Genomic DNA, 56,524 nt, shown 5'->3' on the forward strand with positions numbered 1-56,524 from the left:
TGCTTGAAACCCGGCCGAGAACCGCGACCTGACAGATCGCGATCAATCTCAACCAAAGGAACCCACAAAGGGGTTGTTACTTGGCACTGACTTTCGGCACGCTGTTGAGTTCTCAAGGAGCGGACGCACACCAACCCGACCCTCCCGGGCCTCGTCGATGGCGGCTTGTCCCACTCTACGCCCCGCCCGGGCGGCCCTCCAGGGCCCCCCGCCGGCCACCCTCAGGCGGTCTCGCGCGGCGCAGAGAGAAAGTTACGTGGGCCCGGAGGCCGTGTCAAACCGGTCCCGGGTGACGCCGGACACCCGGCCGAGACGTGCCCGTCACGAGCCGTTCACACGGCCCGCCGGGGTCAGGGGACGCGCTCGACGCCGGCGACCGAGCGCTTGCCGCGGCGCAGGACCAGCCACCCGCCGGGCAGCCAGGCGTCCTCCCCGGGGACGGCGTCGGCGTCGGTGACCCGCTCGTTGTTGAGGTAGGCACCGCCCTCCTTCACGGTGCGGCGGGCCTCGGACAGGCTGGCGACCAGCCCGGTGCGCTGGAGCAGGTGCGCGATGGTGGGCACCTCGCCCTGCACCGTCACGCTGCCCGCCTCGCGGAGGGCCGCGCCGAGGGTGTCGGCGCCGAGGGCGGCGAGGTCGTCCCGGCCGAACAGCGCCCGCCCGGCGGCCTCGGCCTGCCGCAGCTCGTCGTCCCCGTGCACCAGCAGGGTCAGCTCCTCGGCCAGGGCCCGCTGGGCCGCCCGGGCGGCGGGCCGCTCGAGGGACTCGGCGACCAGTGCCGCGACCTCCTCGGCCGGCCGCTCGGAGAACAGCGGCAGCCAGGCCCGCGCGTCGGCGTCGTCGGCGTTGAGCCAGAACTGGAAGAAGGCGTAGGCGCTGGTGAGCTCCGGGGACAGCCACACCGCGCCGCTCTCGCTCTTGCCGAACTTGGTGCCGTCGGACTTGGTCACCAGCGGCGTGGACAGCGCGTGCGCGCCGACGCCCTCCGTCCGGCGGATCAGGTCGATGCCGGCGGTGAGGTTGCCCCACTGGTCGGAGCCGCCGCTCTGCAGGGTGCAGCCGTGCCGCCGGTACAGCTCGAGGAAGTCGTTGGCCTGCAGGACCTGGTAGCTGAACTCGGTGTAGCTGATGCCCGCCTCGGAGGCCAGCCGGGCGGCGACCGCCTCCTTGGCCAGCATCCGGCCGACCCGGAAGTGCTTGCCGACCTCGCGGAGGAAGTCGATCGCCGACAGCGGGCCGGTCCAGTCCAGGTTGTCGACGTACACCGGCGGCCGCAGCCCGTCGCGCTCGGCCGGCACGTCGAGGAACGGCGCCACCTGCCGGCGGATCCCCGCCACCCACTCCGCGACGGTGGAGCGGTCGTTGAGCTGGCGCTCGGCCGTGGGCCGGGGGTCGCCGATCAGCCCGGTGGCGCCCCCGACGAGGACCACCGGCTGGTGCCCGGCCCGTTGCAGGGCCCGCAGCACCATGAACTGCAGCAGGTGGCCGACGTGCAGGCTCGGCGCGGTCGGGTCGAAGCCGCAGTAGTAGGTGACCGGTCCCCCGGCGAGGTGCTTGCGCAGCTCCTCCTCGTCGGTGCTCTGGGCGATGAGGCCCCGCCGGTGCAGCTCGTCGATCACGTCGCTCACGGGGCACCATCCTGCCCGCCGCGCCGGCGTGGGCGCCCACCCGGCCGGAAGGCGCTCACCGAGGCCGCGCCCGTCTCCCAGAACCGCCAGGGCAGCCCGGTGGCCACGCTGATCCCGACGCGCGGGCCGGCGGAGACCCCGGCCGGCGCCGTCCCCCGGTGCAGGCGGACGTCGCCGGCGGCCGACAGCAGCCCGGTGCCCTTGTCCCCCGGGCCGATGCCCAGCGCCCGGGTCAGCCGCGCCGGGCCGCGCGCGAGGTCGCGCGTGGCCCGCACGGCGGGCCGGCGGGCGCGGGCGACGTCCTCCCCCACCACCACGTCGCCGGCGCGCAGCAGCACCGCCGCGCCGTCCCCCTCCGGGCCGACGACCACGTTGGCGCACCAGTGCATGCCGTAGCTGAGGTAGACGTACAGCCGCCCCGGCGGGCCGAACATGACCTCGGCGCGGGGCGTGGGCCCGCGGTGCGAGTGGGCCGCCGGGTCGCTGCCGTCGCCGGCGTAGGCCTCCACCTCCGTGAGGCGGACGGCGACCGTGCCGTCGGGCCGGTCGGTCACCAGCCAGCAGCCGAGCAGCGCCGGGGCGACCTCCTCGGGCCGACCGAGCAGCTCGTCGGCGGTCAGCAGCGGTCCGGGAGCGGTCAGAGCGCCGCCGCCACGGGCGAGTCGGCCGCCCAGCGCGCGTGCTCGGCCGCGAGCTCCCGGAGCGCGGCCAGCTGCCCGGCGACCCGCTCCGGCGCCGTGCCGCCGCGGGCGCTGCGGGCGGCCAGCGCACCCGGCACCGAGAGCACCGAGCGCACCTCCGGGGTGAGCCGCTCGTCGATGCCGGCGAGCTGGTCGTCGTCCAGCTCGCCGAGCTCGAGCCCGGCCTGCTCGCAGAAGGCCACCATCTCGCCGCTGATCTCGTGGGCCGAGCGGAAGGGCACGCCCTGCCGGACCAGCCACTCGGCGACGTCGGTGGCCAGGGCGAAGCCCTGCGGCGCGGCGGCCTCGAGCACCTCCGGCCGCAGGGTGAGCGTGGCCGTCATCCCGGTGACCGCCGGCAGGAGCAGGAGCAGCTGCTCCATGGAGTCGAAGACCGGCTCCTTGTCCTCCTGCAGGTCGCGGTCGTAGGCCAGCGGCAGGCCCTTGAGCATGGTGAGCAGGCCGGTGAGGTTGCCGACGAACCGGCCCGACTTGCCCCGCGCCAGCTCGGCGATGTCGGGGTTCTTCTTCTGCGGCATGATCGACGACCCGGTCGCCCAGGCGTCGTCGAGGCGCGCCCAGCCGAACTCGGTCGACGTCCAGAGCACGACCTCCTCGCCCAGCCGCGAGAGGTGGACGCCGACCAGCGCGGCGGCGAAGCAGAACTCCGCGGCGAAGTCCCGGTCGCTCACCCCGTCGATCGAGTTGTCCGACGCCCGGTCGAAGCCCAGCTCGGCGGCGACGGCGTCGGGGTCCAGCGGCAGCGAGGAGCCGGCCAGCGCGCCGGAGCCGTAGGGGCTCACCGCGGCCCGCCGGTCCCAGTCCCGCAGCCGGTCCACGTCGCGGGCGAAGGCGTGCGCGTGCGCCAGCAGCTGGTGGGCGATGAGCACCGGCTGGGCGTGCTGCAGGTGCGTCATGCCCGGCGCGGCGACGTCCCGGTAGCGCTCCGCCAGGCCGACGAGGGCGTACTCCAGGGACGACAGCTCGGCGACCAGCGCCCGCACGGAGTGGCGCAGGTAGAGCCGCAGGTCGGTGGCGATCTGGTCGTTGCGGCTGCGGCCGGCGCGCAGCTTGCCGCCCAGCGTGCCGAGCTTCTCGGTGAGGCCGCGCTCGAGCGCCTCGTGCACGTCCTCGTCGGACTCCACGGGGGCGAAGGTGCCGGCGGCGACCTCGTCGGAGAGCTCGCGCAGCGCCCGCAGCATCTGCTCGAGCTCGTCGTCGGCCAGCAGGCCGGCGCGGTGCAGCACGCGCGCGTGGGCGCGCGACCCGGCCAGGTCGAACGGGGCGAGCCGCCAGTCGAAGTGCGTGGACCGCGACAGCGCGGCCATCGCCGGGGACGGGCCGCCGCCGAAGCGGCCGCCCCACAGGCGGGTGGTCTGGGGCGCGCTCACTCGGGGTTCTCCTCCGGGTCGGTCGGGTGGTGCGGGGCGGACGGCGACCGCTCGGCCATCCCCCGCAGGGTGTCGGCGAGGGCGGGGCCCCCGTGCGGGTCGCGGGAGACGACCAGCAGCGTGTCGTCCCCGGCGATGGTGCCCAGGACGTCGGGCAACCCCACCTTGTCCAGCGCCGAGGCGAGGAACTGCGCCGCCCCGGGCGGGGTGCGCAGCACCGCCAGGTTCGCGCTGCCCTCGGCGCTGGTGAGCAGGTCGGCCAGCAGCCGGGTGAGCCGGGCGGGGGCCGCCTGCGCCGGTCGCAGGGGCGCGTTCTCGGGGGGGAGCACGTAGGACGCCGGGGCGCCGTCGGAGCCGCGCATCTTGACCGCGCCGAGCTCCTCGAGGTCCCGGGACAGCGTGGCCTGGGTGACCTCGATGCCCGACTCGGCCAGCAGCGCGGCCAGCTGGGTCTGCGAGGTGACCGGCCGGTCCTCGACGATCCGGCGGATCCGCGCCTGGCGCGCCGACCGGGTGACCGCCGAGGTCATCGTCGCCCCGTCACGACCGCTCCAGGAGCCAGGCGAGCAGCGCCTTCTGGGCGTGCAGCCGGTTCTCCGCCTCGTCCCACACCGCGCTGCGCGGCCCGTCGATGACGGCGGCTGCGATCTCCTTGCCGCGGTAGGCCGGCAGGCAGTGCAGCACGACGGCGTCGGTGGCCGCCCGGGCCAGCGCCCGCTCGTCGACCGCGTAGGGCAGGAACGGCGCCACGCGGGCGTCGTGCTCGCCCTCCTGGCCCATCGACACCCAGGTGTCGGTGGCCAGGACGTCGGCGCCCTCGACGGCGGCCGCGGGGTCCGCCGTCCAGAGCACCGAGCCGCCGGTGCCGGCGGCGATCTCCGCGGCCCGCTCCAGCACCGCCTTCGACGGCCGGTAGGCCTCGGGGGAGCCGATCCGGACGTGCATGCCGGCCGTCGCCCCGCCCAGCAGGTAGGAGTGCGCCATGTTGTTGGCGCCGTCACCCAGGTAGGTCAGCGTGAGCCCGGCCAGCTCGCCGCGGCGCTCGGCGACCGTCTGCAGGTCGGCGAGGATCTGGCACGGGTGGAACTCGTCGGTGAGGGCGTTGACCACCGGGACCCGGCTGACCGCGGCCATGGCCTCGATGCGGTCCTGGCCGAAGGTCCGCCAGACGATGGCGGCTGCCTGCCGGTCGAGCACGCGGGTGGTGTCCTCGACGGGCTCACCACGGCCGAGCTGGCTGGACCCCGCGTCGATCACCAGCGGGTACCCGCCGAGCTCGGCCACGCCCACGGAGAAGCTCACCCGGGTGCGGGTGGAGGGCTTGTCGAACAGGACGGCGACCGCCCGGGGCACGCCGTTCGGCGCGCGCAGCGGGGCCGGCGCGGCGTCGGTGTGCCGGGTGCGCTTGAGCTCGGCGGCCAGCGCCAGCACCTGCGCCTGCTCGGCGGGGGTGAGGTCGTCGTCGCGCAGGAAGTGCCGGGTCACGGTGCGGCCTCCAGGGCGGTGTCGAGGGCGGCCGGGAGGGCCGCGACGAAGGCGTCCACCTGCGCGTCGGTGAGCACCAGGGCCGGCGCCAGCCGGAGCACGCCGGGGGCGACCGCGTTGGTGAGGAAGCCGGCCTCCCGCAGCGCCACCTCCAGGGCGCCTGCGACGTCGGCGGTGAGGACGACGCCGAGCAGCGCGCCGCGCCCGCGGACGCCGGCCACGCCGTCGTGGCCGAGGCCCTCGATGCCGGCGGTGAACCGGTGCTCGAGCTCCTTGGCCCGCTCCAGCAGCCCCTCGTCGCGGATGGTGTCCAGCACCGCCAGTGCGGCGGCCGCGGCCACCGGGTTGCCGCCGAAGGTCGAGCCGTGCGAACCGGCGGTCAGCAGGTCCGCTGCCGGCCCGAAGGCGAGGGTGGCCCCCAGCGGGAGCCCGCCGCCGATCGCCTTGGCCAGCGTGATGACGTCCGGCTGGAGCCCGTCGGCCTGGTGCGCGAACCAGTGCCCCGTGCGGCCGGTGCCGGTCTGGACCTCGTCGACGGCGAACAGCGCGCCGGCCTCCCGGGCCGCGCCCGCCGCCGCGGCGAGGTAGCCGGGCGGGGCCGGCAGCACGCCCCCCTCGCCGAGCATCGGCTCGAGCAGCACCATCGCGGTCCGCTCCCCCACCGCCCCGGCCAGGGCCTCCGGGTCGCCGTAGGGCACGTACCGGACGCCGCCGGGCAGCGGCGCGAACGCCGCGGCCTTGCTCGGCTGGCCGGTGAGCGCGAGCGCGCCCATCGTCCGCCCGTGGAAGGCGCCCTCCGCGGTGACCACCTCGGGCCGGCCGGTCAGCCGGCTGATCTTGAACGCGGCCTCGTTGGCCTCGGCGCCGGAGTTGCAGAAGAACACCCGCCCGGGCCGGCCGGCCAGCTCCAGCAGGCGCTCGGCCAGCCGGATCCCGGGCTCGTGCATGGCGAGGTTGGAGACGTGCGCCAGCGTGGCCACCTGCCGGGCCACCGCCTCGACCACCCGGGGGTGGGCGTGGCCGAGGATCGTGGTGGCGATCCCGCCGAGCAGGTCGGTGTACTCGCGGCCGTCGACGTCCCACACCGTCGCCCCGGCGCCGCGGGCCAGGGCGACCGGCGGCGCCTTGTAGTTGGCCATCATCACCGCCGACCAGCGGGCGGCCAGCTCCTCCGTGCGCGTCATGGTGCCGGCTCCCCTCCGGTGCCCTGGGCCGGGACGACCATCGTCCCGGTGCCCTCCGACGTGAACATCTCCAGCAGCAGGGCGTGCGGGGTGCGCCCGTCGACGACGGTCGCCCGCTTCACCCCGCCCTCGACCGCCCGCAGGCAGGCGGCCATCTTCGGGACCATCCCGGCGTCCAGGGTCGGGAGGATCTCGGCGAGCTCGGCGGCGTCGATCTGCTGCACCAGCGAGTCGCGGTCGGGCCAGTCGGCGTAGAGCCCCTCGACGTCGGTGAGCACGACGAGCTTCACCGCGCCGAGCGCGACGGCCAGCGCGGCTGCGGCGGTGTCGGCGTTGACGTTGTGCACCACGCCGTCCCGGTCGGGGGCGACCGTGGCGATCACCGGGATGTGCCCGGCGGCCAGCAGCGCCTGGACCGGGGCGGGGTCGACGTCGACCACGTCGCCGACCAGGCCGACGTCCACCGGCTTCCCGTCGACGAGCGCGGAGGTGCGCTCGGCGGTGAACAGCCCGCCGTCCTCGCCGGACAGCCCGACCGCGCGCGGACCGTGCGCGTTGATCAGGCCGACCACCTCCGGGGTGACCTGCCCGGTGAGCACCATGCGGACCACGCCGATCGTCTCCGGGGTGGTCACCCGCAGCCCGCCGCGGAACTCGCTCTCGATGCCGAGCCGGCCGAGCATGCTGTTGATCTGCGGGCCGCCGCCGTGGACGACGACGGGCAGGATGCCGCAGGTCCGCAGGAAGACCATGTCCTCGGCGAAGGCCCGGCGGCACTCCTCGTCGACCATGGCGTGGCCGCCGTACTTCACGACCACGACGTTGCCGTGGAACTCCTCCAGCCACGGCAGCGCACCGGTGAGGACGGCGACCTTGAGCCGGTCGCCCTCGGGGTCGTAGGTGCGCATGACCCGGCGGGTGCCGACGGTGCGCCGCGGCGGCGGGGGGACCTCGTCGACCCGGACGTCCGGCGGTGTCGGGTCCTGCGACGTGCTCGCGTGCGCCGGGTCCTGCGCCGTGCTCGCGTGCGCCGGGTCCTGCGCCGTGCTCGCGTGCGCCGGGTCCTGCGCACGCGCGTCGCGGGCGGTGGGCACGTGCGGCTCGGGTGCGTTCGCGGGGTTCATGTGGAGTAGGCCGAGTTCTCGTGGACGTAGGCGATCGACAGGTCGTTGGTCCAGACGGTGGCCTGCTCCTCGCCGGCGCGCAGGTCGACGTCGATGGTGACGGCGCGGCCGGTGAGGTCCACGCCCTCGCGCGGGTCGCCGATCGCGCCGCCGCGGCAGACGGTGACGCCGTTGATCGTGACGTCGACCCGGTCGGGTTCGAAGGCGGCCCGCGTGGTGCCGATGGCGGCCAGCACCCGGCCCCAGTTGGGGTCGTTGCCGAACAGCGCGGTCTTGAGCAGGTTGTTGCGGGCGCAGGCGCGGCCGGCCTCGAGGGCGTCCTCGACGCTGGCGGCGTTGCGCACGGTGATCGCGATGTCCTTGGTGGAGCCCTCGGCGTCGGCGAGCAGCTGCATCGCCAGGTCGGTGCACGCGGCGGTGAGCGCCTCGGTGAGCTCCTCGGGCGTCGGGGTGGCCCCGGCGGCGCCGTTGGCCATCACGAGCACGGTGTCGTTGGTGGACAGGCAGCCGTCGGAGTCCACCCGCTCGAAGCTCACGCCGGTCGCCCGCCGCAGCGCGGCCTGCAGGACCTCCGGCGGCACGGCGGCGTCGGTGGTGAGGACGACGAGCATCGTGGCCAGGCTCGGCGCGAGCATGCCGGCCCCCTTGGCCATGCCGCCGACGGTCCAGCCGTCGCGGGCCTGGACCGTCGTCTTGGGCACGGAGTCGGTCGTCATGATCGCCCGGGCGGCGTCGGCCCCGCCCTCGGCCGACAGGCCGGCGGCCGCGGCGGTGACCCCGGCGGTCAGCCGGTCCATGGGCAGCCGGACGCCGATCAGCCCGGTGGAGGCGACGGCGACGTCGATCGCCCCGATGCCGAGCTCGGCGGCCACGTGCTCGGCGGTGGCGTGGGTGTCACCGAAGCCCTCGGGTCCGGTGCAGGCGTTGGCGCCGCCGGAGTTGAGGACGACGGCGCGCACCCGGCCGGTGCCGAGGACCTGCCGGCTCCACTGCACCGGCGCGGCCGGGAACCGGTTGGTCGTGAAGACCGCCGCGGCGGCGTCGTCGGGCCCGTCGTTGACGACCAGCGCGACGTCGGGGTCGCCGCTGGACTTCAGGCCGGCGGCGACGCCGGCGGCGCGGAACGCCTGCGGGGCGGTGACCGTCACGGCGCCACGCCCACGAGCGGCAGGCCGGTGGTCTCCGGCAGGCCGAGGGCGAGGTTGGCGCACTGCAGCGCCGCTCCCCCGGTGCCCTTGGTGAGGTTGTCGACCGCGGCGACGACGACCAGCCGGCCGGCGTCGGGGTCGACGGCGACCTGCAGGGCGACGGTGTTGGCGCCGAGCACCTGCGCCGTCGTGGGCCACCGGCCCTCGGGCAGCAGGTGCACGAACGGCTCGTCGGCGTAGGCCTTCTCGTAGGTGGCGCGGGCCGCGGCGGCGTCGACACCGGCCCGCAGCCTCGCCGAGCAGGTGGCGAGGATGCCCCGGCTCATCGGCACCAGGGTCGGGGTGAAGCTGACCCCCACCGGCTCGCCGGCCGCCTGCGAGAGGGTCTGCACCATCTCCGGCGTGTGCCGGTGCACCCCGCCGACGCCGTAGGCGCTGACCGAGCCCATGACCTCGCTGCCGAGCAGGTGCGGTCTGGCCGACTTCCCGGCGCCGGACGTGCCGCTGGCCGCCACGACGACGACGTCGGGCTCGACCAGGCCGGCGGCCAGTGCCGGGGCGAGGGCGAGGGTGACCGAGGTCGGGTAGCAGCCGGGCACGGCGATCCGCCGCGCGCCGGCGAGCTGCTCCCGCTGGCCGGGCAGCTCGGGCAGGCCGTAGGGCCATGCTCCCGGGTGCGCCGCGCCGCCGTGCTCGGAGCCGTACCAGCGGGCCCAGGCCGCCGGGTCGTTCAGCCGGTGGTCGGCCCCGCAGTCGACGACGAGGGTGTCCTCGGGCAGCTGCGCGGCGATCGCCGCGGACTCGCCGTGCGGCAGGGCCAGGACGACGACGTCGTACCCGGCCAGGCTCGCCGCGTCGCTGGGCTGCACCTCGAGGTCGGCGTACGGGAGCAGGTGGGGCTGCAGCTCACCGAGGCGTCGGCCGGCGCTCGAGTTGGCGTGCACCCCGGCCAGCCGCAGGTGCGGGTGCCCGGCCAGCAGCCGGCACACCTCACCCCCCGCGTACCCGGTGGCGCCGGTGACCCCGACCGTCCACGTCTGCGCTGAGCTCATGCTGCATGACCATACACAGGTATGCATGAACCTTCACGAGGAGGTCTCCGGGACAGCAGGTCCGCGCCGCTGCACCGGGCGCCGGCGCCCGGTGCGTCCCAGGGCGACGGCCTACGTCTCCGGGTGCCACTGCACTCACGGACGTGGGCGGCCGGAGGGGATCGAGGCCGGGGTCGACGCGGGGGTCCGAGGCCGGGGTCGCGGACGGGAGGACGGTCGGGGACCTCACCGCCGCGGGTCAGGCCAGCGGGTCGTCGTCCCCGTAGGGCACGAGCCGCAGCTGCCGGGCGACGTCGTCCGGGCCGAGCCGGCGCAGCGTGTCGAGGTCGTCGGTGCCGGCCCGCAGGTAGCGGCCGGACCAGGCGTCCAGCTCCCCCGCGGCGATGGCGGCCACCACCTCGACCACGCGCTCGGGCGGGGTCCAGTCGGTGTAGCCCTGCCAGACCGGCATGGCGCGGGTCATCGCGGTCTCGACCACGCCGGGCGAGACGTCGAAGGCCCGCACGTCCAGGCCCTCCAGCGCACCGGCCAGCGCCTCGGTCATGCGCATCAGCCCGGTCTTGGCGACCGAGTAGGCGGAGTACTCCGGGCGGGCCCGCACGCTCATGCCGCTGGCCAGGCTCACCACCCGGCCCCGGTTGCGCAGCACCATCCAGGGGACGACGGCGCGGCAGAGCAGGAAGCCGCCGCGGACGTGGCTGGAGACGACGTCCCACCACTGGTCGGGGTCGGCCTCCCACAGCGGCACCTCGGCCTCGTCCACCACGCCGGCGTTGTTGACCAGCAGGTCGACCGGGCCCAGCTCCTCCCGGACCCGCGCGACGGCCTCCTCGACCGCGGTGCGGTCGGTGACGTCGGCGGGGACGGCGAGGGTGCGGGCGCCGGTGGCCGTCGCCACCTCGTCCATCGCCGCCTGCAGCCGGTCGGCGCTGCGGGCGAGGCCGGCCACCGCCATCCCGCGGCGGGCCAGACCCTCGGCGAGGTGCCGGCCGATCCCCGTGGACGCCCCGGTCACCAGCGCCACCTGCCCCGAGAGCTCAGCCACGGAGCACCGCCCCCGTGCGCTCGGCCGCGGCGGCCACCGCGGCGTCCCGGACGGCGGCGGCCTCCTCGCCGGTGAGCGTGCGGTCGGGGGCGCGCAGGGTGAGCGCGTAGGCCAGCGAGCGCGACCCGGCCGGCACCGGGGCGCCGGACCAGACGTCGAAGAGCCGCAGCGACTCCAGGAGGTCCCCGGCCCCGGCCCGCACCGCGGCGTCCACCTCGGCGGCCGGGACGTCCTCGGCGACCACCAGGGCGAGGTCCATGAGGACCGGCGGGAAGGCCGACACCCGCGGGCCCACGGGCACCCCTGCCGCGGGGAGGGCGTCGAGGTCGAGCTCCATGACCGAGGTGCGGGCCGGCAGCTCCAGCGCGGCGCACACCCGCGGGTGCAGCTCGCCGGCGTACCCGACGACCGCACCGTGGACCAGCAGCTCGGCGCAGCGGCCGGGGTGCCAGGGCGCGCGCTCGCCGGCGCGCACCGCCACCTCGACGCCCGCCGCCGCGCCCACCAGCCGGGCGGCCTGGACCGCGTCGGCCCAGACCGCGGGCCGGCCCGGGCCCCACCACCCGCGCGGCTCGCGGTGCCCGGCCAGCGCGACGGCCACGTGCCAGGGCTGCGCCGGCACCGCGCCCAGGAGCGCGGCCAGCACGTCGTCGTCGGGCCGGCGGTCGACGCCGGGCAGCGGCGCGGGGCTGCGCCGGTCGCCCGGGAACACCGAGCCGTGCTCGAACAGGGCGAGGTCGCGCTGCCCGCGGGCGAGGTTGCGGGCCAGGGTGGCGAGCAGCCCCGGCAGCAGCGTCGTCCGCAGCGCCGGCTCCTCCTCCGACAGCGGGTTGCGCACCAGGACCACCGCGCGGCGGGGGTCGTCCTCGGGCAGGCCCAGCGCGTCGAGGGCCGCGGTCCCGACGAAGGGGTAGGCCGGGGCCTCGACGTAGCCGGCCTCGGCGAGGGCCCGACCGACCGCGCGGCGGCGGCGCTGGGTCTCGGTCAGCCCGCGCCCGGGCGGGGCGGTGGGCAGCACCGAGGGCACGTCGTCGTACCCGGCCAGCCGGACGACCTCCTCGACGAGGTCGGCGGGGTCGGTGAGGTCGGGGCGCCACGGCGGCGGGGTGACCGCCAGCTTCTCGCCGTCCCCGTCGACGGTGCAGCCGACCGCGGCGAGCAGCTCGACCACCTGGGCGCGGGTGTAGGGCACCCCGGCGACGCGGCCGGGCAGCGCGGCGTCGAGCGGGACGACCGGGCGGGGGGCGCGGGTGTCGACGTCGACCGGCGTGCCGACGACGCGGGCGCCGCCGTACTCGCCGAGCAGCGCCGCCGCCCGGGCCAGCGCGACCATCGTCATCTCCGGGTCCACGCCCCGCTCGAACCGCTTGGCCGCCTCGCTGGGCAGCCGGTGCCGCCGCGCGGTGCGGGCCACCCCGGTCGGCTCCCAGTGCGCGGCCTCGAGCAGCACGCTGCTCGTGCCGTCACCGATCTCGGTGGAGGCACCGCCCATGACCGCGGCCAGGCCGATGGCGCCGGTGCCGTCGGTGATGAGCAGGTCGTCGGCGTCCAGCGCCCGGTCGACGCCGTCGAGGGTGGTCAGCCGCTCCCCCGGGCGGGCGAGCCGGACGGCGACGGGCCCGGTGACGCGGTCGCGGTCGAAGGCGTGCATCGGCTGGCCGAGCTCGAGCATCACGTAGTTGGTGACGTCGACGGCCAGGGAGATGCTGCGCACGCCCGACTGCGCCAGGCGCCGGCGCATCCACCACGGGCTCGGCGCGGTGGGGTCCAGCCCCTCCAGCGCGATCATGGAGAACCGGTCGCAGCGGGCGGCGTCCTCGACGGTGACCGCCCAGGCCGGGTCCCCGGACCACGCCGGCGGGGTGAGCGCGCCCGGGTCGCGCCACGCCACGCCCAGGCCCGTGCCCATCTCGCGGGCGATGCCGCGCATGGACAGGCAGTAGCCGCGGTCGGGGGTGACGGCCAGCTCGACGACCACGTCGTCCAGGCCGACGACCGGGCCGGCCGGGGTGCCCGGCGCCGGGCTGTCGTCACCGGTGGCGATCACCAGGATGCCGGCGTGGTCCTCGCCGATGCCGAGCTCGCGGGCCGAGCAGATCATCCCGTCGGAGACGTGGCCGTAGGTCGTCCGCGCGGAGATGGCGAAACCGCCGGGCAGCACCGAACCCGGCAGGGCGACGACGACCGCGTCGCCGACGGCGAAGTTGGTCGCGCCGCAGACGACGCCCCGCGGCTCGTCCTCGCCGACGTCCACCCGGCAGTACCGGATGGGCTTCTTGAACCCGGTCAGCTCCTCGACCTCCAGGACCCGCCCGACCACGAGCGGCCCGGTGACCTCCTCGGGCCGGTGCACCGCCTCGACCTCCAGGCCCAGGCGCACGAAGGCGGTGTCGAGGTCCTCGACGGTGGTCTCCGCCGGGAGGTCGACGTGCTCGGCCAGCCAGCCGATGGGGACCCTCACTGCGCTGCCTCTCCCTGCTGCCGGTCGGTCACTGCTCCACCCCGAACGCCCGCGTGAACCGGACGTCGCCCTCGACGATGTCGCGCATGTCGCCCACCCCGGAGCGGAACTGCAGCGCCCGCTCGATGCCCAGGCCGAAGGCGAAGCCGCTGTACTCGTCGGGGTCGACCCCGCAGGCGACGAGCACCCGCGGGTTCACCATCCCGCAGCCGCCCCACTCCACCCACCGGGGTCCGTCGCGGTGCTCGGGGAACCACACGTCGAACTCCGCCGAGGGCTCGGTGAACGGGAAGTAGGAGGGCCGCCAGCGGGTCCGGGCCCCGGCGCCGAACAGCGACCGGGCGAGGTGGTCGAGCGTGCCGCGCAGGTGCGCCATGCTCAGGCCGCGGTCGACGGCCAGCCCCTCCACCTGGTGGAACACCGGGGTGTGCGTCGCGTCGAGCTCGTCGGTGCGGTACGTGCGCCCCGGGGCCACGACGTAGATCGGCGGCGTGCGGGCCAGCATGGTCCGCGCCTGCACGGGGCTGGTGTGGGTGCGCAGGACCAGGCCCGAGTCCTCGTCCTGACCCGGCCCGCCCGCGACGAAGAACGTGTCCATCATCGTGCGGGCCGGGTGGTCGCGGCCGATGTTGAGCGCGTCGAAGTTCAGCCACTCCGCCTCGAGCTCCGGGCCCTCGGCCACCTCGTAGCCCATCCCGACGAAGACGTCGCCGATCCGCTCCATGAGCGTGGTGATCGGGTGCCGGGCCCCGCGGGGGGTGCGGTCCCAGGGCAGGGTGACGTCGACGTGCTCCTCGGCCAGGACCCGGGCGTCGCGCTCGGCCTCCAGCTCGGCCAGCCGGGTCTCGTAGGCCGCGGTCAGCGCCTGCCGGGCGGCGTTGACCCGCTTGCCGGCGTCGGCCCGCGCGGCCGGCGGCAGCGCCCCGAGCTCGCGGCGGGCGAGCAGCACGGGCGCGCGGTCGCCGAGGTGGGCCGGCCGGACGGCCGCCAGCGCCGCCAGGTCGCCGGCGCCGGCGAAGGCCCGCCGCGCCTCCTCGACCGCGGCGTCGAGGGCCTCGGCGGACAGCGCGGCGACCTGCTTGGGGTCGTAGGGGTCGTTGGCGCCAGACACGGGGAGCCATTCTGCCCGCCACCCCGCCGGGGGCGCCCGCGGGTTCCGGGCCGCCGGGAGTGAGGGCGCGCGGACGGGTGGCCACCGGGACCGTGCCGGCGGCCGGGCCCACCCGTCGGGGTGAGCCGCGGCCCGCAGCGGGAGAGCCCCGGACCGGGACGGCCGATGAGAGGGCCGTGACCGTCCCCACCCTCGGAACCGGCATCGACGACGTCCTCGCCGGCGCCGGCGTGCGCAGCGTCTTCCAGCCCATCGTGGACCTCGACAGCGGCGCGGTCGTCGCCTACGAGGCCCTCGCCCGCGGCCCGGAGGGGCCCCTCGAGCGGCCCGACGCGCTCTTCGCCGCCGCCCGCGCCGCCGGCCGGCTCGCCGAGCTGGACGCCGCCTGCCGCAGCGCCGCGCTGCGCGGCGCCGTCGAGTGCGGCCTGCAGGCGCCGCTGACGCTGTTCGTCAACGTCGAGCCGGAGGTGCTCGACCGGGCGCCGCTGGAGGACCTGATGGCGCTGGCCACCGCCGCGCCCGGCGGCCTGCGCGTCGTCCTGGAGATCACCGAGCGCGCCCTCGCCGCCCGCCCGGCCGAGCTGCTGCGCACCGTCGAGCGGGTCCGGGCCGTGGGCTGGGGGGTGGCGGTCGACGACGTCGGCGCCGTGCCCATGTCCCTGGCCTTCATGCCGCTGCTGCGCCCCGACGTCATCAAGCTCGACCTGCGGCTGGTGCAGGAGCGGCCCGGCCCGGTGGTCGCCGAGATCATGAACGCGGTCAACGCGCACGCCGAGCGCACCGGCGCGGTGGTGCTGGCCGAGGGCATCGAGGACGACGCGCACCTGGCCACCGCCCGCGCGCTCGGCGCCACCCTCGGCCAGGGCTGGCTGTTCGGCCGCCCCGGTCCGGGCCCGGTGCCCGGCGCCGTCCACGGCGAGCTGGCGCTGCCCGGGCAGCGGGCCGACCCGGTCAGCCGGGACGCCGACGTCTCCCCCTTCGCCTGCCTGCCCGCCGACGTCCCCCTGCGGACCTCCCGCAAGACGCTGCTCATCGAGCTGTCCAAGCAGCTGGAGCGGGAGGCGATGCGGCTCGGCTCGGCGTGCGTGGTGGCCGCGACGTTCCAGGAGGCCCGGCACTTCACGCCGTCGACCACCCAGCGCTACCGCGACCTGGTGGAGCGCACCGGGTTCGTCTGCGCCCTCGGAGAGGACCTGCCCGTCGAGCCGCTGCCCGGGCTGCGCGGGGCCGCCCTGCACCCCGCCGACCCGGTGCGCGGGGAGTGGGACGTCGCGGTGGTGGGCCCGCACTTCGCCGCGGCGCTGCTGGCCCGCGACCTGGGCGACGCCGGCCCGGACGCCGAGCGGCGCTTCGCCTACGCGCTGACCTACGACCGGGACACCGTCGTCCGCGCCGCCGCCGCCCTCCTGGCGCGGGTCGCCCCGCGGCAGGAGCCGCTGCCGGACACCCCGGCGGCCGCCGCGCCGGCCCCGGCCGCCCCGTCCCGCGCCGCTCAGCAGCTCCGCCCGGCCGTGCTCGCCGGCGGCACCCTCGTCGAGCACGCGCTGGCCGCCACGCCCAGCGGGGTCTCCATCGTGGACATGCGGCTGCCCGACCAGCCGCTGGTCTACGTCAACCCGGCCTTCGAGCAGCTGGCCGGGCTGCCCCGCGAGCAGCTGCTCGGCCGCAACTGCCGGTTCCTGCAGGGCCCGGACACCGACCCCGCGGTGGTCGCCGCCGTCCGCCGTGCGGTCGACGCCGGCGAGGAGTGCCGGGTCACGGTGCTCAACCACCGCGGCCCGGAGCGGACGCCGTGGTGGAACGAGCTGCACCTGGCGCCGGTGCTGGGCCCCGACGGCGCGATCGCGCAGTACATCGGGGTCCAGGTCGACGTCACCGCCCGGGTCGAGGCCGAGCGGGCGCTGGAGCAGGAGCGCGACCGCACCCGCACCTACCTGGCCCGGATCGAGCAGCTGGCCTACACCGACCCGCTGACCGGCCTGCCCAACCGCCGCCGGCTGGAGGAGCAGGTCGAGCTGGCGCTGTGGGACGCCCGGGCGCGCGACGAGGCGCTGGCCCTGCTCTTCGTCGACCTGGTCGGCTTCAAGGGCGTCAACGACCGGCTCGGCCACGCCGCGGGCGACGAGCTGCTCGTCACCGTGGCCGACCGGCTGCGGCGGCGGCTGCGCCGCGGCGACCTGCTGGCCCGGCTCGGCGGCGACGAGTTCCTCGTGGCGCTGGTCGGCCTGCCCCAGGGGACCGCGGCGGCGGAGGCCCGGCGGGTGGCCGACGAGCTGGTGGCCGCGGTCGGTGCCCCGGTGCCGCTGGGCGGCGGCGAGGTCCGCGTCGGCGCGAGCATCGGCGTGGGCGTCTGGCCCGGGGACGGCGCCGACTTCCCGGCGCTGCTGCACGCCGCGGACATGCGGATGTACGCCTCCCGCCGCTGAGCGGGAGCCGGGGTGCCCGGGGCGGGCGCGGGGTGCCCGGGGCGGGCGGGAGCGGAGCGCGAGGGACGCGGGAACCGCGCCCGCGCACTCCGGTCAGGCCTGGGCGAGCTGGGTGGTGTAGAGGCAGATCGCGGCGGCCGCGGCGAGGTTGAGGCTCTCCGCCCGCCCGCGCATCGGGATGCGCACGCGGGCGTCGGCCAGCGCGGCCAGCTCGGCCGGCACGCCCCTGGCCTCGTTGCCGAACAGCCACACCACCGGCCCGGCCAGCCCCCCGGAGGCGGCGATCTCGTCGAGCGCCGCCTCCCCGCCGCCGTCGGCGGCCAGCACCCTCACCCCGGCGGCCCGCAGCTCGGGCAGCAGCGCGGGCAGCGGCGCGCCGCGGACGACGTCGACGTGGAAGAGGCTGCCCGCGCTGGCGCGCACCGCCTTGCCGCCGTAGGGGTCGGCCGAGCCCGCACCGAAGACCACGGCGCCGGCCCCGCAGGCGTCCGCGGTGCGCAGCACGGTCCCGGCGTTGCCCGGGTCGGCCAGCTCGGCCAGCGCCACGGCGAGGGGCGGCGGGGCGGCGACCAGCCCGGCGGCCGGGACGTCGCGGAGGGCGCACACCGCGAGCAGGCCCTGCGGGGTCACCGTCTCCGACAGCGAGGCCGCGGCCTTCTCGGTGACCGTCCGCACGGGCACCGCCGTCCCGGCCAGCAGGTCGGCGTGCGCGGCCGCGGCCGCCTCGGTGACGAGGACCTCGCGGACGGCGTCCGGGTCGGCCAGCGCCTCGGCGACCGCCTGCCGGCCCTCGGCGAGGAAGAGCCCGGCGGCGTCCCGGCCGGCCCGGCGGGTCAGCTTGCGGGCGGCCACCACGCGGGCGGAGCGGTCGGTCAGCGGCCGGTTCACGGCGTCCTCCCCCACGGGATCGGCGCGGTCGGGGTCACCGGGGCCGCCGGGCCCACGGATCTCGCGGCGCGGGGACGGCGGACGCGGCGTCGGGGTGCTGCGCTCAGGCGGCCTGCTCGCCGGCCGGGGCGGCGGCGACGGCGGCGCGGGCGGTCTCCACCAGGGCGGTGAAGGTGGCCGGTTCGCTGACGGCCAGCTCGGCCAGCACCCGCCGGTCGAGGTCGATGCCGGCGAGCTTGAGGCCCTGCATGAACCGGTTGTAGGTCATGTCGTTCTGCCGCGCGGCGGCGTTGATGCGGGTGATCCACAGCTTGCGGAAGTCACCCTTGCGCGCCTTGCGGTCGCGGTAGTTGTAGGTGGCCGAGTGGAGGATCTGCTCCTTGGCCTTCCGGTACAGCCGCGAACGCTGCCCGCGGTAGCCGCTGGCGGCCTCCAGCGTCGTCCGGCGCTTCTTCTGGGCGTTGACCGCCCGCTTCACGCGTGCCACGTGAGTGCTCCTTCGTTCTCGGTGCGGGGGGCGCTCAGCGGCCCAGCAGCTTCTTCAGGTTCTTGGCGTCGGCCGGGCTGATGACCTGGTCCTGGTCGAGCCGGCGCTTGCGCCGCGACGACTTGTGCTCGAACTTGTGCTGGTTGTTCGCCTGCTCGCGCATGAGCTTGCCGGTGCCGGTGATGCGCACCCGCTTGGCGGTGCCCTTGTGGGTCTTCTGCTTCGGCATGTCGTCCTCGTTCGTCGGTCTGCCCGGCGCGGCACGGCAGCCTCGAGCTGCCGCGCCGGCGCCGGTACGTCGGTGCGGTGGCGCCTGGGTCCGCGTCAGGCGTCGGGCGCTTGGTTCCCGGCCTGCTTCTCCGCCTTGGCCGAGCGGCGCGAGGCGTCGGTCGCGGCCTGGTTGCGGTGCGGGGCGATCACCATGACCATGTTCCGCCCGTCCTGCTTCGGGTTGGACTCGACGACGCCCAGCTCGGCGACGTCGGCGGCCAGCCGCTGCAGCAGCCGGTAACCCATCTCCGGCCGGGACTGCTCGCGACCGCGGAACATCACGGTGATCTTGACCTTGTCGCCGCTGCGCAGGAAGCGCTCGACGTGGCCCTTCTTGGTCTCGTAGTCGTGCGGGTCGATCTTCAGGCGCAGCCGCATCTCCTTGATGACGGTGAGCGCCTGGTTGCGCCGGGCCTCGCGGGCCTTCTGCGCCGACTCGTACTTGAACTTCCCGTAGTCCATGAGCTTGACGACGGGCGGCCGGGCCATGGGCGCGACCTCGACGAGGTCGAGCTCGGAGTCCTGGGCCAGGCGCAGCGCCTCGCCGATCGGCACGATGCCGACCTGCTCGCCCTCCGGGCCGACCAGGCGGACCTCGGGGACGCGGATACGGTCGTTGATGCGGGGCTCGGTGATGGCCTCTCCTCTGCTGTCTGCACGGGAGGAGCCGCTCGCCCGACCGGGCCCGGGACGACGACGGGCCCCGCGAGCGGTCTGCTCACGGGGCCCACTCGACCCGGGGGCGACGGGCACGGGGCTCGTCGCGCGACGCGGACCGCCGGCGGGCCGGTGGTCCGCGATCCGGGGACCTGGACGCCCGGGGGGCGGCAGGTGGGAGCGGGCTCCTCTTGGTGTCGGCGGCCCGGGGCAGGGCCGCCGAAGTGGTTCGCGCGCCTCGGTGTAGCGGGGAGGCACGCCCATGCTACAGCGCGACGGGCGCGCAGGTCATTCCCGGGGTCGGGTCACTCCCCGGGGCCGTACAGCAGCGGCGGCGGCGCCGGCTGCCGGGCCAGGGCGGCGGCGTGCAGGGCGCGCAGCCCCTCGACCGCGTCCGCCGCCCGCTCGCCGTCGGCGCCCTGGACGGCGAGCAGCGCGAACTCGTCGTCGTTGGTGAGCAGCAGCGTGGCCCAGCGGAACCGCCGGTCGAAGCGGATGGCCCGCACCGCCGTCCACGGCACCGTCCGCACCCCCGCCAGGTTGCGCACCCGCACCCCCTCGGCGTCGGCGTCGAGCCGGGGCCGGCCCAGGGCGAGCAGGCCGAGGGCGAGGAGCACCCCCAGCAGGACGACGGCCACCTGGTCGGCGGCGGTGTACCGGACCACCCCGGAGGTCTGCTCGTCCAGGGTCAGCCCGACGAAGGCGAGGACGGCGAGCACGGTGGCCGCCGCGAGGGCGCAGAGCAGCCGCCACCGGCGGGGGACGGCGGAGACGGGAGGCGGTGCGGGCGTCGGCACGCCCCCATGGTCCCAGGCCGGCCCGGGCGGTGGTGCTGGCAGAGTGGCCGGCATGGAGGTCCCGGGCACGGACGTCTCGGGCACGGAGGTCACCGGCACCGTGCAGCACGAGGCGTGGCAGCAGCGCGTGCTGCCGCCCGTCGAGGAGGTGCGGCCGGGCCTGTGGTCGCTGCCCGTCCCCATCCCGCACAACCCGCTGCGCTACGTGACCACCTACGCCCTCGCCCTCGCCGGCGGCGGCCTCGGCCTGGTCGACACCGGCTGGGAGAGCGAGGAGGGCTGGCGGGCGCTGCGCGACGGGCTGGCCTCGGTCGGCGCCTCCGTCGCCGACGTGCGGGGGGTGCTCGTCACCCACGTGCACTGGGACCACATCGGGCTGGGGGCCCGCGTGGCGGCGGCCTCGGGCGCCTGGGTGGCCATCCACCCGGCCGACCTGCGGGCGGTGCACCACTTCACCCGCAAGCCCCCGGAGCAGGTGGTCGCCGAGGAGGTGGCCTTCCTGGTCTCCCTCGGCGCCGACCCGGACGAGGCCGCGGCCGACGTCGGCGCCCCCGCCGGCATGGCCCGCCTGGCGGACATGGTCGTGCCCGACCGGCTGCTCGAGCACGGCGACCGGGCCGACCTGCCCGGCTGGTCGCTGCGCGCGGTGCACACCCCCGGGCACACCGCCGGGCACCTGTGCTTCGCCGAGGAGCGCACCGGCCTGTTCTTCTCCGGGGACCACGTGCTGCCGCGGATCAGCCCCAACGTGTCGACGTCCGGGTTCGGCGCCGCGGACCCGCTGGGCGACTTCCTGGCCTCGCTGGAGTCGGTCGGCAGCCGGTTCGGCGGTTCGTCCGGCGGCCGTGCGGCCGCCGAGGTGCTGCCCGCGCACGAGTGGCGCTTCCGCGGCCTGGCCGGGCGGACGGCGCAGCTGCGGGTCCACCACGAGCGCCGGCTGGCCGAGCTCCTGGCCGCCATCCGCGCCCACCCGCACGCCACCCCGTGGCAGCTGGCCGCCCACCTCACGTGGTCCCGGCCGTGGGAGGACTACGAGCGGCGGATGCGCATCTTCGCGGTCACCGAGACCGACGCCCACCTGCGGCTGCTGGCCCGCCGCGGGCTGGTCGTCGGCAGCGGTGGGCCCGTGCCGACGTGGACCGTCGCGGCCCGCTGACGCCGGGTGCGGACCCCGCGGGGGCGGCCGACGCGGCCTCCGCCCGGGTGACCGCGCTCGCCGTCCGGGTGCGCGACGCCGCACCGCGCCTGGGCCGGACCCGGCTGGTCTGCGTCGACGGCCCGGCGGGCTCGGGCAAGACCTCCCTCGGCCGCGCGCTCGCCACCGCGCTGGGCGCGCCCCTGGTGCACATGGACGACCTCTACGCCGGCTGGACGCTGACCGGCGCCTGGGCGCGGCTGGCCGCCGGGGTGCTGCGGCCGCTGGCCGGCGGCGAGGGCGGCGCCTTCCACCGCTACGACTGGGCCGCCGGGCGGTTCGCCCCGGTCCCCGTCGACGTCCCGGCCGGGGACGCCCTCGTGGTGGAGGGCTGCGGGAGCTGCCCCCGGGCGGCCGACCCGTGGGCGGTGCTGCGGGTGTGGGTGGAGGCCCCGGCGGCGCTGCGGCTGGCCCGGGGGCTGGCCCGCGACGGCGCGGCCCTGGAGCCGCAGTGGCGGCGCTGGCAGGGGACCGAGGCGGCGGCGTTCGCGGCCGAGCGCACCCGGGAGCGGGCCGACGTGCGCGTGGACGGCACCGGGGGCAGGCAGTGACGTGCGTCGCACCGACGCACGGGCGCGACGCCGGCCCGGGACCATGGGGTGGTGCGGGGCCGCTCCCGGGCCGCCGCGACGACGAGGGGGACGCGTGAGCCAGACCGCTCCGGAGGGGACCGCCGGTCCCCTGCCGCTGACCGGCTACACCGTGGCGGTGACGGCGGCACGCCGGCGTGAGGAGCTGGGTGCGCTGCTCGAGCGGCGCGGTGCCCGGGTGCTGCACGCCCCGGCGATCCGGATCGTGCCGCTGGCCGACGACGCCGAGCTGGTGGCGGCCACCCGCCGGGTCCTCGAGCGCCCGGTCGACCTGGTCGTCGCCACGACGGGCGTGGGGTTCCGCGGCTGGCTGGAGGCCGCCGGGGCGTGGGACCTGCCGCTGGTCGACCACCTGCGCGGCGCCCGCGTGCTGGCCCGGGGCCCCAAGGCGCGCGGGGCGATCCGCGGCGGCGGCCTGGTCGACGCCTGGTCACCGCCGTCGGAGTCCTCGGCGGAGGTGCTCGAGCACCTGCTGTCCGGCGCGGAGGGGTCGCTGGCCGGCCGCCGCATCGCCGTCCAGCTGCACGGCGACCCGCTGTCGGACTTCGTCGCCGCGCTGCGCACCGGCGGCGCCGAGGTGCTGACCGTGCCGGTCTACCGGTGGGTGCTGCCCGAGGACGTCGACCCGCTGCGCCGCCTGGTCGCCGCGGTGGGGGTCCGGGCGGTGGACGCGGTGACCTTCACCAGCGCGCCGGCCGCCGCGAGCCTGCTCTCCGTCGCCGAGGACCTGGGCCGGCGGGCCGAGCTGGTGGCGGCCCTGCAGGACGGCGTCCTGCCGGTCGCGGTGGGGCCGGTGACCGCGGCCCCGCTGGAGGCGGCCGGCGTCCGCACCGTCCAGCCCGGGCGCTCCCGGCTCGGCGCGCTGGCGCGGGAGGTGGTGGCCCGGCTGCCCGAGCGGGACCCGGTGCTGCACGTCGGCCCGCACGCGCTGCAGGTGCGCGGGCACGTCGCCCTGGTGGACGGGCGGGTCGTCGACCTGCCCCCCGGGCCGATGGCGGTGCTCCGGGCCCTGGCGGCCCGCCCCGGGGCGGTGTGCTCCCGGCCCGAGCTGGAAGGTGTGCTCCCCGGGGGCGGGGACGGGCACGCGGTGGAGACGGCGGTCACCCGGCTGCACGCCGCCCTCGGGGTGCCGCTGGTCGAGACCGTGGCGAGTCGGGGGTACCGCCTGGCGGTGTGATCCGCCGGCCGCCGGCCTCCCCACTTCTGGTGATCATGGGCTTCTCGCCGATGACACGGGAGGACACGCCGGGCCGGCCGGCGAGAAGCCCATGATCAGGGCGGGGATCGGCGGGCGCGTGACCTCCCGGCAGGGACCCGCGGCGCCGGCCGACCTCCTCCGGGCCGGCCGACGCTGCCCCGCTGGGGGGAGCCGGGCGACCGCGGGCGTGCGTGGTGCCGCGCCCACCGGGGAGGATCCGCCCGTGACCGCTCCCGAGGACCCGCCGGCCCCCGGCCGCACCCTGGTCGAGGCCGGCTCGCTCGTCGCCGGCTCGATGGCCCGCACCGCGGCGACGCTGCTGTTCGACCCGTCGTCGGCCCGCGTCCGGCTGGAGCCGGCCCTGGCCGAGGTGCTCCGCCGCGCCGCCGCCGAGGCGGCGGAGCTGCCCGGCAGCCGGGCGGGTGCGCGGGCGGGCGCGGCGCTGGCCTTCGCCGCCGAGCTGGCGGTGACCCGCGCCGCCGAGGGCCGGGCGGTGCGCAGCGACCGGGTCGTGTCCGACGGGCGCACGCCGCTGGACGAGCTCGCCGGCGAGGTGCTGCGGGAGGCCGCGGCCACCGCCGAGGAGTGGCGGGTGCGCCACCTGGGCTACCTGCTGGCCGAGACGGCCGTCTCCCCCGACCTGGACGCCGGCGCGGTGCGGACCGGGCTGCGGCTGGCCTCCGGGCTGACCGGCCGGCAGCTGGCGTGGCTGGCCGCGGTCGGCCGCCGCGACCGGGTGCCGCTGCCGATGGCGCCGCTGCCCGCCGAGCCCCGCGGCTGGCCCGCGTGGGGCGCGCTGGAGGACCTCGGTGACCTGCAGCGTCGCGGCCTCCTGGACCCGCCGCCCCACCGGTCCCGGCCGGGGGGTGCGGCGCTGCCCCGGCTGCGGTGCACCGACCTGCGGCTCACCCGGCGGGGCGTGCTCGTGCACCGGCTGCTGGTCCTGGACCTGCTGCGCGACGACCTGGTCGCGGCCACGCTGGCCGACCTGGGCCTGCCGCGCTCCTGAGCCGACGGCCCCGTCCCGCGCTCACCGGGCCCGGCGCCGGGCGCGCAGCACCGCATCGGCGACCCCGTGGCCGTGCCCGTCGGGACCGTGCCCGTCGGGACCGTGCCGGCCCGCGCCGTCCACCTCGTGGGGGCGGGCCGGCCGCGGCCGGGCCCCGGCGACCTGGACCTCCCACTCGGGCGGGTCCAGCAGCGCCGCCAGCTCCTCCGCGGACACGAAGAAGTCCGGCGGCGCCTCGGGCCGCAGGCCGCGGGCCAGCTCACCGGGGTCGTGGGCGACGACCAGCAGCGTCCCGCCCGGGACGACCGCGGCGGCGAGCCCGGCCAGCACCGCGTCCCGGACGGCGGCCGGCGGGTGCAGGTAGGCGCTGCACACCAGGTCGAAGGCGGCCGGCGGCGGGGGCTCGGCGGCCAGGTCGGCCTGCCGCCACTCGATCCGGTCGGCCAGCCCGCGCTCGGCGGCGGCGCGGGCGCCGCGGTCCAGCGCCACCACCGAGAGGTCCACCGCGGTGACCTGCCACCCGCGCCCGGCCAGCCAGAGCGCGTCGCCACCCTCCCCGGCGCCGGCGTCCAGGGCCCGGCCCGGCGGCAGGTCGGCGACCTCGCTGACGAGGACGTCGCCCGGCCGCCCGCTCCACAGCCCGGGCGCCGACCGGTACCGCTCCTCCCACCACGCCCGGTCGTACGCCGGCCCGTCGGCCCCCGGCGGTCCGACCGGGTGGTCGTGGCCGCCGGGCCCGCCGGTGCGGTCCCCGGCCCGGGAACGGGTGGCGGGGGGATCGTCGTCGCGCATGCCGGCAGCGTCCGCCGACCGGCGCCCTAGCGGCAAGCGTGCTTGCCATTGCGGCAAGTGGATGACGGCGCCCGCCGAGTGCGCACCCGCGGCCGGGGAGGACGGCGTGTCCGCGCGTGCCCGCGACCGGAAGTGCGCTGTCGGCGGCGGCCACCCGGAGCAGCACCTCGCCCCGGGTCGACTCGACCAGCGGGGCGGTGGGCACGGGGGCGGCCTGCGCGGCGGCCGCCCCCCGGCCGCGGCATCGGCGTCACCCCTGCGTTCCGGCCCCCTCACCGCGACGGGGTGGCCGGCAGGAGGGCCTCGTGCTGGACCCACGGTGTGACCTAGGTTACGGACCACCACATGACACCGACGTCAGGAGGACTCCCGTGCCACTGGACCCGCAAGCCCAGGCCCTGCTCGACGCCATGGAGGCGCAGGGCGCACCCGACATCTCGGCCCTGTCGGTGTCCCAGGCCCGCGACATGGCCAACTCCTTCCGCGAGATGCAGGGCGAGCTCGTGCCGGTCGCCGCCGTGGGCGACCGCACCGTGCCGGGTCCGGCGGGTGCGCTCCCGGTGCGGATCTACCGGCCGCACGGGTCGCCGCGGGGTGCGCTCGTCTACTTCCACGGCGGCGGCTGGGTGATCGGCAACATCGAGGTCGTCGACGGGCCGTGCCGCGCGCTGGCCGAGGCGACCGGGTGCGTGGTCGTCTCCGCGCAGTACCGGCTGGCCCCCGAGTCGGCGTTCCCCGCCGCGCCCGAGGACTGCTACGCCGTCACCCAGTGGGTGGCCGAGCACCTGGAGGAACTGGGCACCGAGCCGGCCGGCCTCGTCGTCTCCGGGGACAGCGCCGGCGGCAACCTCGCCGCGGTCGTCGCGCTGATGGCCCGCGACCGGGGTGGCCCCGAGATCGCCTTCCAGGCGCTGATCTACCCGGTCACCGACTGCGCCGACATGGAGACCGAGTCCTACCGGTCCAACGGCGAGGGCTACCTGCTCACCGCCGCCTCCATGCGCTGGTTCCGCGACCACTACGTCCCGGACGAGGCCGCCCGCACGGAGCCCTACGCCTCCCCGGCGCGGGCGGCCGACCTCAGCGGCCTGCCCCCGGCCTTCGTCGCGGTGATGGAGTTCGACCCGCTGCACGACGACGGCGCCAAGTACGCCGAACGGCTCCGGGAGGCCGGCGTACCGGTCACGCTGCAGCGCTACGAGGGCCAGATCCACGGCCTGTTCTGGCTGGGCGGCATGTGCGGCCGCTACCAGACCCTCGTCGAGGACATCGCCCGCGAGGTCAAGGGCGCCCTGGGATGAGCCTCCCGGGAGGGACGGCCGCCGCGCCGTCCCTCCCGGGCCGGTGGTGGGATGGCCCGGTGAGCGAGCCGGGGACGACGATCCGCCTGGGCACCCCGTCGGTGCGCCGGGCCGAGCAGCGCGACGTGCCGCGGATCGCCGCGACGCTCACCGTCGCGCTGGCCGACTCCCGCTGGGTGCGCTGGGCGCTGCCCGAGGACGGCCGGGTGCAGCGGCTGACCCGCTGGCACGAGCTGGACGCCGGGCACCGGGCGGTCTCGACCGGCACCGGCTGGGTCACCGAGGACGTCACCGCCGTCGCCACCTGGGAGCCCCCGCCCGGCGCCGAGGGCACCACCCCCCTGCCGGGCGACGTGCGTGCGGCGCTGGCCCGGGAGCTGCCCCACCTGTCGGGCCCGCACGCCGCCCGGGTGGCCGCCACCGCGCAGCTGCTCGCGGCGGCCCGGCCCGCGGAGCCGCACTGGTGGCTCACCCACCTCGGCACCCGGCCCAGCAGCCGCCGCCGCGGCATGGGGGCCGCGGTGCTGCGGCCGGTGCTCGACCGCTGCGACGCCGACGGGGTGCCGGCGGCGGCCGCCGCGTACACGTGGGCCGGGGTCCGGTTCCTGCGCCGCTCGGGGTTCGAGGTCGACCGGGCGACGCGGACCGCGGACGACGAGCTCCCGCTCTGGCTGCTGGTGCGCCGCCCGGGCGGCTGAGGGACGGGCCGGTCGGGGTGGCGGGGTGCACGGACCGGGATCCCCCGCCGCGGCAGAGCCCCGTCCGCGCACATCCGGGTGGCGCGGGTGTCGATCCGGGCGGTGCCCGTTCGTACGGGGGGTGAGCGGCCGCCACGAGGGCGCCGCGCGACCCGAGGAGGACGACATGGCGCAGTACCTGCTCAACCTGGTCCAGCCCGTCGGCGACCCGCCGCCGCCCGAGGAGCTCGAGCCGATCATGCGCGAGGTCCGGGCGGTCTCCGACGACATGCGGGCCACCGGGTCCTGGGTGTTCGCCGCGGCCCTGCACCCCCCGGAGGCCAGCACGGTGCTCCAGCCCTCGGGGGACGACGTCCTGGTCGTCGACGGCCCGTACGCCGAGGCCAAGGAGTTCATCGGCGGGTTCACCGTCGTCGAGGCCGAGGACCTCGACGCCGCCCTGGAGTGGGGCCGCCGGTACGCGCGCGCAACCGGCCTGCCGATCGAGGTCCGGCCGGTCGCGGACCGGGGCGTGTAGCCGGTGCCGGACGTCGGCGCGCCCGGCGTCCGCGCGCCCGAGGTCGAGGCGGTGTTCCGCGCGGCCTACGGGCGCGCGGTCGCCGTCCTGACCCGCCTCCTCGGCGACATCGACGCCGCCGAGGAGGCGGTGCAGGACGCCTTCCTGACCGCCGTGCAGCGCTGGCCGGCCGACGGCGTGCCGCCCAGCCCGGCCGGGTGGATCGTCACCACCGCCCGCAACCGGGCCATCGACCGGCTGCGCCGCGAGGCCGGCCGCACCGACCGGTACGCGGCCGCCGCCCGGCTCGCCGACCCCGACCCGCCGCCCGAGGAGGGCGCCGTGCGCGACGACCGGCTCCGCATGCTGTTCACCTGCTGCCACCCCGCCCTGGCCCCCGCTGCCCGGGTGGCGCTGACCCTCCGGCTGGTCGGGGGGCTCACCACCGCCGAGGTCGCGCACGCCTTCCTCGTGCCGGAGGCGACGATGGCCCAGCGGCTGGTACGGGCCAAGGCGAAGATCCGGGCGGCGCGGATCCCCTACCGGGTGCCCCGCGAGGCCGACCTGCCCGACCGGCTGGCCGGCGTCCTCGCCGTGGTGTCCCTCGTCTACACCGAGGGGCACACCGCCAGCGCCGGGGACGACCTCACCCGCCCCGACCTGGCCGCCGAGGCGGTCCGGCTGGCCCGCGCCCTCGCCGAGCTCCTGCCCGACGAGCCGGAGGTCACCGGGCTGCTGGCCCTGCTGCTGCTCGCCGAGTCCCGCCGGCCGGCGCGGGTGGGGCCCGGCGGGGAGCTGGTCCCGCTCGCCGAGCAGGACCGCACCCGGTGGGACGCCGCGCTGGTCGCCGAGGGCCAGGAGCTGGTGCGCCGCTGCCTGCGCCGCGGGGCGCCCGGGCCCTACCAGGTGCAGGCCGCGATCCAGGCCGTGCACGGCGACGCGGCGACCGCGGCCGACACCGACTGGGGTCAGGTGCTGGCGCTCTACGACCAGCTGCTGGCGCTCACGCCCACCCCGGTCGTCGGGCTGCACCGGGCGGTGGCGCTGGCCGAGGTCGCCGGGCCGGAGCCGGCGCTGGCGGTCCTCGACGGGCTCGCGCTGCCCGGCTCGCACCTGCTGCCCGCCGTCCGCGCCGACCTGCTGCGCCGCCTGGGGCGGACGGCGGAGGCCGACGCCGCCTACGCGCAGGCGCTGGTGCTGACCGGCAACGCCGCCGAGCGCGCCTTCCTCGAACGCCGGCGGGCCGACCTCCCCCGGTGACCCACCGGAGCGGGTCGGGCCCCTCTGCAGGGGCCCGCGCCGAGCCTCGATGGCCCCGTCCGGAGGCTCACCCCGAGCGTGCGAGGGGTGAGGGGGACGGGGTCCTTCACGAAGGGCAGGGGGCCTCAATCCGTGCCGGACTCCATGGCGGCGCGGTCGAGCAGCTCCTCGTCCTCGGAGACCTCGCCGCGGGAGGCGATCGCCTCGGCGCCACCGGCGTCCATCGCCCCGATGAGGCCGGTCGAGGCCGCCTGCGCCACCCCGATCGGCGCCGGGTGCGCCCCGCCGACCATGCCCAGCGCCGCGTACTGCTCGAGCTTGGCCCGGGAGTCGGCGATGTCGAGGTTGCGCATGGTGAGCTGGCCGATCCGGTCCACCGGGCCGAACGCGGAGTCCTCGGTCCGCTCCATCGACAGCTTGTCCGGGTGGTAGCTGAACGCCGGGCCGGAGGTGTCGAGCACGGAGTAGTCCTCGCCGCGGCGCAGCCGCAGGGTGACCTCGCCGGTGACCGCGGTGCCGACCCAGCGCTGCAGGGACTCCCGGAGCATGAGCGCCTGCGGGTCCAACCAGCGGCCCTCGTAGAGCAGCCGGCCCAGCCGCCGGCCCTCGCTGTGGTAGGTCGCGATCGTGTCCTCGTTGTGGATGGCGTTGACCAGCCGCTCGTAGGCGGTGAACAGCAGCGCCATGCCCGGGGCCTCGTAGATGCCGCGGCTCTTGGCCTCGATGATCCGGTTCTCGATCTGGTCGGACATGCCCAGGCCGTGGCGGCCGCCGATGGCGTTGGCCTCGAGCACCAGGTCGACCGCGCTGGGGAACTCCTTGCCGTTGAGGGTCACCGGCCGGCCCTGGGCGAAGCCGATCGTGACGTCCTCGGGGGCGATCTCGACGTCGGGGTCCCAGAACCGCACCCCCATGATCGGCTCGACGATCTCGACCCCGGCGTCCAGGTGCTCGAGCGCCTTCGCCTCGTGGGTGGCGCCCCAGATGTTGGCGTCGGTGGAGTAGGCCTTCTCGGTGCTGTCGCGGTAGGGCAGGCCGTGGGCGACCAGCCACTCCGACATCTCCTTGCGCCCGCCGAGCTCGCTGACGAAGTCGGCGTCCAGCCAGGGCTTGTAGATGCGCAGCGAGGGGTTGGCCAGCAACCCGTAGCGGTAGAAGCGCTCGATGTCGTTGCCCTTGAACGTGGAGCCGTCGCCCCAGATCTGGACGTCGTCCTCGAGCATGGCGCGCACCAGCAGGGTGCCGGTGACCGCGCGGCCCAGCGGGGTGGTGTTGAAGTAGCTGCGCCCGCCGGAGCGGATGTGGAAGGCCCCGCAGGTCAGCGCGGCCAGCCCCTCCTCGACCAGCGCCGCGCGCCCGTCGACCAGCCGGGCGACCTCGGCGCCGTAGGCGCCGGCCCGGCCGGGCACCGAGTCGATGTCGGGCTCGTCGTACTGGCCGATGTCGGCGGTGTAGGTGCAGGGCACCGCCCCCTTGTCGCGCATCCACGCGACCGCCACGGACGTGTCGAGACCACCGGAGAAGGCGATCCCCACGCGCTCGCCGACGGGCAGGGAGGTGAGCACCTTGGACATGGGAGGAAGTATGCGCAGTCGTGCATGACCATGCAAACAGCGGGGTGTGAGGTCAGTCCCAGCGCCGACGGGAGCGCTTGAGCTGGCCGCGCTGCTTCTTGGCCTCCAGCCGCCGCTCCTGCGAGCCGCGGGTCGGCCGGGTCCGCCGCCGGGTGGGCGCCGGGGGTGCCAGCGCGGCCCGGAGGACGGCGGCCAGCCGCTCCCGCGCCGCCTGCCGGTTGCGCAGCTGCTGCCGGTGCTCGGCCGCGACGACGGTGAGGACGCCGTCGACCAGCCGGGCCGCCAGCCGCTGCCCGAGCCGCTGCCGCTGCGCCTCGCTCAGCCCCGGCAGCGCCAGCGGGCTGACGGACAGCTCGACCCGGGAGTCGGCCGTGTTCACCCCCTGCCCGCCCGGCCCCGACGAGCGGGAGAACCGCCACGACAGCGCGGCCGCCGGGACGACGAGCGCCCCGGTGACCGGGAGGTCCCCCGCGGCGTCGTCGACCGGCACGCCGTGCAGTCTCCCCCACGCCGGCCCGCCCGCTGCCCGGCCGCTGCCCCGGGCGGACGGGGGCGTCCCCGAGCCCCGGGTCAGGCGGCCGCGGGTACCGGGTCGGCCCCGCGGCCGCCGCCCGGGCGGCAGCGGGCCAGCCGGCGCAGCGTCAGCCGGCCGCCGCGGGCCGCGCCGTGCCGCTCGAGTGCGGTCACCGCGTAGGTCGAGCAGGTCGGCTCGAACCGGCAGGACGGCGGACGGCGCGGGCTGACCTCGCGCTGGTAGACGCGGACGGCGGCCACCAGCCGGTCCCGCACCCGGTCCCCGGGCGTGCCGGCCCCCGCGGCGTGCACGTGGCGCACGGTCGTCGGCACGAGGAAGAGCCCGTCGATGCCGCAGCCGATCGCGTTGGCCAGGCAGCACCCGGTGTTGAGGAACAGCAGGTCGCGCAGGCAGCCGCCGTCGCGGTCGGCGCGGTACCGCCGCCCGTAGCGGGGCGGGGGGCCGTACCCGCGTCCCCAGCCGGGGCCGTACCCGTAGCCGTACCCCGGTCGGGGGCCGTACCCGCGCCGGCGCCGGGGGCCCCAGCCGCTGCTCCAGATGATCACCATGCGCCCTGCAGTACCGCGGGAGTATCGGGGGCATGCCCGACCGCTCCTTCGCCGCGGCCCTCGCCGCCGCTCCCGTGGTGCTCGACGGCGGCCTGGCCACCCGGCTCGAGGCGCAGGGGGCCGACCTGTCCTCCGCGCTGTGGTCGGCCCGGCTGCTGCGCGACGACCCGGGGGCGGTCGTGGCCGCGCACGCCGCCTTCGCCGCCGCCGGCGCGCAGGTGGCGACCACGGCGAGCTACCAGGCCTCCGAGGCGGGCTTCGCCGCCGCCGGGGTGGACGCCGCCGGGGCGCGCCGGCTGGTCGCCCGCTCCGTCGAGCTGGCCCGCGCGGGCGCGCCGGAGGCGTGGGTGGCCGGCTCGGTCGGCCCCTACGGCGCGGTGCTCGCCGACGGCTCGGAGTACACCGGGGCCTACGTCGCGGAGCTGTCGGTGGCCGATCTGCGCGCCTTCCACCGGCCGCGGATGGCGGTGCTGGCCGAGGCGGGCGCCGACGTCCTGGCCTGCGAGACCGTCCCGGCGGCCGCCGAGGCCGAGGCGCTCCTGGCCGAGGCCGACGCGCTGGGGGTCCCGGTGTGGCTGTCCCTGACGACCGTGGTCGACGCCGCGGGTCTGGCCCGGACCCGCCGCGGCGAGCTGGCCGCGGACGTGTTCGCGATGGCGGCCGGCGTCGACGCGGTCGTCGCCGTGGGGGTCAACTGCACCGCCCCGGCCGGCGTGCGCTCCGGCGTCCTGGCCGCGGCCACCAGCGACAAGCCGGTCGTCGCCTACCCGAACAGCGGCGAGGGCTGGGACGCCGCGGCCCGGCGCTGGACCGGGTCCGGCGGCCTCCCCCTCGCCGAGGTGCCGGGCTGGGTGGCCGCCGGGGCGCGGGCGGTCGGCGGCTGCTGCCGGATCGGGCCCGGCGACGTCGCCGGGCTGGCGCGGGTCCTGCGGGAGGCCGGCCCGAGTATGTCGGTCCCCTGACGAATCCCGTGGACCCGGTTGCGCGGGGCCACCGGCGCGCATCCCCCGGGGGACGCACGCCGGACAGGAGGGATGGCATGGCACACCGGAGGGCGACGATCCGGACCGCGGCCGCAGCAGGGGTGGCCGTGGCCGCCGCGCTGGGGGTCTCCGCCTGCGGCGGCAGCGCGGGTGACGAGGAGAGCGTGACGTTCTCCGACCTCCAGGAGGGGACCGCCGACCTCACCGAGGAGGCGTTCACCGTCTCGGCCGCGATCGGCGACGTCTACTCGGGGCACGCGTTCACCCTCACCGGTGACGACGGCGGCGACCCGGTGCTGGTCGTCTCCCCCGACGACGTCGTCGGCATCACACCGGAGCTGGCCGCCCGGGTCACCGGGGTGGTGCAGGAGGGCCTCGACGTGCCGGCCGTGGAGGAGGACGAGGGCGTCGACCTCGACGACGACGCGCTCGCCGACTGGGCCGGCCGGCCGTACGTCCTCGCCGAGGAGGTGGACCTGTTCGAGACCGACGACGAGCAGTGACGCAGAGGACCCCGCCCCGGGCACCCGGGACGGGGTCCTCCTCGGCCCTCAGAGGATCGGGCGCCCCCCGGTGACCGCGACCCGCGCGCCCGAGACGTAGGACGCCTCGTCGCTGGCCAGGAGCACGTAGACCGGTGCGAGCTCGGCCGGCTGCCCGGCCCGGCCCAGCGGGGTGTTCCCGCCGAAGCTCGCCACCTTCTCCTCCGGCATCGTCGAGGGGATCAGCGGGGTCCACACCGGCCCCGGGGCGACGCTGTTGACCCGGATGCCCTTCTCGGCCAGCAGCTGGGCGAGGCTGGCGGAGAAGTTGGCGATGCCGGCCTTGGTCATCGCGTAGGGCGCCAGGGTGGGGCTCGGGTTGTCGGAGTTGACCGACGAGGAGTTGATGATCGACCCGCCCGCGGGCATGTGCGGCAGCACGTCCCGGCAGAGGGTGAACATCGCGGTCAGGTTGAGCGCGAGGGTGTGGTCCCACTCCTCGTCGGAGATCTCGTCCAGGGACTCGTGGCTCATCTGGAACGCCGCGTTGTTGACCAGGACGTCGATCTTCCCGAACGCCTCCACGGCCTTCGGGACGACGGTCTTCTGGTGGGCGCGGTCGGCGAGGTCCCCGGGGACGAGCACGCAGGTCCGGCCGGCCTCCTCGACGTACTTGGCGGTCTCCCGCGCGTCCTCGTGCTCGTCGAGGTAGGCGATGAGCACGTCGGCGCCCTCCCGGGCGAACGCGATCGCCACCGCGCGACCGATGCCGCTGTCGCCGCCGGTGATGACCGCGGCCTTGCCGGCGAGCCGGCCCGACCCGCGGTAGCTCTCCTCGCCGTGGTCGGGCTTGGGGTCCATCTCCCCCAGCGTGCCGGGCGGGGTCTGCTGCTGCTCGGGCTGTGATTCCGGGCGGGGCTCGGACACGTCGTCCTCCAGGGGGTGCCGTCGGTACGTCCCGCGCCTACCCGTGCGGAGCCGCCCGGAACCGGAACCGTCCGGGGGCACGAGCCCGGTTCCGGGGAAGGGTCGGGGCGTCGGGCACGCTGTCCCCCACGATGACCGCCACCGCCCCTCCCCTCCTCGCCGGCCCGGCCGACCTCGACGCGCTGCGGTCCCGGGCGGCCGACCCCGACACCCTCTTCACCGACGTCGCCACCTGGGCCGAGGGCAACGGCACCCCGCTGTACCCGCACCAGGAGGAGGCGCTGATCGAGGTGGTCAGCGGCGCCAACGTCGTCCTGGCCACCCCGACCGGCTCGGGCAAGTCGCTCGTGGCCACCGGCGCCCAGTACGCCGCCCTGGCCGCCGGCCGCCGCAGCTTCTACACCGCACCGATCAAGGCGCTGGTCAGCGAGAAGTTCTTCGCCCTGTGCGGCGTCTTCGGCGCGGCCAACGTCGGCATGCTCACCGGTGACGCCGCGGTCAACCGGGACGCACCGGTCATCGCGTGCACGGCGGAGGTGCTGGCCAACATCGCGCTGCGCGAGGGGGCGGAAGCCGAGATCGGCCTCGTCGTCATGGACGAGTTCCACTTCTACGGCGACCCCGACCGCGGCTGGGCCTGGCAGGTGCCGCTGCTGGAGCTGCCGCGGGCGCAGTTCCTGTTGATGAGCGCGACCCTCGGCGACACCACCGCGCTGCGCGAGGACCTCACCCGCCGCACCGGCCGGCCCACCGCGCTGGTGGCCACCGCCGAGCGCCCGGTGCCGCTGCACCACTACTACGCGACCACGCCGGTGCACGAGACGATCCAGGAGCTGCTGGACACCCGGCAGGCCCCCGTCTACGTCGTCCACTTCACCCAGGCCTCCGCGCTGGAGCGGGCGCAGGCGCTGATGAGCGTCAACGTCTGCACCAAGGAGGAGAAGGCCGCGATCGCCGGCATGATCGGCGGCTTCCGGTTCTCCTCCGCGTTCGGGACGACGCTGTCGCGGCTGGTCCGCCACGGCATCGGCGTCCACCACGCCGGGATGCTGCCGAAGTACCGGCGGCTGGTGGAGCAGCTGGCCCAGGCCGGCCTGCTCAAGGTCATCTGCGGCACCGACACCCTCGGCGTGGGCATCAACGTCCCGATCCGGACCGTGGTGTTCTCCGCGCTGAGCAAGTACGACGGCAGCCGCACCCGGCTGCTCTCCGCCCGCGAGTTCCACCAGATCGCCGGGCGGGCCGGGCGCGCGGGCTTCGACACCGCCGGCACCGTCGTCGTCCAGGCGCCCGAGCACGAGGTGGAGAACCTCAAGCAGTTCGCGAAGGTCGCCGACGACCCCAAGAAGCGCCGCAAGCTGGTGCGCCGGAAGGCGCCCGAGGGCATGGTGCCGTGGAGCGAGGGCACGATGCGCCGGCTGATCGACGCCGAGCCCGAGCCGCTGGTGAGCAACATGCGGGTGACCACGGCGATGCTGCTCGACGTCGTCGACCGGCCCGGCGACCCGTTCGTCGCGATGCGGCGGCTGCTCACCGAGAACCACGAGCCGCGCAAGCGGCAGCTGCGGCACGTGCGCGAGGCGATCGGCATCGCCCGCTCCCTGCTGCAGGCCGGCGTGGTCGAGCGGCTGCCGGAGCCCGACGCCGACGGCCGGCGCTACCGCCTGACGGTCGACCTGCCCCCGGACTTCGCGCTCAACCAGCCGCTGTCGACGTTCGCCCTGGCCGCCATCGAGCTGCTCGACCCGGGCTCCGAGACCTACGCCCTCGACGTCGTGAGCGTCATCGAGTCCACCCTCGACGACCCCCGGCAGGTCCTGGCCGCGCAGCTCAACAAGGCCCGGGGCGAGGCGGTGGCGCAGATGAAGGCCGAGGGCATCGAGTACGAGGAGCGCATGGAGCTGCTCGAGGAGGTCTCCTACCCTCGGCCGCTGGAGGAGCTGCTCGAGCACGCCTTCGAGGTGTACGTGCGCGGCAACCCGTGGGCGGCCGACGCGCACCCGTCGCCGAAGTCCGTCGTCCGGGACATGTGGGAGCGCGCCCTCACCTTCCGGGAGCTGGTCGGCACCTACGGGCTGACCCGGGCGGAGGGGGCGGTGCTGCGCTACCTGTCGGACGCCTACAAGGCCCTGCGCTCCGGCGTACCGGCGGCCGCGCGCACCGAGGAGGTCACCGACCTCGTGGAGTGGCTCGGGGAACTGGTCCGCCAGGTCGACTCCTCCCTGCTCGACGAGTGGGAGGCGCTCACCGACCCCGACCGCCCGGCCGACGAGCCGGTCGCCGTCCCCGCCCGTCCCCGCCCGTTGACCGGCAACGAGCGGGCCTTCACCGCGATGGTGCGCAACGCGCTGTTCCACCGGGTGCAGCTGTGGGCCCGGCGCCGGTGGTACGACCTCGGCGAGCTCGACGCCGGATCCGGCTGGGACGCCGAGCGCTGGGGCGAGGTGGTGCAGGCCTACTTCGCCGACCACGACGAGGTGCGCACCGGCGCGGACGCCCGCGGCCCGGCGCTGCTCGTCTGGGACCGGGGGACGCCGGGGGTCTGGCGGGTGCGGCAGGTCGTCGACGACCCGGCCGGCGACCACGACTGGGGCATCGACGCAGAGGTGGACCTCGCCGCCTCCGACGAGGAGGGCGCGCTGGTGCTCCGCGTCGTCGACGCCGGGCGCAGGGACGCCGCGTGGACCTGAGCCCGCCCCCGGCCGCGCCCCCGGCCGTGATCATGGGCATCCGGCCGGCGCCGCCGGCGTGTCCTCCCGCGTCGCGGGCGAGAACTCCATGATCACGGCGTGACCGGCGGCCTGCGGCACGTCACCACCGCGCGGCTGCGCCTGGACGCCGTCGTCCCCGCCGACCTCGACGCGCACGCCGCGCTGATGGCCGACCCCGGCACCTGGGCGCACCTGCCCACGGGCCGGCACACCTCGCCGGAGCAGACCGCGGCCGGCATCGCGCACACCCAGCGGCACTGGGCCGACGACGGCCTGGGCTACTGGACCGCCCGGCTGCGGGAGGACGCCGCCGAGCCCGGCCTGGAGCCCGGCCGGGTGGTCGGCACGGGCGGCTGCGCCCGACGGGTCGGCACCGACTGGTGGAACCTCTACTACCGGTTCACCCCGGCGGCGTGGGGCCGGGGCCTGGCCGCCGAACTGGTCGCCGCCGCGCTGGCCGCCGCCCGGGCGGTCGACCCGGCCCGGCCAGTGGTGGCCTACCTGCTCGAGCACAACGTGCGCTCGCGCGGCCGGGCCGAGCGGGCCGGCCTGACCCTGGTGTGGCGCGGCCCGGACGCCGGCAACCCCGACCCGGGCGCGGTGCGGCTGGTGTACGCCGACCGGCCGCTGGACGCGGAGCTGCTGGACCGGGTCGCGGCGCTCGCGTGACCCCGCTCGAGGCCGTGGCCGTGACCGCGGCGGGCCTGGCCGCCGGCGCCATCAACGCCGTGGTCGGCTCCGGCACGCTGGTCACCTTCCCCGTCCTCCTCGCGGTCGGGCTGCCGCCGGTGACCGCGACGGTGAGCAACTCCCTCGGCCTGGTCCCGGGCAACCTGACCGGCTCCCTCGGCTACCGGCGGGAGCTGGCCGGGCAGGGCGGCCTGGTGCTGCGTCTCCTGCCGGCCTCGGTGCTCGGCGCCCTGACCGGCGCCTTCCTCCTGCTGCACCTGCCCGCGGCGGCCTTCGAGGCGGTGGTGCCGGCGCTGGTGGGGCTGGCCGTGGTGCTGGTCGCCGTGCAGCCGCTGGTGCAGCGGACGCTGGCCCGGCGCCGGGCGGACGACGCGCCGCGACCGCTGGGCCGGGGCCGGCTGCTCGCCCTGCTCGCCGGCGCGTACGCGACCGGCAGCTACGGCGGCTACTTCGCCGCCAGCCAGGGCGTGCTGCAGGTCGGCGTCTTCGGGCTCCTGGTGCGGGAGTCGCTGCAGCGGCTCAACGCGCTGAAGAACGTGCTCACCCTCGCGGTCAACGCCGTGGCGGCCGGGGCCTACGTGGTGGTGGCCACCGAACGGGTCCACTGGGCAGCGGCCGGCCTCGTCGCGGCGGGCTCGCTGGCCGGCGGGTACCTCGGGGCCCGCTTCGGGCGCCGGCTGCCGTCCCCGGTGCTGCGGGCGGCGATCGTCGTCCTCGGCTGCACGGCCGTCGCGGTGCTGCTCACCCGGTGAGGACACGGGGGGCCGGGGCGCTGCATGCTGTCGGCATGACCCGTCCGGCCGCCGAACGCTTCGACGACGCCCTCCGCACCGTCCCGCCCGAGCTCGCCCGGCCCGAGCTCCTGCCCTCGCGCCTGGCGCGCGCCGCCGCCGCCGCGCTCCCGGTCGACGGGGCGGGCCTGAGCCTGCACGTCGGTGCGCTGCGCACCCCCATCGGCGCCAGCGACGAGCTGATCGCGCACGCGGAGCGGCTGCAGTTCACCCTCGGCGACGGCCCGTGCCTGCGCGCCCACGACGTGGGCGACACCGTGACCTTCGACCCCGAGGACATCCAGCACAACTGGCCCGAGCTGTGGGCCGCGCTCTCGGCGGCGACCCCGTTCCGCGCCGTCCTCTCGGTGTCGCTGCCGCCGCCGCTGGGCCCGCTCGTGGTGCTCGACCTCTACGCCCGCGAGCCGGAGGGCCTCCAGCGGCTGGACCGCGAGGAGGTGCGCACGATCGCCACCGCCACCACGCAGGAGCTGGCGGTGGCCGTCCGCGGCCCCGACTTCCCGGACGACGGCAGCGGCTGGCTCGAGGGCCCCGACGCCCGCCGCCGGGCGCGGGTGTGGCAGGCCATGGGCCTCATCGGGGTCGCCTGCGACCTGGACGGCCCCGACGCGATCGCCACCATGCAGGCCGCCGCCCTGACCAGCGGCCGCGTGGTCGACGACATCGCCGAGGACATCGTCTCCGGCCGGCTCTCCCCCCGGGACCTCGCCGGGGCACCCGTGCCCGACGACGACCTGGGGTGACGCCCCTCGAGTTCGGGTTGCTGGTCCTGGCCGGGCTCGCCGCCGGGCTCACCGGGAGCATCGCCGGGCTCGCCTCGCTGGTCAGCTACCCGGCTCTGCTGGCGACCGGGTTGCCGCCGATCACGGCCAACGTGACCAACACCGTCGCCCTGGTGCTCAACAGCGTGGGGTCGGTGAGCGCGTCCCGCCCGGAGCTGACCGGGCAGGGACGGCGGCTGCTGCCGCTGGCCGCGGCCGCCGTCCTCGGCGGGGTCGCCGGCGCGGTGCTGCTGCTGCTCACCCCCGGCGAGGCGTTCGAGCGGATCGTGCCGTGGCTGATCGCGGCCGCGTCGGTGGCCATCCTGGTCCAGCGCCCGCCCCGGGACCTCGCCGCGGAGGGGGCCGCCGGGCAGGCGACCCACCCGCACCGGGACCCGTGGTGGCTGCCGCTGGGCACCCTGGCGATCGCGGTGTACGGCGGGTACTTCGGCGCCGCGGCCGGGGTGCTCATGCTGGCCATGTACCTGCTCACCACGGGGGAGGGCCTGCCGCGGGGCAACGCGCTGAAGAACGCCGTCCTCGGGGTGGCCAACGCCGTGGCCGCGCTGGGCTACGTGTTCTTCGCCTCGGTGGCCTGGTCGGCGGCGCTGCCGCTGGCCCTCGGCCTGTTCCTCGGCGGCCGGCTCGGCCCGGGCGTCGTGCGCCGGGCACCGCAGACCGCGCTGCGCCGGGTGATCGCGCTGGCCGGCCTGGGCCTGGCCGCGCACCTCGCGGTGCAGGCCTACACCTGACGCCGGTCGGCCCGCGGAGATCAGCGCACGGGGGCTCCGCGCAGCGCGGTCAGCTCACGTAGGCGGCGAGGAAGAGCACGAACGCCGACGCGGCGAGCAGCAACCGCGCCGGCGTCAGCCCGTTGAGCAGGCCGGCGGTGGCCTCCACCGACGCAGGCCGCACCGGGAGGTCGCGGGAGCGGCGCAGCAGCCGGACCTCGTCGGCCAGCAGCACGACGGCGGCACCGAGCAGGGTCAGGCCCACGGTCACGAAGACCAGCGCCAGCCGGGCGGCGAAGCCCTCGGCGACCCCGGCCAGCAGCAGGACGACGAGCAGCCCGGCGACCAGGCCGGCCAGCGCCCCGGCCACCGGCGCCCACGGCCCCATCCGGGTGAGCGGGCTCGGCCGGCGCGGGCGGACCCGTGGCCGGCCGGTGACCGGAGCGGTCGGCTGGTGCCCGTCCGCGGGCGGGGTGGCGGGCGGCGCGGCCTCGGGCGTGGCACGGGGCCCGGCGGCGGAGGCGGCGGTGGCCCCGGACGGGGGCTCCCCCGCCGGCCCGGTGAGCGACGGCCCCGCGCCCGCCCCGGCGGGCGACGGCCCCGCGCCCGCCCCGGCGGGCCTGGGCGCCGGCGGCGGCACGGACGGCACCGGACCGGTGGCCTGCGGCGGGGCCGGCAGGGTCGCGGTCGGCGGCGGCCCCGGGGTCTGCTGGGGGGAGGACGGCTCGGGCGTCGGCGACTCGGGCATCGCCGTCCACGCTAGGCGGCGGGGCCGACGGTTCCGGGGACCTGCGCCCGGGGTGTCGGCATGTCGACCTGTCGACCTCCTCGCGAGGGGCCCACCCCGAGCCTGCAGGAAGCGGGGAGGGACGGGGCCCTTCGTCAGACCAGCCGGCGGCTGCCGGGCGCGACGACCCGCAGCCAGCGGTACCCGTAGCCGTCGAGGGCCAGGTCGGCCCCCCCGTCCTCGCCCAGCACCTCCTCGCCGGATTGCAGCAGGTCCACCAGCCGGTGCTCCGGGCCGCAGTCGGCGAGCCGGACCGGGACGGTGACCGGCTGGGCACCGAGGTTGTGCACGGCCACCAGGGCACCCTCGTCCCAGGTGCACAGGTGCGCCAGCACCTGGGCGTGCGGCTGCTCCAGGACGGTGTAGGTGCCCCAGCCCAGCTCCGGGGACTCGCGGTACCGGCGGATCAGCAGCTTCATGAACGACAGCAGCGAGTCGGGGTCGTGCCGCTGGTCGGCGACGTTGACGAACTCCGGGGCGAAGCCGCCGTCGACCACCGGGCCGGGCAGCGCGTCGGGGTCCTCGACGGTGGAGAAGCCGCCGTTGCGGCCCGAGGTCCACTGCATGGGCGTGCGGACGGCGAGCCGGCCGGGCGCGTCGAGGTCCTCCCCCATGCCGATCTCCTCGCCGTAGAACAGCACCGGGGTGCCGGGGAGGGAGAACAGCAGGCTGTAGACCAGGCGGACCCGCCGGGGGTCGCCGTCCAGCATGGGCGGCAGCCGGCGGCGCAGGCCGCGGCCGTAGACCTGCATGCGCTCCTCGGGGCCGAAGGCGGCGAAGACCTCCGCGCGCTCGTCGTCGGAGAGCTTGTCGAGGGTGAGCTCGTCGTGGTTGCGGACGAACGTGGCCCACTGGCTGTCGGGGTTGACCGCCGGCCGCCGGGTGAGCGCCGTCGTCAGCGGGCCGGCGTCGGCGCGGGCCAGGGAGAGGTAGAGCGCCTGCATGCCGACGAAGTCGAACAGCATGGTCAGCTCGTCGCCGTCGGAGCCGCCGAAGAAGTCGACCTGCTGCTCGTGCGGCAGGTTCACCTCGCCGAGCAGGATGCCGTCGCCGGTGCGGCGGCCGAGGAACCGGCGCAGCGCCCGCAGGTAGGCGTGCGGCTCCGGGAAGTGCTCGGCGTCGTCGGGCTGGGTCTCCAGGAAGAAGGGGACGGCGTCGACGCGGAAGCCCGACAGCCCGAGCTGCAGCCAGAAGCCCATGATCTTGGCGATCTCGTCCCGGACGCGCGGGTTGGCCACGTTGAGGTCGGGCTGCTCCTTGTAGAAGCGGTGCAGGTACCACTCCCCCGTGGCCTCGTTGCGGGTCCAGGTGCTGTCCTCCTGGTCGGGGAAGACGACCTGGTCGGAGGTGTCCGGCGGCTCGTCGTCCCGCCACACGTACCAGTCGTGGAGGGGGTCGTCCTTGCTGCGGCGGGCCTGCTGGAACCAGGGGTGCTGGATCGAGGTGTGGTTGACCACCAGGTCGGCGATCACCCGCATGCCCCGGTCGTTCGCCGTCCGGATGGCCTCGACCAGGTCACCGTGCGTGCCCAGCCGCGGGTCGACGCCGTAGAAGTCGGTGATGTCGTAGCCGTCGTCGCGCTCGGCGGTCGGGTAGAAGGGCATCAGCCACAGGCAGGTCACGCCGAGGTCGGCGAGGTGGTCGATGCGCTGGGCCAGGCCGGCGAAGTCGCCGCAGCCGTCGCCGTTCCAGTCCAGGTAGGTCTCGACGTCCAGGCAGTAGACGACGGCCGTCTTCCACCACAGGTCGGCGGTGTCGGTGATGCGCATGGCGTCCTCTCCTCGGCGGCCCGTCATTCCCTACCGCAGTCGGCGCCGCCCGGCGAGCGCAGACCCCGGCCGGCCCGGCGCGGTCCCGCGGGCCAACCGCGCCGCGGCCGTGCGGCTCAGTGCAGGACGGCGGGCTGCGGCGGCTCGTGCGGGCGCAGCGGCTCCTCCGGGCCGGGCGGGTCGATCGCCACCGCCGGCTCCGGCCGGGTGACGTCCAGCTGCGGGAGCACGCGGGCCCCGAAGGCGTCGAGGAAGGGCAGTTGCTCCTTGCCGACGTGGTGCAGGTAGACCTGGTCGAAGCCGAGCTGGACGTACTCGTCGATCCACGCGGCGTGCTGGTCCAGGTCGGCGGAGATGCGCACCGCCTCCCCGACCGCCTCCGGTGTCACGTGCGCGCTCGCCTGGTCGAAGGCGTGGGTGGTCTCGAGGTCCCAGCACAGCGGGGGCGGGAAGACGTTGCTGCGCCACTGGTCGAAGGCGACGGCGACCGCGCGGTCGGGGTCGGGGTCCCAGGAGAGGTGCACCTGGATGGTGAGGGTGCCCTTCCCCCCGGCGTCCCGGTACGCGTCGACCACCTCCCGCAGGGTCTCGTGCGGCTGGTTGATGGTGACCAGGCCGTCGGCCCACTCGGCGTGCCGGCGGGCGGTGCGCGCGCTGACCGCGGGGGCGATGAGGGCCGGCTGCCGCTCCGGGAGGGTCCAGATGCGGGCGCGGTCGACGGTGACCAGGCCCTCGTGGCTGACCTCCTCGCCGGCCAGCAGCGCGCGGATGACGTCGACGCACTCCCGCAGCCGGGCGTCCCGGAGGTCCTTGCGCGGCCACACGTGCCCGGTGACGTGCTCGTTCATGGCCTCCCCGCTGCCCAGGGCCACCCAGAAGCGACCGGGGAACATCGCCCCGAGCGTGGCGATGGCCTGGGCCACGATCACCGGGTGGTAGCGCTGCCCGGGGGCGTTGACCGCACCGAACGGCAGGCCGGTGGTGGCCAGCGCGGCACCCAGCCAGGACCACGCGAACCCGGACTGCCCCTGCCGCTCGCTCCACGGCTCGAGGTGGTCGGAGCACATGGCCGCGGTGAAGCCGACCTCCTCCGCGTGCTGGACCGCGCGCAGCAGCTCGGCGGGGTGCACCTGCTCGTGCGAGTTGTGGAACCCGATCACCGTCATGGGCGCCCCCCTACCCCCGGGACGGGCGCTCTACCTCCGCCTTCCGGCTCTCCCCGATCCGGAAGGGCGGCCGGGACCCGCCCCCGGGCGCCCCCCGGGGAGGTCGGCGACCCGCCGGGGGCCGGGGACGTCGCCGACACCACGGTGGCCCTCCGGTGTGCGCGCGGGCCGGGCTGGGGAGTATCGGGGCGTGAAGCGCACCCCGACGACCGACGCATGGGGCGTCGACGCCACCTGGCTCGACGCCGCGGACGAGGAGCAGGAGGTCGCCCCGGCCACCGTCGAGCGGCTGCGGGAGGTGATCGGCACCCCGCCGGAGGACCTGGAGGACCGGGCCCCGATCGTGGCCCGGCCCGGCGACGCGCTCGAGGTCGACCGGGCCGAGGTGGTGCTGGAGGACGGCTCCACCCGGCACGTCGACGGCGAGCTGCCGGAGGACTTCCCGCTCGGCTACCACCGGCTGCGCCCGGAGCACGGCCCGGAGCGGCGGCTGATCGTCTCGCCCGGCCGGTGCTGGGAGCCCCCGGACGGCCGCGTCTGGGGCTGGGCGGTGCAGCTCTACGCCACCCGGAGCCGGGCCAGCCGGGGCATCGGTGACCTCGCCGACCTGCGGGCCGTCCGGGAGATGGCCCAGGCGCAGGGCGCCGGCTTCCTCATGGTGAACCCGCTGCACGGCGTGGCCCCGACACCCGGCCAGGAGGCCAGCCCGTACCTGCCGGCCACCCGGAGGTTCCGCAACCCGCTGTACCTGCGGGTCGAGGAGGTGCCCGGCGCCGATGCGGTCGACCTCGACGAGGCGGCCGGGCGGGCGCTCAACGACGGCGAGCTCATCGACCGGGACGCGGTCTGGGCGCACAAGCGCGCCGTGCTGCGGCGGGTCTTCGACGCCACCGGCCGCGACGACCCCGCCTTCCCCGACTGGTGGTGGCACCAGGGTCAGCCGCTGCAGGACTGGGCGACCTGGTGCGCGCTGGTCGACGTCCACGGCGGCGACTGGCACACCTGGCCCGAGGAGCTGCGCGACCCGCGCAGCGAGGCGGTCGGCCGGTTCGTGGCCGAGCACGAGCGGGACGTCGCCTTCCACGCCTGGCTGCAGTGGGCCGTGCACCGCCAGCTCGAGGCGGCCACGGCCGGGACGACGGTGGTGCAGGACCTGCCGATCGGGGTGGCCGGCGGCGGCGCGGACGCGTGGACCTGGCAGGACGTCCTGGCCCAGGGCGCCACGGTCGGCGCCCCGCCCGACGCGTTCAACGCCCAGGGCCAGGACTGGGGCTCCCCGCCGCTGGTGCCCTGGCGGCTGCGGCTGGCCGGCTACGAGCCGTTCGTCCAGTCCATCCGCGCCACCATGGCCGGCGCCGGCGGCCTGCGCATCGACCACGTCATGGGGCTGTTCCGGCTGTGGTGGGTGCCGGCCGGCGGCAGCGCCGCCGACGGGGCCTACGTGCGCTACCCGGCCGAGGACCTGCTCGACATCGTCGCGCTGGAGAGCCACCGGGCACAGGCGGTCGTCGTCGGGGAGGACCTCGGCACGGTCGAGGAGGGCGTCCGCGAGGCCCTGGCCGAGCACGGGGTGCTCGGCTACCGGCTGCTCTGGTTCGAGGAGGAGGCCCCGGCCGGGTGGACGACGGAGGCCATGGCGGCCGTCACCACGCACGACCTGCCGACCGTGGCCGGGCTGTGGACCGGCGCCGACCTCGAGGAGCAGCGCGCGCTGGGCACCGGCACCGACGAGGAGCTCGAGCGCGGGCGGGAGGCGCTGCTGGCCAGGCTGCCCGGGGTCCGGCGCAACGCCCGGCCGGAGACGGTGGTGCGGCGGGCCCACGAACTGCTCGCGCAGGCGCCCTGCCGGATGCTCACGGCGACCCTGGACGACGCGGTCGCCGAGCGCCGCCGGCCGAACCTCCCGGGGACGACGGAGCGGCCGAACTGGTCGCTGCCCCTGCCGGTGCCCCTGGAGGACCTGGCCGGCCACGACCTGGTGCAGACCGTGGCCCGCACCCTCGGGGACGCCGTCCGCGGCTCCTGAACCACGCCGGGGTCGAACGCACGTTCGGGTACGTGCCACACTCCGGCCGTGGCTGGTGGCATGCACCCGGGGCGATCCGGGCGGTCCCTCGAGGAGCGCGCGGCCCGTTCCGGGGTCGCCCCGCCCCCCGGCCAGCCACCGTCGACGGCCCGGGGGGCGGGGACGGCGGAGCCGCGCGGCCGGCACTGCTGGGTGCACGACCCGCCGGGCGCCCCCGGCGTGTGGCCCGGTCTCCTGGTCGAGTGGCGGCAGGGGGAACGCGGCTGGCACGGCCGGGTGGCCTACGCCGTGGCGGGGCCGCACGGGCCGGTGCTCGTCGAGGCCTGGGTGCCGGCGGCGCTGCTGGAGCAGCGGTGAGCAGCCCGACGCGGCCGCGCCGGTTACGCCCTCCCGGCGCTGGCTATGGCCGGGGGGACCAGAGACCGTCCCGACGAAGCGGAGACCAGCCGTGAGCGAGCCCGACCGCCCCACCCTCGACGACGTCATGGACACCACCGAGTCCGCGCCGCGCGACCGCCAGCAGCACGCCGGCGGGTACGACCGGCCCAGCGACGACGCGCTGCAGCACCGCACCGAGCAGGAGCGGCAGGCCGTGGGCTCCGACGACGCGGACCCGGCCGGCGCCGACGAGCACCAGGCCACCGACTGACGAGGGACCCCGTCCTCCTCACCGCTCGCAGGCTCGCGGCGAGCCTCGGGACGGGGCCTGCCCTGGACGGGGCCGCCGCCGGCCTCGGACGGGGACGTTCCGTGGACGCACGGGGAGCCACCGGATGACCCGCCTCACCCCCGCCGACGTCGCCTGCTGGGTGCTGAAGTCGACCCGGTCGCCGGCGGCCATCGACGGCGGGTGGGCTCCGGGCAGCGCCCGCGAGCTCACCCGGTGCGTGCGGCGCACCTCCCGGCTCGGCCTCGTCCGCGCCGGCGCGCCCTGCCTGCTCTGGGTCAGCGGCCGCGTCGAGCCGGGTGTGCACGCCCTCGGCCGGGTGACGGGGGAACCCGAGGAGGGCCCCGACGGCCCGGCCGTCCCCGTCCGCCTCACCCGCCTGGTCGGGCACGTCCCGCGTGCGGACCTGCTCGCCGACCCGGCCGTCCGCGACGCGGAGGTGCTGCGCGTCCCCGCCGGCAGCAACCCCTCCTGGCTCTCGCCCGCCCAGTACGCCGCCGTCCTCGCCCGGCTGCCCGGCGACGCCGGCCTGGGACCATGGCGGGCGTGAGTGCTTCCCGCTACCGCTGGGGCGCGGCCGCCTGGCTGCTGACGCTGCAGTTCTTCGTCGTCGAGACGGTCGTGCAGCTGCAGCTGGACCTCCCGTACTCCCGCGCCGACGACCTCGTCAGCACGCTGGGCTCGGGCCTGTCCCCCGCGGCCTGGCTCATGAACGCGTCGTTCGTGCTGCAGGGCGTGCTGATCGGCGCGGGCACCGTGCTGCTGCGCCCCCTCCTCCTGGGGGCCGGGGGGCGCATCGCGCCGGCGTTCCTCGCCGCGGCCGCGGTCGGGGTGGCGGTGGTCGGCCTCGTCCCGCAGGACGGCCGGGCGGCGGTGCACGAGGCCGGCGCCGGGCTGTACCTCGTCGGCGGCGCGCTGGCGCTGCTCGCGCTGGCCTACGCCGTCCGCCCCCGGTCCGAGGCCCTCGGGACCGCGCTGGCGGTGCTCGGCCTGCTCGGTGCGGCCGCGACCGTCTTCTTCGTCGCCGGCGTCGTGTCGCTGCTCGGCGAGGGCGGCACCGAACGGGTCGCGGCCTACGTCCTGCCGGTCGGCCTGGCGTTGGCCGGCGCCCTGCTGCCGCGGCTGCGGGACACCCGGCGTCCGCAGGGGCCGAGCCGCCGCGAGCGGCGGGCCCAGGAGCGGGCCGCGGCGGCCGAGCGGGCCCGCGAGCGCGACGCCGCCCTGGAGGCGGCGGCCGGCCGGGACGCCGACCGGCCGGCGGCGCCGGGCACGGCCGGCGGAACGGCCGGGGACACGGCCGACGACACCGCCGAGGTGGACGACTTCGACCCCGAGGACCCCTGGGCCCAGCCCCGGCGCCGGTGAGCGCCCGGAGGCTCAGGCGGGGGTGAACCGGAGGACGTCGGCCACCGGCCGGCGGCCCGAGTGGACCCGGGCCGGCGCCGAGGGGTACCCGAGGCGCAGCAGCATCTGCGGGTAGCCCACCAGCGAGAGCCGGCTGCGCAGCCGGGTGCGGGTGGCCGGCCAGTCCAGCGCCTGGGTCAGCGGCGAGGCGGCGACCCCCTCGATCGTCGCCCGCAGCAGCAGCCGGCCGAGGGCCCGGCCGGCGAGCAGCCAGGCGGTGCGGTCGTCGCCGTCGGTACCCAGCAGCACCACCGTCGGGCGCTCCACCTCCGGCGGCGGCGCGGCCGGGTCCCCCTCGGGCAGGAAGGTCTCGTGCACGCCGCGGGTGCCGACCACGAAGTCGCGGATCAGCCAGTTGGACGGCCGCGTGGCGGGGTCCTCGCTGGGCACGGTCTCGACCGGCACGCCGTCCTCGGCCGCGGGGTCGGTCCGCAGCCAGCGCTGCAGCTCGGCGAGGTACTCCGGGTCGCCCTGCTCGACCTCCTCGGCGCGCGAGAGCAGGAAGACGGTGGCGACCTCCTCCTCCGACCGGTCGATCGGCTTGACCCACACGCCGATCCCGCCGGCCTCGGCCTGCACCCGGTCCAGCAGCGCCGCCGGGAGGGCCCGCGGGAGGAACGGCGCCCGGTCGGTGTGCCGCTGCTCGATCGCGGCGAGCAGGGCACGGTCCTCCTCGGTCGCCGCGCGCTCCCCGGTGACCCGGACGGTGGCCAGGTGGTCGGCGCGCTCACCCCCGGGGACCAGCTCCACCTCGGTGTCCCGGCCCGCCGCGGCCAGGGCGACCGCGGCGAACTCGACCGCCACGCCGCAGCTGATCACCTGCTGGCGGCCCGTGGGGTCCAGCACCGGCAGCGCGCGCTCGCGGTCGAGGTGCACGTCGAGCCGGTCGGGGCCGGCGGTGAACCGCCAGGGCTGCGTGTTGTGGATCGACGGCGCGCGGACGGCCGAGGCCACCACCGCCGTCCAGGCCTGCTCGTCCATCGCGCCCGACCTCCGTGCGCTCGCCGCCACGCCGCCCTCGCGGCCGTTCCGGTCCCCTGCCTACCCCATCGGCGGCGCGGGCTGCACGTACGGCCCGCGCTGCGCCACGATGACCCCATGACCGACGCGGCCCTCGAGACGATCCCCGCCGAGGAGTGCTACCGGCTGCTGGCCACCCAGGAGATCGGCCGGCTGGGGGTCAACGCCGAGCACCACCCGCTGATCTTCCCGGTCAACTTCGCGATGGACGGGACCACGATCGTCATCCGCACTCGGGCGGGCACCAAGCTCGCCGCGGCCGAGCACGCCAACGTCACCTTCGAGGTCGACGAGGTCGACCGGAGCACCCGCTCCGGGTGGAGCGTGCTGGTGCGCGGCGTGGCGGAGGTGGTGGGCGAGGAGCACCGCGCCGAGCTGGTCGCCCGGACGCACGGCACGGGCGTCGAGCCGTGGGCGCCCGGGGACACCGGGCACTGGCTGCGCCTGGTGCCGCACGACATCTCCGGGCGGCGGATCGTGCCCGGCGAGCTCCCCCCGGCGGTGGACCCGCGCGCCTACCTCTGAGGCTCCCGTCTCCGTCTGCCACCATCGCGCACATGAGCGCACCCGCACCCTCCGGCCGGTCCCTCCGCGTCCTCGTCGGGTACGACGGGTCCCCCAGCGCGGTCAACGCCGTCGAGGCCGCGGCGCGGCTGGTGCCCGCCGCCGACGCCACGGTCCTGCACCTGTGGGAACCGCCCTTCGCCTCGCCGGAGCTGCGCGCCCGGCTCGCCGGCCGGGCGCGCGGCCTCGAGGAGCTGGGCCGGCTGCTGGAGACCGAGGGCCGGGCCGAGGCCGAGCGCCTGGCCGGCAACGGCGTCTCGCTGGCCCGCGCGGCCGGCTGGGACGCCGAGCCGCTGGTGCGGCGCACCTTCGGCGGCGACGGCTACCAGTTCGCCCGGACGGCGGAGGAGCTGGGCGCCGACCTGGTCGTCGTGGGCTCCCGCGGGCTCGGTGGCGTGCGCGCCTCGCTGGGCAGCGTCTCCGAGCTGGTCGTGCAGGTCAGCCCCGTGCCGGTCCTGGTCGTCCCCTGCCCCCTGACGACCGCCGAGTGGGCGGCGGCCGCCGAGGGACCGGTGCTGGTGGGCACCGACGGCTCCCCCGGCGCCGAGCGGGCGGCCGCGGCCGCCCGCGCCCTGCTGCCCGACCGCGAGCACCTGCTGGTCACGGTCACCGGCGACGACGGCGTGGCCGAGGGCGGCGACGGGGACCCGGGGGTCCTCCGGGTCCGCTGCTCGGGCCGGGCGGGCAGCGCGCGCGGCACCGCGGCCACGCTGGCCGAGACCGCCGCCGCCCGCGGGGCCGGGGTCGTCGTGGTCGGCGGCCGCGGCCACTCCGCCAGCCACGAGCTGCTGGTCGGCAGCGTGCCGACCGCGCTGCTGCACTGCGCGCACCGGCCGGTGCTCGTCGTCCCGTCCTCGCCGGTGCCGGGGTCGCCGGGCTGACCGCCCGGCTCAGCCGGCGGTGCCCGCCCCGGCCGGCACCGGCTCCGGCCGGCGCACCCGCCCCCGGGACCGGGCCAGCGCCACCCCGGCCAGGCACACGGCGCCGCCGGCGACGGCCAGGAGCGGCGGGACCTCGTCGAGCAGCAGCCAGGCGAGGGCGACCACCAGCGGGGGCACCAGGTAGGTGGTCACTCCCAGCCGGCCGGCGTCGCTGCGGGCCAGCGCGAACGCCCAGGTGCTGAAGGCCAGGGCCGTCGGCACCGCGCCGAGGTAGACCGCGCCGACCAGCGCGCCGGCCGGCGCCCCCGCGAGCTCCCGCCCCAGTGCGCCCGCCCAGGGCAGGCAGCAGGCGGTGCCGATCGCGCAGGCGACGGCGGTGACCTGCAGCGGCGGCAGGCGGCGCAGCACCGGCTTCTGCGCCACCACCCCGGCGGCGTAGGTCACCGCGGCGACCAGGCACAGCACGACGCCGACCGGGTCCAGCTCGGCGCCCCGGGTGGCGACCCCGATGAGCAGCACGCCGGTGAAGGCCACCGCGAGACCCGCGAGCAGCCGCGGCGGGAACCCCTCCCCCAGCCACAGCCCGGCGAACAGCGCGATGAGGACGGGGCCGGTGTTGACCAGCATCGCCGTCGTCCCGGCGTCGAGGTGCCGCTCGGCGGCGTTGAGCGCGACGCTGTACACCCCGAACCAGCCGAGACCGCAGACCAGGAGCAGGCCCGCCTCCCGCGGGGTCGGGCGCACCCACCGGGCGCCGGTCGCCAGCACCAGCAGGGCGAGCACGGCCGTGCCCACGGCCAGCCGGGCGAGCGCCAGCGGGCCGGGTGAGAGGTGGGCGCCGACCCCGCGGATGGCGACGAACGCCGAGGCCCAGGCCAGCAGGGTGAACGCGACGGCGGCGAGGACGGGCGGCGACGGGGTGCGGGGGGCGGCGGGCACGGTGCCGACCGTAGGGCCGGACGGCGACGTCCTCCGGCGGTTCCCGGACGCCGCGCTCGGCGGGTCAGCCGGCGAGGTGCCCGGCGTACGTCCGCCGGCCCCGCGCACCCCCGCTCGGCAGCGCACCGCCGTCCCGGAAGGCCGCCGACAGCCGGCCGGGCACCGGCGTGGCCACCACGTGCACACCGGGCTCCCGGGCGGCCGCCCAGGCCCGCGCCATCTCGGCCGCGGTGAGCACCTCCGGCCCGGCGAACTCGACGACGTCCCCCGTCGGCGCGGCCGCGGCCACGTCGGCCGTGTACCCGGCCGCATCCCCGACGTCGACCGGCTGGGCCCGCCAGCCCATCGGCACCGGCAGGACCGGCCCGCGGCGGGCGGTCTCGAGCAGCTGGTCGACGAAGTCGTGGAACTGGGTGATCCGCAGCAGGGTCACCGGCAGCCCGGAGGCGAGCAGCACCTGCTCGGTGGCGAACTTGGCCCGGTAGTAGCCGTAGGGCACCCGGTCGACCCCGACGATGGAGACGTACACCAGGTGCCGCAGCCGCTCCCGGTCGACCGCCTGCACCAGCCGGCGGGTGCCGGCGACGTCGGTCTGCCAGGCGTCGCGCGGATCGCTGGCCGCGTGCACGACCACCTCGACCCCGGCCAGCGCCTGCGGCAGGTCCCGGCCGCCGGCGAGGTCGCCCCGCACCCCACCCGGCCCGGCCCCGCGCCGCGACATCCGCCGCACCCGGTCCCCCCGGGCCTCCAGCAGCTCGGCCACCCGCCGGCCGAGGCGGCCGGTACCTCCCGTCACCAGAACGTCCATGGGTGCAGTCTGGCCGGACCGGTCCGTCCTCGGCACGCGGCGGCGCGGCGTGGACCGGTCCATCTCACATGCGAGATACGGTGCGCCCTCGTGACGGCGATCGACTCTCCCCCCACCGACGCGGCCGGCCAGGCCGCGCCCGTGCCCGCCATGCAGCGCATCGGCCTGCTCGTCCGCGACGCGCGGCGCCACCACGGACTCACCCAGGCCCAGCTGGCCGCGCGGCTGGGCACCAGCCAGTCCGCCGTCGCCCGCATCGAGCAGGGCGGGCAGAACCTCACCCTCGAGCTGCTGGGCCGGCTCTCCGAGGCGCTGGGCAGCGAGCTCATCAGCGTCGGCCCGGCCGGGCCCACCCACCTGCGGGTCACCGGCGGCACGCCGCTGAGCGGGGCCGTGACGGTGAAGTCCTCGAAGAACGCGGCCGTCGCGCTGCTCTGCGCCGCCCTGCTCAACCGCGGGCGGACGACGCTGCGCAACGTCGCCCGGATCGTCGAGGTGGACCGCATCCTCGACGTGCTGCGCTCGATCGGCGTCTCGGCCACGTGGGACGCCGCCGGGCGGGACCTCACCCTCGTCGTCCCCGACGAGCTCGACCTGGCCGGCATCGACGCCGACGCCGCCCGCCGCACCCGCAGCATCATCATGTTCCTCGGCCCGCTGCTGCACCGCGCCGGAACCTTCGCGCTGCCCTACGCCGGCGGCTGCGACCTGGGCACCCGCACCGTCGAGCCGCACATGATCGCGCTGCGCCCGTTCGGCCTGGAGGTGCAGGCCCGCGCGGGTGAGTACCACGCCACCGTCGCCGGCCCCGCCGCCGGTGACCGCACGATCGTGCTGACCGAGCGCGGCGACACGGTGACCGAGAACGCGCTGCTGGCCGCCGCACGCACCGACGGGACGACCACCATCCGCAACGCCAGCTGCAACTACATGGTCCAGGACCTCTGCCTGTACCTGCAGCTGCTCGGCGTGGGCATCGAGGGGCTCGGCACCACGACGCTGCGGGTGCAGGGGCGGCCGGTGCTGGAGGCCGACGTCGACTACACGATCAGCGAGGACCCGGTGGAGGCGATGAGCCTGCTGACCGCTGGCATCGTCACCGGCTCGGAGCTCACCGTCCGGCGCGCGCCGGTGGAGTTCCTGGAGATCGAGCTCGCCGTGCTCGCCGAGATGGGGCTGGTGTACGAGCTGTCGGCCGAGTACCCGGCCGACAACGGCCACACCCGGCTGGCCGACGTCACCATCCACCCCTCGCAGCTGCGGGCGCCCATCGACAAGGTGCACCCGATGCCCTTCCCGGGCCTCAACATCGACAACCTGCCGTTCTTCGCGGTCATCGCGGCGGCGGCGTCCGGCTCGACCCTCATCCACGACTGGGTCTACGACAACCGCGCGATCCACCTCTCCGACCTCACCCGGCTCGGGGCCGACGTCCGCCTGCTCGACCCGCACCGGGTGCTGGTGAGCGGGCCGACCCACTGGTCGAACGCGGAGGTGGTGTGCCCGCCGGCGCTGCGGCCGGCCGTGTGCATCCTGCTGGCGATGCTGGCCGCGAAGGGCACCTCGGTGCTGCGCAACGTCGACATCATCGCCCGCGGCTACGAGCAGCTCTACGAACGGCTGGTGGAGATGGGCGCCCGCATCGAGGTCTTCCACGACTAGGCCCCGCCCCGGGCCTGCGAAGGGTGGGGAGGACGGGGGCCTTCCTCAGCGCTCCTGGTCGGTGGGGCGCAGCAGCACCTCGTTGACGGCGACGTGCGGGGGCTGCGAGACGACGTAGAGCACCGCGCGGGCGACGTCGTCGGCGGTCAGCGCGGTCATCGACGCGTGCATCCGCTCCGAGGCCGCCCTCGCCTCCGGCTGGGTGATGTGGCTGGTCAGCTCGGTGGTGACCGCGCCCGGCTCGACCAGGGAGATCCGCACGCCCCGGGTGGTCACCTCCTGGCGCAGGGATTCGCTGAAGGCGTTCACCGCCCACTTGCTGGCGTTGTAGACCCCGGCCCCCTTGCGGGCGGTCCGACCGGCGACGCTGGAGACGTTGACGACGTCGCCCGAGCCCTGCTCGACCATCCCCTCGATCGCCGCGTGGGTCATGTACATGAGGCCCAGCACGTTGGTGTGGACCATGCGCCGCCAGTCCTCGGGATCGGCGCCGACGATCGTGCCGAGCAGCATCACCCCGGCGTTGTTCACCAGCACGTCGAGGCCGCCGAGCTCCTCCCGGGTCCGGCGGACGGCGTCGGTGCAGGCGGCCCCGTCGGTGACGTCGAGGTCCAGGGGGAGCACCCGGGCCCCGTCGGCGCGCAGCCGGTCGGCCAGCGCCGAGAGCCGGTCCGCGCGGCGCGCGCCGACCGCGACGGCGGCCCCGGCCGCGGCCAGCGCGACGGCGGTCGCCTCCCCGATCCCCGAGGACGCCCCGGTCACCAGGGCGACCCGGCCGTCCAGGGGGCGTGCGGCGTCGGTCATGCGGTCCTCCTCCCGTGCCGCCCGGTGCGGCAACCCCCGACAGCCTGCGCCCACGAGGGGCATCCGGCAGCGCGGGCGCGGGCTGTCGACGCCGGCGGGGAGCAGCGCGGGCGGTCGGCGCGGGCGCTCACAGTCAGCCGGGCGGGAGGACGACGCCGAAGCCGCGCACGGCCAGCCGCAGCAGCACCGGGCCGCCCCGGCGGAGGTCGGCCACCCGCGCGGCGGCGGCCCGCTCCAGCTGCGCCACGCGGCGGGCGTACTCCTCGGGGCCGCGCAGCCGGGCCGCGTGCAGCGCCGCGGCGTTGGCCCACACCTTGCGCCGGGACTCGCGCAGCACCACCCGGGTGGCGCGGCGGTTGGCGACGGCCAGGAGCCGGTCGAGCGGGGTCCGCCGCGACCCGGCGGTCTGCAGGGCGCGGTCCTCGGCGGCGACGCGGCCGGCGAGCACCTCGTCGATCCGCACGTGGTCGCGGCGGCGGCCGGCCAGCACCGCGGGGTCGGCGAAGTCGGCCGGGCCGATCACCCGCACGAGCGACTGCGGGAGGTCGAAGTTGATGTGCGCGTTCATGCCGAGCAGCACGTGCCCCTCGGGCCGGGTGGCCGGATCGGCGTCGAACGCCTCGCGCCACGGCTCCGGGGGTGACGCGGGGTCGCGGCGGTGCGCGTCCAGGGCGTCGAGGTACAGCTCGGCGAAGTCGACGTCCCAGGCGGTCACCCAGTCCGGGTCCTCGAACAGGCCGCCGTCGATGGCCGCACCCACCGCCTGCGTCGTCCGCAGGTAGGTGGCGAGGAAGAAGCGCGCCGGGTCGCCGGCCTCCTCCAGCCCGTCCAGCAACCCCTGCATGCGGGCGATGAGCTCGTCCACCGGCACGGTCACCCCGTGATCGTGCCCCGCGAGGCCCCCGCGCGCTGCGGGAGGCCGGCGCCGGGCGGCGGTCAGATGAGCGCGTCGAGCCCCTCGTCGGGCGCGAGGGTCAGCGGGGCGTCGACCGGCGGGCGGTGCGGCTGGTCCAGCCCCCGCATGCGGGCGGCGTGCAGCGCCAGGAGGAGGTTCAGCCGCAGGGTCGGGTCGGTCGTGAACGGGCCGAGCAGCCGCTCGAGCTTGCCGATGCGGTAGCGCATCGTGTTGTAGTGGAAGTGCAGCCGCCGGGCGGACTCCGCCACGTTGAGGTTGGTCTCCAGCAGCACCCGGAGGGTCTCCCGCAGGTCGGCGGAGTCGGGGTCGGAGGCGTCGGCCAGCGTGCCGAGCACCTCGTCCACGTAGTTGCGCAGCTCGGTGCTGTCGGGGATGAGCGAGAGCAGCCGGAACACCCCGAGCTGGTCGAAGTGCGTGACCGCCTGGGTGCCGTGGATCTCCTGGCCGACCGCCAGCGCCCGCTGCGCCTGCTGGTGGGCCTCGCCCAGCGCGGAGAGCGAGCCCGCCGGCCGCCCGATCCCGGTGCCCAGCACCCGCCCGACCCGGCGCACGCGGGCGTTGACCCGCCCGGTCACCGCGCCGACGAGCGAGCTGATCTCCTCGGGGGTGCGGCCGTCGAGCGGCAGCACGGTGACGATCTCGGTGGACAGCCCGGCCACGGCCGCGCCCGACACCTCCGTCTCCAGCGCCGCGCGCCAGCCGTCGGCGAGCCGGTCGAGGACGTCGAGCGCCCGGGTGGGGTCGGCCTGCGGGTCGGCGGCGGTCTCGGTGGCGGTGACGAGGACGACGACCGGGCCGTCGAGCCGCCAGCCGAACGAGCGGGTCTGCGCCAGCGCCCGCTCGGTGTGCCGCATCGACCCGCCGACGAGCCGGCGGACCAGGTCGCCCTGGAAGCGCAGCTCCACCGAGTGCACCGCCTGCTGGCGGATGACCGACAGGGCGGAGACCACGGCGGCACGCTCGAGGACCCCGCCGGCGCCGACGACCATCGGGCCGGACCGGTTGACCGCGACCAGCCAGCCGTGCCGCTGGTCGCCGGCCATGATCGGGGCGACCGCGTACTCCCCCACCCCGCCGGGCAGCTCGTGGTGCCCGGGGACCAGCAGGATGCCGTCGGCCGGTGAGAGGTCGGCGTCGGCGAGGACGTCGGCCGGGGTCACCACGGTCATGTCGGCGCGGGCACCGGAGATGCGCCGGGACGGCGTCATCATCGCCAGCTCGTCCTCGGCCTCGGCGTCCAGCAGCCACAGCCAGTCGCTGATCTCCGCGACGTCCTCGGCCGGCCCCGCCGTGGTGACGACCTCCCGGTCGGGGCCCAGCCCGAGCACCGCGGCGCCCTCCAGGTAGACCGCCAGCTGGTCGGTGACCTCGGCCAGCCCGCCGCCGCTGAGCGCCACGTCGATGAACTGGTCGTGCATGCGGAAGGACAGCGACAGCGCCTCGGCCTGCTTGGTGACCACGGCGCCGAGGACGTCGGAGACCAGCTCGTCCATGCGCACGTCGGCCGGGAGCGCGAGCACGGGCAGGCCCCGGCGGTCGGCCTCGGCCAGCAGCTCCGCCGGCACGGGCGGGGTCGCCTCGGTGCCGCGGTAGGCCAGGGCGGCGGTGCCGGAGGCCTCGAGCCGCTCGACCAGCAGCCGGCAGCGGCCCGGGTCGGCCGGGGGGAGCCGGGCACCGAGCACCAGCAGGACCTCCGGCCCGGCCGCGGCGAGGGGGTCGGCCGGGTCGTCGACCACCATGTGCCGCAGCACGCGGTCGAGGCCGCCGCCCCCGGCGACCACCTCGGCCGCCCGCAGCGCCGGCAGGTCGAGCGCCTCCTGCAGCGAGAGCCCCATGCGGTCCTGCCAGCTGGCCCGCTCGGTGCGGTTCTCGGACACGGCCACCTCCGACGCGACGGGAGATCGACGGAAGGAGGTCAAGCCGTTACCGTGCGTGCTGAGCACACGTTCGGCTTCACCCTGGGTCACGGAGTCCATCCTCCCGGTCGAGATGTGGCGGCCTATAC

55 protein-coding genes are annotated in these 56,524 nt (G+C 76.9%); 24 read left to right on the plus strand and 31 right to left on the minus strand.

What is annotated here, in order from left to right; genetic code table 11:
• Positions 1–350 precede the first annotated feature (350 nt).
• The 12 genes from tyrS to pheS form a co-directional block, all read right to left on the minus strand.
• Positions 351–1,628: a tyrosine--tRNA ligase gene (gene tyrS / locus ACI8AC_RS08380; RefSeq protein WP_456897044.1), complete on the minus strand. Its 1,278-nt coding sequence runs from the start codon at positions 1,626–1,628 to the stop codon at positions 351–353.
• The gene (locus ACI8AC_RS08385) at positions 1,625–2,302 is read right to left on the minus strand and encodes a DNA-3-methyladenine glycosylase (RefSeq protein ID WP_456897314.1); all 678 of its coding nucleotides are present in this window, start codon (positions 2,300–2,302) and stop codon (positions 1,625–1,627) included. Before ACI8AC_RS08385 ends, tyrS begins: the two co-directional genes overlap by 4 nt.
• A complete protein-coding gene (argH, locus tag ACI8AC_RS08390) occupies positions 2,266–3,699 on the minus strand; it encodes an argininosuccinate lyase (RefSeq protein WP_456897046.1) in 1,434 nt (477 codons plus the stop codon). Before argH ends, ACI8AC_RS08385 begins: the two co-directional genes overlap by 37 nt.
• Entirely contained in the window at positions 3,696–4,229 is a 534-nt protein-coding gene (locus tag ACI8AC_RS08395) for an arginine repressor (RefSeq protein WP_456897048.1), read from the minus strand. The genes argH and ACI8AC_RS08395 overlap by 4 nt, the downstream gene beginning before the upstream one ends.
• A 10-nt stretch (positions 4,230–4,239) precedes the next feature.
• Complete coding sequence (gene argF / locus ACI8AC_RS08400; RefSeq protein ID WP_456897050.1) at positions 4,240–5,184, minus strand: ornithine carbamoyltransferase; 945 nt, start codon at positions 5,182–5,184, stop codon at positions 4,240–4,242.
• On the minus strand, positions 5,181–6,368 hold the full coding sequence (locus tag ACI8AC_RS08405; RefSeq protein WP_456897052.1) for an acetylornithine transaminase: 1,188 nt from the start codon (positions 6,366–6,368) through the stop codon (positions 5,181–5,183). Before ACI8AC_RS08405 ends, argF begins: the two co-directional genes overlap by 4 nt.
• Positions 6,365–7,492 (minus strand): acetylglutamate kinase, encoded by a 1,128-nt coding sequence (argB, locus tag ACI8AC_RS08410; RefSeq protein WP_456897054.1) that lies wholly within the window; start codon positions 7,490–7,492, stop codon positions 6,365–6,367. Before argB ends, ACI8AC_RS08405 begins: the two co-directional genes overlap by 4 nt.
• Positions 7,489–8,640: a bifunctional glutamate N-acetyltransferase/amino-acid acetyltransferase ArgJ gene (argJ, locus tag ACI8AC_RS08415; RefSeq protein WP_456897056.1), complete on the minus strand. Its 1,152-nt coding sequence runs from the start codon at positions 8,638–8,640 to the stop codon at positions 7,489–7,491. The genes argB and argJ overlap by 4 nt, the downstream gene beginning before the upstream one ends.
• A complete protein-coding gene (argC, locus tag ACI8AC_RS08420; protein WP_456897058.1) occupies positions 8,637–9,692 on the minus strand; it encodes an N-acetyl-gamma-glutamyl-phosphate reductase in 1,056 nt (351 codons plus the stop codon). The genes argJ and argC overlap by 4 nt, the downstream gene beginning before the upstream one ends.
• A 238-nt stretch (positions 9,693–9,930) precedes the next feature.
• The gene (locus ACI8AC_RS08425; protein WP_456897060.1) at positions 9,931–10,737 is read right to left on the minus strand and encodes an SDR family NAD(P)-dependent oxidoreductase; all 807 of its coding nucleotides are present in this window, start codon (positions 10,735–10,737) and stop codon (positions 9,931–9,933) included.
• On the minus strand, positions 10,730–13,198 hold the full coding sequence (gene pheT, locus ACI8AC_RS08430; protein ID WP_456897062.1) for a phenylalanine--tRNA ligase subunit beta: 2,469 nt from the start codon (positions 13,196–13,198) through the stop codon (positions 10,730–10,732). Before pheT ends, ACI8AC_RS08425 begins: the two co-directional genes overlap by 8 nt.
• 28 nt (positions 13,199–13,226) lie before the next feature.
• The gene (gene pheS, locus ACI8AC_RS08435; RefSeq protein WP_456897064.1) at positions 13,227–14,309 is read right to left on the minus strand and encodes a phenylalanine--tRNA ligase subunit alpha; all 1,083 of its coding nucleotides are present in this window, start codon (positions 14,307–14,309) and stop codon (positions 13,227–13,229) included.
• 176 nt (positions 14,310–14,485) lie between these two features.
• On the opposite strand from pheS, the gene ACI8AC_RS08440 reads away from it, so the two are divergent.
• Entirely contained in the window at positions 14,486–16,735 is a 2,250-nt protein-coding gene (locus tag ACI8AC_RS08440) for a diguanylate cyclase domain-containing protein (protein ID WP_456897066.1), read from the plus strand.
• 93 nt (positions 16,736–16,828) lie between these two features.
• Here the strand turns inward: ACI8AC_RS08440 and ACI8AC_RS08445 are convergent, their stop codons facing one another.
• The 5 genes from ACI8AC_RS08445 to ACI8AC_RS08465 form a co-directional block, all read right to left on the minus strand.
• Entirely contained in the window at positions 16,829–17,623 is a 795-nt protein-coding gene (locus ACI8AC_RS08445) for a TrmH family RNA methyltransferase (RefSeq protein ID WP_456897068.1), read from the minus strand.
• 103 nt (positions 17,624–17,726) lie between these two features.
• Positions 17,727–18,110, minus strand: a complete 384-nt coding sequence (gene rplT, locus ACI8AC_RS08450) for a 50S ribosomal protein L20 (protein ID WP_456897070.1) — start codon at positions 18,108–18,110, stop codon at positions 17,727–17,729.
• Between the two features lie 34 nt (positions 18,111–18,144).
• The gene (rpmI, locus tag ACI8AC_RS08455; RefSeq protein ID WP_456897072.1) at positions 18,145–18,339 is read right to left on the minus strand and encodes a 50S ribosomal protein L35; all 195 of its coding nucleotides are present in this window, start codon (positions 18,337–18,339) and stop codon (positions 18,145–18,147) included.
• A 95-nt stretch (positions 18,340–18,434) separates the two neighbouring features.
• Positions 18,435–19,016, minus strand: a complete 582-nt coding sequence (gene infC, locus ACI8AC_RS08460; RefSeq protein WP_456897316.1) for a translation initiation factor IF-3 — start codon at positions 19,014–19,016, stop codon at positions 18,435–18,437.
• A gap of 326 nt (positions 19,017–19,342) precedes the next feature.
• Positions 19,343–19,834, minus strand: coding sequence for a PH domain-containing protein (locus ACI8AC_RS08465; RefSeq protein ID WP_456897074.1), 492 nt, complete (start codon positions 19,832–19,834; stop codon positions 19,343–19,345).
• A 52-nt stretch (positions 19,835–19,886) separates the two neighbouring features.
• On the opposite strand from ACI8AC_RS08465, the gene ACI8AC_RS08470 reads away from it, so the two are divergent.
• The 4 genes from ACI8AC_RS08470 to ACI8AC_RS08485 all read left to right on the plus strand — a co-directional run bounded on the left by ACI8AC_RS08470 (position 19,887) and on the right by ACI8AC_RS08485 (position 23,826).
• A complete protein-coding gene (locus tag ACI8AC_RS08470; RefSeq protein ID WP_456897076.1) occupies positions 19,887–20,990 on the plus strand; it encodes an MBL fold metallo-hydrolase in 1,104 nt (367 codons plus the stop codon).
• Positions 20,969–21,580, plus strand: a complete 612-nt coding sequence (locus ACI8AC_RS08475) for a uridine kinase family protein (RefSeq protein ID WP_456897078.1) — start codon at positions 20,969–20,971, stop codon at positions 21,578–21,580. Before ACI8AC_RS08470 ends, ACI8AC_RS08475 begins: the two co-directional genes overlap by 22 nt.
• A gap of 94 nt (positions 21,581–21,674) precedes the next feature.
• Positions 21,675–22,796: a uroporphyrinogen-III synthase gene (locus ACI8AC_RS08480; protein ID WP_456897080.1), complete on the plus strand. Its 1,122-nt coding sequence runs from the start codon at positions 21,675–21,677 to the stop codon at positions 22,794–22,796.
• A gap of 244 nt (positions 22,797–23,040) precedes the next feature.
• Positions 23,041–23,826, plus strand: a complete 786-nt coding sequence (locus ACI8AC_RS08485; RefSeq protein ID WP_456897082.1) for a hypothetical protein — start codon at positions 23,041–23,043, stop codon at positions 23,824–23,826.
• 21 nt (positions 23,827–23,847) lie between these two features.
• On the opposite strand, the gene ACI8AC_RS08490 is transcribed toward ACI8AC_RS08485, so the two are convergent.
• A complete protein-coding gene (locus ACI8AC_RS08490) occupies positions 23,848–24,618 on the minus strand; it encodes a class I SAM-dependent methyltransferase (RefSeq protein WP_456897084.1) in 771 nt (256 codons plus the stop codon).
• 371 nt (positions 24,619–24,989) lie between these two features.
• On the opposite strand from ACI8AC_RS08490, the gene ACI8AC_RS08495 reads away from it, so the two are divergent.
• From ACI8AC_RS08495 to ACI8AC_RS08510, 4 genes are all read left to right on the plus strand, one after another.
• A complete protein-coding gene (locus ACI8AC_RS08495; protein WP_456897086.1) occupies positions 24,990–25,919 on the plus strand; it encodes an alpha/beta hydrolase in 930 nt (309 codons plus the stop codon).
• 59 nt (positions 25,920–25,978) lie between these two features.
• A complete protein-coding gene (locus ACI8AC_RS08500) occupies positions 25,979–26,617 on the plus strand; it encodes an N-acetyltransferase (RefSeq protein ID WP_456897088.1) in 639 nt (212 codons plus the stop codon).
• A 166-nt stretch (positions 26,618–26,783) separates the two neighbouring features.
• Positions 26,784–27,134 (plus strand): YciI family protein, encoded by a 351-nt coding sequence (locus tag ACI8AC_RS08505; RefSeq protein WP_456897090.1) that lies wholly within the window; start codon positions 26,784–26,786, stop codon positions 27,132–27,134.
• Positions 27,135–27,137: 3 nt separating this feature from the next.
• Complete coding sequence (locus tag ACI8AC_RS08510; protein WP_456897092.1) at positions 27,138–28,373, plus strand: RNA polymerase sigma factor; 1,236 nt, start codon at positions 27,138–27,140, stop codon at positions 28,371–28,373.
• A 125-nt stretch (positions 28,374–28,498) separates the two neighbouring features.
• Here the strand turns inward: ACI8AC_RS08510 and argG are convergent, their stop codons facing one another.
• The 3 genes from argG to yidD form a co-directional block, all read right to left on the minus strand.
• On the minus strand, positions 28,499–29,947 hold the full coding sequence (gene argG / locus ACI8AC_RS08515; protein ID WP_456897094.1) for an argininosuccinate synthase: 1,449 nt from the start codon (positions 29,945–29,947) through the stop codon (positions 28,499–28,501).
• A 52-nt stretch (positions 29,948–29,999) separates the two neighbouring features.
• Positions 30,000–30,437 (minus strand): alternative ribosome rescue aminoacyl-tRNA hydrolase ArfB, encoded by a 438-nt coding sequence (gene arfB / locus ACI8AC_RS08520; protein WP_456897095.1) that lies wholly within the window; start codon positions 30,435–30,437, stop codon positions 30,000–30,002.
• A gap of 80 nt (positions 30,438–30,517) precedes the next feature.
• Positions 30,518–31,030 (minus strand): membrane protein insertion efficiency factor YidD, encoded by a 513-nt coding sequence (gene yidD, locus ACI8AC_RS08525; RefSeq protein ID WP_456897097.1) that lies wholly within the window; start codon positions 31,028–31,030, stop codon positions 30,518–30,520.
• Positions 31,031–31,062: 32 nt separating this feature from the next.
• On the opposite strand from yidD, the gene mmuM reads away from it, so the two are divergent.
• Entirely contained in the window at positions 31,063–31,992 is a 930-nt protein-coding gene (mmuM, locus tag ACI8AC_RS08530; RefSeq protein WP_456897098.1) for a homocysteine S-methyltransferase, read from the plus strand.
• A gap of 77 nt (positions 31,993–32,069) precedes the next feature.
• Positions 32,070–32,516 (plus strand): hypothetical protein, encoded by a 447-nt coding sequence (locus tag ACI8AC_RS08535; protein WP_456897100.1) that lies wholly within the window; start codon positions 32,070–32,072, stop codon positions 32,514–32,516.
• 48 nt (positions 32,517–32,564) lie between these two features.
• Here ACI8AC_RS08535 and ACI8AC_RS08540 read toward each other — a convergent pair whose 3' ends face one another.
• Positions 32,565–33,422: a glucose 1-dehydrogenase gene (locus tag ACI8AC_RS08540; protein ID WP_456897102.1), complete on the minus strand. Its 858-nt coding sequence runs from the start codon at positions 33,420–33,422 to the stop codon at positions 32,565–32,567.
• A gap of 131 nt (positions 33,423–33,553) precedes the next feature.
• On the opposite strand from ACI8AC_RS08540, the gene ACI8AC_RS08545 reads away from it, so the two are divergent.
• The 5 genes from ACI8AC_RS08545 to ACI8AC_RS08565 all read left to right on the plus strand — a co-directional run bounded on the left by ACI8AC_RS08545 (position 33,554) and on the right by ACI8AC_RS08565 (position 39,127).
• A complete protein-coding gene (locus ACI8AC_RS08545; RefSeq protein ID WP_456897104.1) occupies positions 33,554–36,112 on the plus strand; it encodes a DEAD/DEAH box helicase in 2,559 nt (852 codons plus the stop codon).
• A 99-nt stretch (positions 36,113–36,211) separates the two neighbouring features.
• Positions 36,212–36,802, plus strand: coding sequence for a GNAT family N-acetyltransferase (locus tag ACI8AC_RS08550; RefSeq protein WP_456897106.1), 591 nt, complete (start codon positions 36,212–36,214; stop codon positions 36,800–36,802).
• Positions 36,799–37,575 carry a sulfite exporter TauE/SafE family protein gene (locus ACI8AC_RS08555; protein WP_456897108.1) on the plus strand — a complete coding sequence of 259 codons (777 nt, stop codon included), beginning with the start codon at positions 36,799–36,801 and terminating at the stop codon, positions 37,573–37,575. The genes ACI8AC_RS08550 and ACI8AC_RS08555 overlap by 4 nt, the downstream gene beginning before the upstream one ends.
• 35 nt (positions 37,576–37,610) lie before the next feature.
• A complete protein-coding gene (locus tag ACI8AC_RS08560) occupies positions 37,611–38,357 on the plus strand; it encodes a hypothetical protein (protein ID WP_456897110.1) in 747 nt (248 codons plus the stop codon).
• The gene (locus tag ACI8AC_RS08565) at positions 38,354–39,127 is read left to right on the plus strand and encodes a sulfite exporter TauE/SafE family protein (protein WP_456897112.1); all 774 of its coding nucleotides are present in this window, start codon (positions 38,354–38,356) and stop codon (positions 39,125–39,127) included. Before ACI8AC_RS08560 ends, ACI8AC_RS08565 begins: the two co-directional genes overlap by 4 nt.
• Positions 39,128–39,176: 49 nt before the next feature.
• Here the strand turns inward: ACI8AC_RS08565 and ACI8AC_RS08570 are convergent, their stop codons facing one another.
• From ACI8AC_RS08570 to ACI8AC_RS08580, 3 genes are all read right to left on the minus strand, one after another.
• Entirely contained in the window at positions 39,177–39,494 is a 318-nt protein-coding gene (locus tag ACI8AC_RS08570) for a hypothetical protein (protein WP_456897114.1), read from the minus strand.
• 494 nt (positions 39,495–39,988) lie between these two features.
• A complete protein-coding gene (locus tag ACI8AC_RS08575) occupies positions 39,989–41,662 on the minus strand; it encodes an alpha-amylase family protein (protein ID WP_456897116.1) in 1,674 nt (557 codons plus the stop codon).
• Positions 41,663–41,778: 116 nt separating this feature from the next.
• Positions 41,779–42,828, minus strand: coding sequence for a TIGR03885 family FMN-dependent LLM class oxidoreductase (locus ACI8AC_RS08580; protein ID WP_456897118.1), 1,050 nt, complete (start codon positions 42,826–42,828; stop codon positions 41,779–41,781).
• Between the two features lie 190 nt (positions 42,829–43,018).
• On the opposite strand from ACI8AC_RS08580, the gene malQ reads away from it, so the two are divergent.
• The 5 genes from malQ (at position 43,019) to ACI8AC_RS08605 (ending at position 46,886) form a co-directional block, all read left to right on the plus strand.
• Entirely contained in the window at positions 43,019–44,854 is a 1,836-nt protein-coding gene (gene malQ / locus ACI8AC_RS08585; RefSeq protein WP_456897120.1) for a 4-alpha-glucanotransferase, read from the plus strand.
• 48 nt (positions 44,855–44,902) lie between these two features.
• Positions 44,903–45,211 (plus strand): hypothetical protein, encoded by a 309-nt coding sequence (locus ACI8AC_RS08590; RefSeq protein WP_456897122.1) that lies wholly within the window; start codon positions 44,903–44,905, stop codon positions 45,209–45,211.
• A gap of 91 nt (positions 45,212–45,302) precedes the next feature.
• Entirely contained in the window at positions 45,303–45,503 is a 201-nt protein-coding gene (locus ACI8AC_RS08595) for a hypothetical protein (protein ID WP_456897124.1), read from the plus strand.
• 124 nt (positions 45,504–45,627) lie between these two features.
• Positions 45,628–46,071: a hypothetical protein gene (locus ACI8AC_RS08600; protein WP_456897126.1), complete on the plus strand. Its 444-nt coding sequence runs from the start codon at positions 45,628–45,630 to the stop codon at positions 46,069–46,071.
• Positions 46,059–46,886, plus strand: coding sequence for a DUF998 domain-containing protein (locus ACI8AC_RS08605; RefSeq protein WP_456897128.1), 828 nt, complete (start codon positions 46,059–46,061; stop codon positions 46,884–46,886). The genes ACI8AC_RS08600 and ACI8AC_RS08605 overlap by 13 nt, the downstream gene beginning before the upstream one ends.
• A gap of 12 nt (positions 46,887–46,898) precedes the next feature.
• Here ACI8AC_RS08605 and ACI8AC_RS08610 read toward each other — a convergent pair whose 3' ends face one another.
• On the minus strand, positions 46,899–47,906 hold the full coding sequence (locus ACI8AC_RS08610; protein ID WP_456897130.1) for an Acg family FMN-binding oxidoreductase: 1,008 nt from the start codon (positions 47,904–47,906) through the stop codon (positions 46,899–46,901).
• Positions 47,907–48,023: 117 nt separating this feature from the next.
• On the opposite strand from ACI8AC_RS08610, the gene ACI8AC_RS08615 reads away from it, so the two are divergent.
• Together ACI8AC_RS08615 and ACI8AC_RS08620 are read left to right on the plus strand one after the other, a co-directional pair.
• Positions 48,024–48,470 (plus strand): pyridoxamine 5'-phosphate oxidase family protein, encoded by a 447-nt coding sequence (locus tag ACI8AC_RS08615; RefSeq protein WP_456897132.1) that lies wholly within the window; start codon positions 48,024–48,026, stop codon positions 48,468–48,470.
• Positions 48,471–48,502: 32 nt separating this feature from the next.
• Positions 48,503–49,390: a universal stress protein gene (locus ACI8AC_RS08620; RefSeq protein ID WP_456897134.1), complete on the plus strand. Its 888-nt coding sequence runs from the start codon at positions 48,503–48,505 to the stop codon at positions 49,388–49,390.
• A gap of 9 nt (positions 49,391–49,399) precedes the next feature.
• On the opposite strand, the gene ACI8AC_RS08625 is transcribed toward ACI8AC_RS08620, so the two are convergent.
• Together ACI8AC_RS08625 and ACI8AC_RS08630 are read right to left on the minus strand one after the other, a co-directional pair.
• Positions 49,400–50,329 carry a DMT family transporter gene (locus ACI8AC_RS08625; protein ID WP_456897136.1) on the minus strand — a complete coding sequence of 310 codons (930 nt, stop codon included), beginning with the start codon at positions 50,327–50,329 and terminating at the stop codon, positions 49,400–49,402.
• A 64-nt stretch (positions 50,330–50,393) separates the two neighbouring features.
• Positions 50,394–51,137: an SDR family oxidoreductase gene (locus ACI8AC_RS08630; RefSeq protein WP_456897138.1), complete on the minus strand. Its 744-nt coding sequence runs from the start codon at positions 51,135–51,137 to the stop codon at positions 50,394–50,396.
• 90 nt (positions 51,138–51,227) lie between these two features.
• Here ACI8AC_RS08630 and ACI8AC_RS08635 point away from each other — a divergent pair, with 90 nt between their 5' ends.
• Complete coding sequence (locus tag ACI8AC_RS08635) at positions 51,228–52,799, plus strand: helix-turn-helix domain-containing protein (RefSeq protein WP_456897140.1); 1,572 nt, start codon at positions 51,228–51,230, stop codon at positions 52,797–52,799.
• 45 nt (positions 52,800–52,844) lie between these two features.
• Here ACI8AC_RS08635 and ACI8AC_RS08640 read toward each other — a convergent pair whose 3' ends face one another.
• From ACI8AC_RS08640 to ACI8AC_RS08650, 3 genes are all read right to left on the minus strand, one after another.
• Positions 52,845–53,603, minus strand: coding sequence for an SDR family NAD(P)-dependent oxidoreductase (locus tag ACI8AC_RS08640; protein WP_456897142.1), 759 nt, complete (start codon positions 53,601–53,603; stop codon positions 52,845–52,847).
• A gap of 133 nt (positions 53,604–53,736) precedes the next feature.
• Complete coding sequence (locus ACI8AC_RS08645; protein WP_456897144.1) at positions 53,737–54,480, minus strand: DUF5995 family protein; 744 nt, start codon at positions 54,478–54,480, stop codon at positions 53,737–53,739.
• A gap of 59 nt (positions 54,481–54,539) precedes the next feature.
• The gene (locus ACI8AC_RS08650) at positions 54,540–56,396 is read right to left on the minus strand and encodes a PucR family transcriptional regulator (protein WP_456897146.1); all 1,857 of its coding nucleotides are present in this window, start codon (positions 56,394–56,396) and stop codon (positions 54,540–54,542) included.
• Between the last annotated feature and the right edge of the window lie 128 nt (positions 56,397–56,524).

It is taken from the genome of Geodermatophilus sp. SYSU D00758 (assembly GCF_054049955.1).

Coding starts and splice junctions, on each gene's coding strand:
- ACI8AC_RS08395 (WP_456897048.1), bottom strand. CDS start 4,229: ATGACCTCGGCGGTCACCCGGTCGGCGCGCCAGGCGCGGATCCGCCGG.
- ACI8AC_RS08405 (WP_456897052.1), bottom strand. CDS start 6,368: ATGACGCGCACGGAGGAGCTGGCCGCCCGCTGGTCGGCGGTGATGATG.
- argB (WP_456897054.1), bottom strand. CDS start 7,492: ATGAACCCCGCGAACGCACCCGAGCCGCACGTGCCCACCGCCCGCGAC.
- argC (WP_456897058.1), bottom strand. CDS start 9,692: ATGAGCTCAGCGCAGACGTGGACGGTCGGGGTCACCGGCGCCACCGGG.
- rpmI (WP_456897072.1), bottom strand. CDS start 18,339: ATGCCGAAGCAGAAGACCCACAAGGGCACCGCCAAGCGGGTGCGCATC.
- ACI8AC_RS08470 (WP_456897076.1), top strand. CDS start 19,887: ATGGAGGTCCCGGGCACGGACGTCTCGGGCACGGAGGTCACCGGCACC.
- ACI8AC_RS08490 (WP_456897084.1), bottom strand. CDS start 24,618: ATGCGCGACGACGATCCCCCCGCCACCCGTTCCCGGGCCGGGGACCGC.
- ACI8AC_RS08505 (WP_456897090.1), top strand. CDS start 26,784: ATGGCGCAGTACCTGCTCAACCTGGTCCAGCCCGTCGGCGACCCGCCG.
- argG (WP_456897094.1), bottom strand. CDS start 29,947: ATGTCCAAGGTGCTCACCTCCCTGCCCGTCGGCGAGCGCGTGGGGATC.
- yidD (WP_456897097.1), bottom strand. CDS start 31,030: ATGGTGATCATCTGGAGCAGCGGCTGGGGCCCCCGGCGCCGGCGCGGG.
- mmuM (WP_456897098.1), top strand. CDS start 31,063: ATGCCCGACCGCTCCTTCGCCGCGGCCCTCGCCGCCGCTCCCGTGGTG.
- ACI8AC_RS08535 (WP_456897100.1), top strand. CDS start 32,070: ATGGCACACCGGAGGGCGACGATCCGGACCGCGGCCGCAGCAGGGGTG.
- ACI8AC_RS08545 (WP_456897104.1), top strand. CDS start 33,554: ATGACCGCCACCGCCCCTCCCCTCCTCGCCGGCCCGGCCGACCTCGAC.
- ACI8AC_RS08560 (WP_456897110.1), top strand. CDS start 37,611: ATGACCCGTCCGGCCGCCGAACGCTTCGACGACGCCCTCCGCACCGTC.
- ACI8AC_RS08570 (WP_456897114.1), bottom strand. CDS start 39,494: ATGGGGCCGTGGGCGCCGGTGGCCGGGGCGCTGGCCGGCCTGGTCGCC.
- ACI8AC_RS08575 (WP_456897116.1), bottom strand. CDS start 41,662: ATGCGCATCACCGACACCGCCGACCTGTGGTGGAAGACGGCCGTCGTC.
- ACI8AC_RS08580 (WP_456897118.1), bottom strand. CDS start 42,828: ATGACGGTGATCGGGTTCCACAACTCGCACGAGCAGGTGCACCCCGCC.
- ACI8AC_RS08600 (WP_456897126.1), top strand. CDS start 45,628: ATGACCCGCCTCACCCCCGCCGACGTCGCCTGCTGGGTGCTGAAGTCG.
- ACI8AC_RS08605 (WP_456897128.1), top strand. CDS start 46,059: ATGGCGGGCGTGAGTGCTTCCCGCTACCGCTGGGGCGCGGCCGCCTGG.
- ACI8AC_RS08610 (WP_456897130.1), bottom strand. CDS start 47,906: ATGGACGAGCAGGCCTGGACGGCGGTGGTGGCCTCGGCCGTCCGCGCG.
- ACI8AC_RS08615 (WP_456897132.1), top strand. CDS start 48,024: ATGACCGACGCGGCCCTCGAGACGATCCCCGCCGAGGAGTGCTACCGG.
- ACI8AC_RS08620 (WP_456897134.1), top strand. CDS start 48,503: ATGAGCGCACCCGCACCCTCCGGCCGGTCCCTCCGCGTCCTCGTCGGG.
- ACI8AC_RS08630 (WP_456897138.1), bottom strand. CDS start 51,137: ATGGACGTTCTGGTGACGGGAGGTACCGGCCGCCTCGGCCGGCGGGTG.
- ACI8AC_RS08640 (WP_456897142.1), bottom strand. CDS start 53,603: ATGACCGACGCCGCACGCCCCCTGGACGGCCGGGTCGCCCTGGTGACC.